Here is a 41236-nt window from a genome sequence, read left to right on the forward strand (position 1 = left end):
CAAGATGATTTAGAAAGTAAGAAGCCAACTAATTGTGGATTGCCGGTAAGTGATTTCAAGCGTGTGATAGGGAGAAAATTAAAAAAATCTTTAAATAGATACGATTTTCTTAAAAAGGAAGATTTAGAGAATGAATAAGAGAAATATATGTGTTGTTATTACAGCTAGACCAAGTTACAGTAGAATTAAGACTGCATTATTAGCTATTAAGGAGCATCCAGAATTGAATTTGCAATTAGTGGTTGCAGCTTCAGCGCTTCTTGAGAGGTATGGAAGTGTAGTTAAATATATTGAAGAGGATGGATTAGAAATTACTAGAAAGATTTATACTGTGCTGGAAGGAGAGAACCTTATTTCTATGGCTAAGACCACAGGGATTGGTATTTCTGAATTGGCATCAGTTTTTGATGATTTGAAGCCTGATATAGTGGTAACTATAGCTGATAGATATGAAACTATCTCCACTGCTATCGCTGCTTCTTATATGAACATACCCTTAGCCCATATTCAAGGGGGGGAGGTGACTGGTAACATAGATGAAAAGGTGAGACATGCAATAACAAAGCTTGCAGACCTTCACTTGGTAACTACCTCTATGGCTAAGGACCGTGTTATTAAAATGGGAGAGAATCCTGAAAATGTATTTGTAACAGGTTGTCCTTCTATTGATTTAGCCAAGGAGATATATTTAGATCCCGAATTAAATTTTGATCCGATTTTTAAATACGGTGGTGTTGGTGCTAATATTCAAGTAAAACCAAATAATTATTTGGTGGTAATGCAACATCCAGTTACTACCTCTCATGAACGTGCTCAAGAGGAAATAAATGCTACTCTTGAAGCTGTTTTAGAATTGAATTATCCAACAATGTTATTTTGGCCTAATGTAGATGCTGGATCAGATGGCACCTCTAAAGCAATACGTGTTTTTAGAGAGAAAAATCTTTCAAATAAAGTTCATTTTTTTAAAAATATGAGTGGTACCGATTTCCTCCGAGTTTTAAATAATAGCTTATGTCTGATTGGAAATTCTAGTGTTGGAATCAGGGAATGTTCCTATTTGGGTGTTCCTGTTGTGAATTTGGGTAATAGGCAAAATCGGAGAGATAGAGGCCAAAACGTTATAGATGTTGGATATCACAGCGAAGAAATAATAAAGGCTGTAGAAGAGCAAATTGCTCATGGTAAATACGAGAAAAGTTCTATTTATGGTAATGGCAATGCTGCTGAAAATATAGCAAATGTTCTTGCAACAGCAGTTTTGAGTATTGAAAAAGTTTTAATGTATTGAATACTTATGTCTTAAATGTATTGGTTTTTAAGTGTAGAATCTCTCTTTGATATAATAGTATAATGGGTGTACAGGTAGCTGTATTGAGTAAAAGTTAATGAAGCAGAGAATATTAGTTGTAGGTGATTATAGTAGAAAAGACTTTTTGAGTTTGTTTGATAGTGTAAAGGACTGTCTTGAGCTTTACTTTATTGAATTTGCGCATGAAAATGAAAGTAGGAATAATTATTACCAATCCTATGGTAAAGGGATATTCTGGAAGGATTATTCCAGTGCCTATGATTTATTAGATATAATCAAACCTGGGAAAGTTCTTTTCTTTTTTATTGAAAGCTTTAATCATGTTGCATTGAATGTAGCTTGTAAATCCAAGGCCATACCAACTTTTCACTTGGAGCATGGCCTTAGAGATTATAATATAGTGGCATTAAAAGATCAGGCAAGAAAGCAATCAATTGCTTTATTAAATAAACAAAAAAGTGATAAAAATAAAAACGATATAATCAAAAATTTTAAGAAGAGGGATAGGATTTATAATTCTTTATTCTTTATTAATACATTATTGCGATCTAATCTAAGGTTAGCTAAATTCTTGTTTCAATATTACCTAATAAGGAAGAGGAATAATATATTTGATACTTTCAAAAAAGTTAACTCTAGTTTAAGATTAGCGAATACCTATATTTCTTTTAGTCCTGCCATATTTGAAACTCATAAAAGATTAGATCATCTGGAAGATGATCATAATGTCATATATATAGGGGTACCATATTTTGATAAATATTATCAAGCTTACAAATCTTCTAGGAATATTGAGGGGAAAGTAGCAATTTTTGTAGATCATCCGCACGTGACTCAAGGCTCTTTTGGCTGGACTAAGGAAAATAAAGAGGTTTTTATTTATAATTTAGTTGTTGCATGTAAAGAATCAGGGTACAGGTTATTGGTAAAATCTCACCCCCTAGGGGTAGTAGATAAAGAATGCTGGCTGCAAGTAGCAGGCGAAGACAAAGAAGTAGAGCTGATAGATGATTCTACTTTAGAGCAGGAGATTTCATCTGTTTCTGTAGTGTTTGGTTTTTTCTCCACCTTACTTATGCCTTTGGCAGCACTTCCACATACTGTTGTTTTTACACTAGAAGTGCATCCGTCTCTCATAGGAAAGGGGGTTATTTTGTCTGAATTCTTGGTAAATAGTGGGGTTAGTTATCCGGTTTTGAATGTTCATGATCTGCCAAGTTTGCTTCATAATATAGATTTTTATAAGACAGCTCAGAGGAAAAATAAAAATTATTTCGTTGAAAAATGGATGTATAAATTCGATGGAAATGCCAATGAAAGGCTAGGTAGTGTGTTATTAAGTACATGATGAGTTTAAAATTAATCAAGTCCTTTTCTATTTATACAATTGCTGGTTTTTTTGGTACAGGGGCTAATTTCTTTGTTTTACCTATTCTTTCCAGGTATTTGACTGCTATTGACTATGGTGTACAATCAATTTTTAATTCTTATGTATTGATATTAGTCCCTTTAATAGGTTTGGTATCTTCTGGTTATTTAACTGTTGAATATTATCGAGTCAAAGATAAGAAGGAATATGCTTCATTATTTTCTTCAGTCCAGTTTATCCCTGTTCTGCCCTTTGTATTGCTTCTGCTAGGGGCAGTTTTGTTTTATAAACCTTTAGGGAGTTTGCTTGAGATTCCATCTGGCTCTGAGCATATGGTATGGATGATAGTTGTGCTAGCATTGTTAACGATTTATATTGATAGCTTTTTCTCTTATCTGGTTATAAGAAAGAAAGCAAACCATTATTTTGTATTCAATGTGTCTAAGACTTGCGTGGAAATACTTTTTACACTTCTTCTCGTAGTTAAGTATGAAATGGGATGGCATGGTAGAATATATGCATGGCTTCTTGCAAATGTTTTGTATTTTCTAATTACTATTATTTATTTCTACAAGGAGGATCTGCTGACTTTTGATTTTAAAAAGAAATACTACATTGCTGGTATACTTTATGGCTTGCCATTAATTCTTCATACAATTGGTAAGTTTGTAATAAGCCAATCTGATAGAATCTTTATTGCAAATATATTAAGTATTGCAGATGTTGGGTTCTATAATATGGCAGTTCAGATTTCAAGTCTACTTCTTATTTTTGTTAATATTTTCCAAAAAATTTATACTCCGTTTGTATTTGAGAGACTAGTTGAGTTAACTGTGAGTAAAAAAATACAGATTATACAATTAAGCTACGCTTTCTTAATCTGCTTGTTATTTGGGCTGTTTCTTGTTACCCTTCTTAGTCCTTTTCTTTTTGGAACGTTTATAGATGTAAAGTTTAAAGCTTCAATTCCATATATCTTTTGGATAACTTTAAGTTATGTTTTTTGGGGATTATATATAGTTTTTTCAGCTTTTATATACTACTACAGGAAAAGTCTATATATGGCCTATATAGCTGTTGTAAATATTGTGACAAACCTAATATTTAATTATTTCTTAATTAAAAAATTTGGGGTAGTAGGTGCTGCTTACGCTACTAGCATATCTTATCTTATTACTTTAATTTTGGTATTTTATTATTCAAATAGGTTGCTGCCCTTGCCTTGGTTCTCTTTTAATTTTATTTTTACAAAGAGTTTTGTTCAAAAGAAAGCTTGATGCGGAATGTGTCTAAGTTTGATTTTTTTTTATGTTGTCAAAGTATAAAGTGTTTTTTCTTTGACCAACTTAAAAGTGTTGCAAAAGGAACGCTAAAACTTGAAATTAACTCTAATTATTGATGCTTTTTCATTATGAAGTCTAAAAGGATCATAGCTCATATTATTGACTCTCTTGGAAGAGGAGGAGCTGAAACCCTATTAGTGGGAGTTGTTAAAGCTCTAACTGAATTTGAACATATTATATTTAGCTTAAAACCAGTAAATGATTTCTGTGAGGAACTCGAAGGTGTAAAAGTGATTTTTTATGATTTCAGAGGAATTCAGTCACTTCCAACTACTTCTTTATCTATTAGAAAGCTAATTTTAAAATATAACGTAGATGTTGTTCATGCACATTTATATTGGTCTTCTATAGTGTCAAGATTTGCTACTCCTTCAAATATAAAATTGTTTAACTCCTATCATAATATTTTGTATAGTCGAATTGGTGCAAACTATCCGTTGCATTCCAGACTTTTAGACAAACTGACCTATACTAGCCGAGTTAATATTTTTTGTGTTTCAAGTGAAGTTAAACGTGACGTAATGCGCTATATTGGTGCAACCCAGAATGTCACCGTTCTTTATAATTATATTGAAGATGTATTTTTTGACCGATATCGAGAGTATAATGATAATTTTAAAAAACTAAAATTTGTTGCGGTAGGTAATTTGAAGTCGCAAAAAAATTATGAGGTTATTATTAGGGCTTTTGCGTTGTTTAATGAAAAATTTGGGAGTGAAACAATAATTCTTGATGTATTTGGTAAAGGTGAACTATTGCATCATTTAATTAAATTGTCGGAAGAATTAAAAGTAGATAATGTGCGATTTGTAGGTGCTGTTTCTAATGTTTCAGACCATTTGCCAAATTATAATGGTTATATTCTTTCATCCACTCATGAAGGTTTTGGTATTGCAGTCGCTGAAGCTATGGCAGTTGGTTTGCCTTTGATTCTATCTGATATTCCTGTTTTGCAGGAAGTTACTTCTGGTAATGCCTACTTTTTCAATCCTGCTGATCAAAATAGTTTGCTTAAAGTCCTTAGTTCAATTAATTCTGATAAATCAAAACTTAAAGGTATGTCTGTTTTAGGAAGAGAAATTAGCCAAGCTTTTAGGAAAGATTTATATATGAAAACATTGTCAGGATATTATTCTTGATGAAAGTTTTAACTTGATATTTAGATGGAAACTAATAGAAAGAATGTTCTCCTGTTAATCCCAACTTTTACTGAAGGAGGAGCTCAGAAGATGGTCTATGAAATAGGGAAAATCCTTAGTGAAAGATATAATGTATATGAATGCTCCTATGATGCATTTGGAGAACCTCATGTCTTCAAAAATGACAATAAGATATTATCGCTTGAATCACCTCATAGCGGTTCTCTTTTCCAAAAGTTGACTGATTATCCAAAGAAAATCAGCAGACTAAGGAAGATTAAAAAGAAGTATAAAATTGATGTTACCATAAGTAATTTATGGAGTGCTGATTTAGTGAATATTTTGTCTGGAACTAATGATAAAACTATTTCTATTGGCCATATAAGTATTTTAGGCAACTTTCAAAATAGGCTTTTATTGAAGTATCGTAAGTTTGGAAGATTCATTTATAGCAGATTTGATAAAATTATTGCAGTCAATGAAGCACTTATGCATGAACTCAGGGAGGTATTTGAGATCCCAGCTGCTAAAATTGAGTATATAAATAACTTTATAGCATTCCCCAAGGATTTACCTCCTCATACTGCCAGACATGATACTAAAAAGAGATTAGTCAATGTAGGTAGGTTAAATCCAATTAAAAACCAAGAACCACTTTTAAAAATTTTTAAAAATTTAAAATTACAATTTCCTAACCTGCAGCTTATATTTATAGGAAATGGCCCCTTAGAGGAGCAGTTAAAAGGCAAAGCAAATGAACTGAATATGCATGTATCCTCTTCTTTTGATAACTCAGAAGCAGATGTGATTTTTACAGGGTTTGTAGATCCGTACAAGTTCATGGGAGGCTGTGACATATTTGTTTTTCCTTCAAAATCTGAAGGTTTACCCTTAGTGATGGTGGAGGCTATGTACGCTGAGTTGCCAATGGTTACTAGTGATTGCCCCACTGGTGGTCCTCATGTGGTGATGGAAGGGAAAAACACTTTTGTGCTGGAACGTACTGATGTGGAAGAAACAAAATACGGCTACTTGATGCCTATACCAGATGAAGAGAAGGAGACTACCTTAAAAGTTTGGCAACAGATTATATCTGAACTCCTGATAAATGAAGACAAACGTCTGCAAATGGGAAAGGAAGCCAAACGAAGATCTCTTGATTTCTCAGTCGAAAAAATAAAGGATCAGTATTTCAAGGCAGTAGAAGACCTGTTGAAGTAGGTAAGAAGGATGGATTGAGGTAGGCTGAAAACTTCTACTAGTAGAAAAACATTAGCAAATGGATCGTAGAAAATATAAGAAAGGTAGATTCTGCTACTGTCTTGAAATGTATATATCAAACTTGTTATAATAGCGTGTGCAAGAAATGATTTAAACAGATAATTTTAAACCACCAAGGGTAATTTAGGTTATTTGCCCATTGTAAATACTGGAGCTTCTAACAAGACTCCATAAAAATTTTAAAGAAGAGCCTTTTTTGGTGATTCTATAACAGGAATATAAAGGGAATAATGAACGTTTTATACATCACTTATGATGGCATTACTGATCATATTGGGCAGTCGCAAGTAGCACCCTATTTAATCGGTTTATCGGCGAAGGGGCATGAAATTACACTTCTGAGTGCCGAAAAGATGGAGCGGACCGATATAATAGATCGGTACAAGAAAATATTTTCGGAAGCAGGGGTTGAATGGCATTATGTGCCATATCATAAAAATCCACCAGTAGTGTCATCAATTTATGATGTGTTCAACATGCGGAAAGTTGCCAAAAAGCTTATCGCTAAGAATAATATAGAGGCAACCCATTGCCGTAGCTATGTGGCTGCGTTGGTCGGGCTACATTTCAAAAGAAAGGCTGGTATCAAATTCATTTTTGATATGCGTGATTTTTGGCCAGATGCCAGAAGGGAAATCAAGGTCTTTGATGTGGAGAAAAATCCCATGCACAAAGCCGTGTACCAGTACTTCAAAAAACAAGAAAAGGCATTTTTGCAGGAGTCAGACCATATTGTTAGCTTGACAGAGGCGGGGAAAAGGGTAATGGCCGAATGGAAACAGGAGGGCATGAGCATTAATGCGCCTATATCAGTTATCCCTTGTTGCGCCGATTTCAATTTCTACAACAGAGATAGATTAGATCCTGTTAGAATCAAGGAAGTTAGAAAGTCGTTAGGGATCAACGAAGGTGATTTTGTTTTGAATTACCTGGGAAGCTTAGGGGCAGCATATCTCACTGATGAGATGATGGACGTCTATAAGGTTTTATTAGCTAAAAAGCCGTCAGCCAAATTTCTCATCATAGCGAACAATGACCATCATCTTGCTATTCAATCAGCTGAGAGAAGAGGCATTCCCGCCGATAGGCTTATTGTGATCAAAGGCAACAAAGAGGAGGTGCCATATTTGATAGCTCAGGCAGACCTATCTCTGTTTTTTATCATTCCATCCTTTGCTAAACAAGCCTGCTCACCTACCAAGCTGGCAGAACTATTGGCCATGAATATACCTGTGATAGGTAATACCAAAATTGGAGATGTTGATGAAATCCTGCGCCTTGAAAAGAACAATTCTGCTGTGATGAAAGCATTTACTACAGAAGAATATGATGCCGTTTTGTCTCAGGTTCTGCAGAAAATAAGCCAAGGGAATGACCATATTAGAAATACTGCAGAAAACTTTTCACTTGAATGTGGTATTGATTTGTACAATAAAGTGTACCATTCTTTAGCCCGCTAATTACTACCTATGAAAATACTTTTTATTGTTCCCTATCCTTATGATAAAGCTCCTAGCCAAAGGCTTAAGTTTGAGCAATATGTGCCTATTTTTAAGCAAAAAGGATATCAAATAGAGTACAGTACCTTTTATGATGAAAAGGCGTGGTCTGTGATTTATAAAAAGGGTAACTTTTTCAACAAAGTACTGGCAGTTCTGAGAGGCTATTTCAGGAGAATAGGCGATTTATTCAGGTTGAGGGAGTATGATCTTGTATACGTTCACCTGTGGGTGACTCCCATTGGACCTCCTATTTTTGAGTGGATTTACTCAAAAGTAGCCAAGACCATGATATATGATATTGATGATTTGGTATTTCTCAATTCTGCTAACCACATGGCGTGGTGGAAAAAGATTCTTAGTAGCGGAAAGAAGCCTATTTATTTGATGAAGCATAGCGGGCATGTTTTTACTGGTACGCCCTATCTGAACGATTTCGCTAAAAAGCATAACCCCAATTCAACAGATATTTCTGTGACTATGGATACAGATAGGTATATCCCTGTAAATACCTATACAAATGGCGACAAAGTAGTGGTGGGTTGGAGCGGAAGTATAAGTACCGCACCTTATCTATATCTTTTGCAGGATGTTTTAAAAGAAGTAAATAGTATTCACCCGTTTAAATTACTTGTAATTGGTGACAGAAGGTTTAATATAGAGGGGCTAGACATAGAAACTCTTGATTGGACCCAGGAAAAAGAAATCCCTACTTTGCAGCGGATGGACATAGGGCTTTACCCATTGCCTTTAGATGATGAGTGGGTATTAGGGAAAAGTGGGGGGAAGGCATTGCAATACATGGCCGTAGGAGTACCGGCTATTGCCACAGCTATTGGTGCAAATTATAGAGTAATTGAAGATGGAGTATCTGGCTTCCTCGTTAAGACTAAAGAGGAATGGAAGGAAAAGCTTTTGTACCTCTTGCAAAATCCTGATGAGAGAAAAAGAATAGGTCTAGCTGGGCGTGAAAGGATTGAAGAGTACTTTTCTGTTAAGAATAATGCTTCTGTTTATTTGAAGGTATTGCAAGATGTTATATAAGGTTATTTGATTATCTAAAATGTACGCCCCTTCCTCAAAGGCTGTGTTAGTTAAGCAAAGGCTTAACTAACACAGCCTTTTTACTTTACTGCAAATGATTTTAGAGGAGGTATCTTATTTTATTAAGTTTTGGCTACTTATACCTGATTTTCAGTTATTAAACCTTTTTAAGTAATAATGGCCTTTTCATATTAGTCGACCTTCTTGCCCTCTGGTGGTATAATTTTTCTTTGTAAAGTATGCATAAGAAGAGTAGATAAAAAGGCATTATTGGAATCTTGTATCTAACTAAAGTTCCAAAGTTTCCAGAAGAAATTCCAACCATAAATGCGAATGTCAGGCTAAACAATAAGCAAAAATGTATAATTGGTGAGTTCCAGATTATAGATAAGGACTTAGATAACCCTTTCTTAAATAGTAAGTAGAGAGTGAAATAAAGGAACAACATACTTTCAGCAGATGCAAAAAGTATGAAAGGTTTCAAGTATTCCCAAGGATATGGACGAAATAAACTTATATTGATGCCTTGTGGAATTGCCAAAAGGATTCCAGCTGGTGAAGAGAAATCAACTTCTAGTGAATAAGCAGAACCTGCATTTATCTCCTGGATATAATAAGCTGTTTGAGTGGCAGTGTCGAGTACGTTATCAACAGAGTACCTGCCAAATAATTGATCAGCGTATTGTAAGAAGAGCCCCATGCTTCCTATGCCAATTAGGATGAGAAAAGGTGTGCTGAGAATTCGTATAAAAGGATTCTTTATTTGGCTCTTATTACTGTTTATGGCATATATTATAAAGAAAGGCACGAAAGCAGCTATGATGTAGAGTTTTATAAAGTAAATAAAGATAATACTTATCAGAATGCCAATGATATTTGATATTACGTTAGTTTTTTTTATGAAGACATAGTGCCCGCATATAAACAACCACAGAAGGGCTGTAAAAGTAATTGTGTCCTTGAAAATACCAGATCCCCAAACTAATACTGAAGGGATATAAAGAGTGGAATATGCTGCAACTTTAACAGGTATTTTGAATTCGTTTATGATAAATATAAAGAAATTCCATAGCCCCATAAACGCTGCTGTGCAAAAGAACACGGCACAGGGTAGAAAATAGTTGAAAGATAATATGTTGAAAATAGCTGCAATCTTGCTAACCGTGAAAGACTCATTTGCAAATAAATGGGCACTTGCTCCATTAAGGCCTGCCTTGTTTGTTAAATTAAAAGTCTTTAGATCTTGGGCAATCACAGTGAATAGCTCATTGGGATAATCCGTCCAATAGGACAAAAGCATTTTGGCTCCTTCAAAATAATATCTTCCATCATATGATCCATTATAGTAGTACTGATATATCATAGAAATGGAGATACAACCAAAAAGCTTTAGAGTCAATGCTCTGTTGAAATGACGCTTTAATATTTTATTTCCTCCATGCTTCTTCTTGAAATACACACTCATCAGAATTACTACTACTACAAGATAAATTGGTAGTAGTAGATAATCTTGAAAGAAAAGGAATTGATTTCTCATGATTTGTGTGTCTATTCTTTAAGGTTCAAATGAAAGCTCTTATAAGTTAATTGGGTAATTATCGCTTGTAATACAAGATGTTTTTATCTCCTTAACTTATAAATATTGCCCTTTAAGAGTGTTTGTAAAATTGAGAACATCCTTACTTAACCTTCCTATTCTTCTTTAAATACGCTTTCGCTTCTTTCTCGGCGTCAGACTTTGAGTCAGCTAGTTTCAGGACTACCTCATAGTACTGTTTGGCCTGGCGTACGTTCTTCTCTTTGTCGCAGATCCGGGCTAGGTTAACGAAGGAAGAGATGTAGTAACCAGATTCCTGCTCGTTGATCTGCTCTGCAAAGCTAATACATTGTTGATAGTAACTCCTCGCTTTGGCGTAATCCCTGTTGCGGTATTGATGGATATAGCCCAAGTAGAAGCTGGCGTAGCGCCCGCTGATGGCTTCGTAGCCGAAGACTTTGCGGTTGATCTTGTCCAGAATCTGGGTGGAGAGCTGCTCGGCCACGGCAAAGTTGCCTTCAGTGAAGGCCATGCGGGCGTAGAAGCGCTGGAAGTAGGGGTTGTCTGGGTAGGTGCTGGCCAAGTACTGCGCCAGAGACATCGCCGAAGCTCCGTTTTTGGCATCGTTTGCGTAAATCTTCATCAAAAAGAACTTCGCTTCCGTGCCAGTGTAGAAGCCGTTAAACGCTACTTGTTGGAGCTGTTTCAAGCCTAAGTTCTTGTTGCCTTTCGGGAAGAAGTAGAGGATGGGGCGGAGCAGAGGATAGTGTTCATGTATCCAGACGGCGTAGTAGTTGAAGAGCGCTTCGCCGAACAGGAACTCGTCGCTCAGGCCGTTGGCTTTCTTGCTTTTCTGCAGGTAATCCAGAGCCCGGTTGCTCATGATGGCTGCTTTACGCCAATTCTTGCGTTCAGCGTGGAGACGAGCCCCAAAGCCGTTGGCGGCGGAAAGAAAGAAAGCGGCTTCCAGGTTCTTGTTATCTTTTTCGTAGAGGTTCTCCGCCAGAGTAATAGTGGTGTCTATGTAGGCTAGGAAGTAATTGTCATAGCGGGTGTCCGTGATATTGGAGGGTACCATTTTCCACCATTGGCTCAGACCAATCAGGAAATACGGCATGGGGTGCTTGGGGTACCGGCGGCGCAAGGATTTGAACTGCTTTTCAGCGGTTTCAAACTTGAAGTTGTACATGTTGTCAACGGCCCCGCCCAGTTCGTTCATGATGCTCTCGTTCAGCAGAAGCCAGCCTTTGATGTCCAGGGCCTGGGGCAGCACGTCTACCGAGTCCAGAATGATACTGGCCTGGAGGGAATCTAGCAGTTTCTGATCAATCTGTTTGGTGGAGTCAGGTACCTGCGCCTGCGCCTGTAAGAAGCTGATGAGGAAAAGAACGAAGAAAAGTACCTTTTTCATTAATTTTTCAATACTGTCAAAATTCTCCTGACGGCACAAGGGCGTAAGGCATTGGGGTGTAAAATCAAGCTGTCCCCACAACATGCATTTGCCTTAGGAGGGTTCAATTTCCGTAGAAACCCCGAGTTTGTTTTTGCCTTGGTTTTCCAAAAGTACGGCCAAAACGAGCGTATTCGCTAGAGAGAAAACCATTACTTTTGAAAAAACGCTGAACAATGGAATTATTGCGCCAACTCTGCCAAATACATGCCCCGTCTGGGAACGAAGTGAAGATGAAAGAATTCTTGCTGACGTACGTGCAGGAACAGCAGGGAAACTGGAAAGTACAACCCCAGATTATCCAGGGAGAAGGGTTTCAGGATTGCCTGTTGCTGGTGTTCGGGAAGCCACGCACGGTCATTTTCGCCCATATGGATTCCATCGGGTTTATGGTGCGCTATGGGAAACAACTCATCCGGATAGGGGGGGCGGTGGCCGAGACCGGGTTTCAGCTGGTCGGCGAAGACAGTCAGGGGAAGATTGAGTGTACGCTGGAGGTGGACGAGGAAGAACGCGAGATGAGCTACCGCTTTGAGCGGGAGATTGACCGGGGCACCGAGTTGGTTTTTAAGCCTGATTTTAGAGAAACAGCCGAAACCGTGCAGTGTTGCTACCTGGACAACCGGTTGGGGGTGTGGAATGCCTTGCAGGTTGCCCCAACGCTGGAGAACGGGATCATTGCGTTCGGGTGCTGGGAGGAAACGGGCGGTGGCTCGGTAGGCTATCTGGCCAAGTACATCCATGAGACCTATGGCGTTACCCAAGCCCTGATCTCAGACATCACCTGGGTGACCGAAGGGGTGCAGGCCGGGCAGGGTGTGGCCATATCGTTGCGCGACTCGTTGATTCCGCGCCGCAGCTATGTGCAGAAGATCATCAAAATCGCGCAAGAGGCAAAAATCCCATTTCAGGTAGAAGTGGAGAGTGCCGGCGGCTCAGACGGGAAAGAATTGCACTACGGCAATATCCCCTGGGATTGGTGCTTCATAGGCGCTCCGGAAGACAACGTGCATTCTCCGGATGAGATCGTGCACAAGAAAGACATTTACGCCATGGTGGAGCTGTATAAGGTGTTGATGCAGAAACTGTAAAGCTCTTAGGATAGAGTATAGAGTATATTTGTTTTTTAGGTTAGAAACAGTAGCTTGCATAGAGCTTCAAAGCTGAGAATCCAACCTAACCTAACAAAGCCTTACTCTATGCAGACAATTCTCTACGCCATTCCCGCATTCGGGCTGGTTGCCTTGTTGTACACTGCCATAAAATCGGCGTGGGTGACCAAACAAGATGCCGGCGATGAAAAGATGAGCACCATTGCCCGGTACATCGCTGAAGGAGCGATGGCTTTCCTGAAGGCCGAGTACCGCGTGCTCACCATCTTTGCCATTATTGCTTCTCTCTTTCTTTTCTATTTAGGGTACGTGGGCGAGAAATCCTCGCCCATTATTGTGGTAGCCTTTCTGATTGGAGCCGTTTTCTCGGCTTTGGCCGGTTTCATAGGCATGCGTATTGCCACCAAAGCCAACGTGAGAACCGCCCAGGCCGCCAAGACAAGCTTGTCCAAAGCCCTGAATGTTTCCTTTGGCGGCGGAGCCGTGATGGGCATGGGCGTAGCGGGCTTGGCGGTGTTGGGCTTGGGTTCTCTGTTCATCGCCTTTTACTATTGGTTTGTGCAACGGCTAGGGGCCTCGGCCAGCAGTGAGGAAATGGAAACCGCGCTGGAGGTGTTGACCGGATTTTCGTTGGGTGCCGAGAGCATTGCCTTGTTCGCCCGTGTAGGCGGCGGCATTTATACCAAAGCGGCCGACGTAGGCGCAGATCTGGTGGGGAAAGTGGAAGCTGGAATTCCGGAGGATGATCCCCGTAACCCCGCCACCATCGCCGATAACGTAGGCGACAACGTGGGCGACGTAGCCGGCATGGGCGCGGATTTGTTCGGGTCTTACGTGGCTACCATCCTGGCCACCATGGTATTGGGCCGCGAAATCACCGTCACCGATAACTTCGGAGGCTTGTCGCCCATCATCCTGCCTATGCTTATCGCCGGGTTGGGTATTCTTTTCTCCATGATCGGGACGTTTTTTGTGCGCGTGAAGGAGGGCGGCAATGTGCAGGCGGCCCTGAACATGGGCAACTGGTCATCGGTGGCGTTAACGGCCATTGCCTCTTATTTCGTCATTGACTGGCTCATGCCCGAGACCCTCACTCTGCGGGGTTATGAATTCACTTCCATGGGTATCTTCTGGGCCGTGATCATTGGCTTGATTGTGGGAACACTGATCTCCATCATCACCGAGTATTACACCGCCATGGGCAAGAAGCCGGTAAATTCCATTGTGCAGCAATCTTCCACGGGCGCGGCTACCAATATCATTGCGGGCTTAAGCGTGGGCATGATGAGCACGGCTCTGCCGATCATCGTGTTGGCGGCCGGAATCGTCTTTTCTTACGCTGTGGCCGGGTTATACGGCGTGGCCATTGCCGCCGCCGGCATGATGGCCACCACGGCCATGCAATTGGCCATCGATGCCTTCGGGCCGATTGCCGACAACGCGGGTGGTATCGCCGAGATGAGCGAACTGCCCAAGGAAGTGCGGGAACGCACCGATATCTTGGATGCCGTGGGCAACACCACTGCGGCCACCGGGAAGGGTTTTGCCATTGCTTCGGCGGCCCTCACCTCGCTCGCTTTGTTTGCGGCCTTTGTGGGAATCTCCGGCATCAGCACCATTGACTTGTACAAAGCGCCAGTTCTGGCCGGTTTGTTCATTGGGGGCATGATTCCGTTCGTCTTCTCGGCGCTGGCCATCAGTGCGGTGGGTCGGGCGGCCATGGCCATGGTGCAGGAAGTGCGCCGTCAGTTCCGCGAAATCCCCGGCATTATGGAAGGCACCGGCAAGCCGGAGTACGACAAGTGCGTGGCTATCTCCACCCAAGCCGCCATCCGGGAAATGATGCTGCCGGGGGCCATTGCCTTAGTAGTGCCCTTGATTGTGGGTTTTGGCTTGCGCGGCGTGTTTAAAGAGGTGTCCAGCGCCGAGATTCTGGGCGGTGTATTGGCCGGCGTTACAGTGGCGGGCGTTTTGATGGCGATTTTCCAATCCAATGCCGGAGGCGCCTGGGACAACGCGAAAAAGTCTTTTGAAAAAGGCGTGATGATCAACGGCGTGATGGAATACAAAGGCTCCGATCCGCACAAAGCCTCGGTGACCGGCGATACCGTGGGTGATCCGTTCAAAGACACCTCAGGCCCGTCCATGAACATCCTCATCAAATTGATGTCCATCGTGTCATTGGTGATTGCCCCGCACATCGCCGTCCGGGAAACTCCGCCTCCGGCTCCGGAGAACCGCCTGGAGGTGGAAACTACCTCTCTGCGCACAGATCAAGGTGAGGTAACCAATTCTTCCGATTTTACCGCTGTTTTGGGAAATCGCCCCTAAAACGATGCCCATCTCTGGAGGGTAACTCCTCGGGAGATGGGCTTTTAGATTAATATTCAAAGTATACTATATAAAATTCAAGCTAAGCTATAACGGAAAGGGTATGCAAAATTTTGATGTTTCGGTTTCAGTGAGTGCCAAAAAAGTAACGGCTGTTTTAGGGGCGATCATTGCCGGGTTAATTCTGTTGGGCGGACTTTCGCTTAGCGTCAAGACCTTCACGCAGTATGAAAATGCCTTAGGCATTGTGCCGCTGTTTGATCTTGACAGCGAAAACTCCATTCCGGCGTACTTTTCTTCCTTCAACCTGGCGGTGGCCGCAGGGCTTTTGTTTCTGATTTACCTGCATGCCAAAGCCGGCAAGAGCAAATTCCAGCTGCCGTGGCTATTCCTGGCCCTCATTTTCTTAGCCTTGTCCATTGACGAAACCGTTGCCATCCATGAGCTTTTCGCCTACCTGATCATCAACAAATACCTAAGTGTCAGCGGACCTGGGCAGTATGCCTGGGCCATCATGGGGAGCATTACGGTGCTGGTTTTTTTGGTACTGTACGGGCGGTTTATTTTCCATCTGCCCCTGAAAACCAGAATCTATTTTTTTGTGGCCGGAGCCGTGTACATCATGGGGGCGTTGGGCATGGAGGCGGTGGGCGGGTACCTGTCGGTTAAAGATTCTCCTTTCTATGGCTTGGAAGTGATGGTGGAAGAAGGGCTGGAGATGCTGGGGATCTGGCTTTTCATCAAAGCGCTGCTGAACTACATAGAAACGTATCTGGTAACGAGTGGCGGGGCCATCTTCCGTCCGATGAAGGAAACGCTCGCCACGCCAAAACTGGCGGTGCACAGAACGCTCCCCGTTAACCAGGAGGCAAATCTGGGCCTGGAGGAAGTTGGGCAGTGAGCTAGCCGGGCCATATTAGCCAGAAATAGGGGAGACTCAATCGCCTCTGCTTTGAAGCCTTACATGCAGGGGGCGGCTAGCTTTTAGATAAGCCGAATTCAACAGAAAAGGGTTTGCCGCTTTTAATTTAGGGCAGTTTTACGCAAATTTGGTGCTTTCTATTCCTAAAGCAGATGCATCATCCTCCGGTAACCATCCAAGACAAGCAGTTCAGTATCTATCTTCCTGAGCGGAAAATCCTTCATAGCGTGGAGATTGTGGCTGCCCGCCTCAGCCACGACTACCGCGGAAAGCAACCGCTGTTTCTGTCGGTGCTGAACGGGTCTTTCATGTTCGCCTCGGACCTGATGAAAGAGATGAGCATTCCCTGCGAGATTTCCTTCGTACGGCTCTCGTCCTATGCAGACATGCAAAGCACGGGGCAGGTCAAAGAGCTCATCGGGCTGAAGGAGGAGATCAGAGGCCGTCACGTGGTGGTGGTGGAGGACATCGTGGATACCGGGCACACCGTGGCCGGGCTGCTGCCGCAGTTGCACCAGAAAGGAGCCGCCTCCGTGGAAGTGGCCACCCTGCTCATCAAACCCGATAGCCTGCAACATGACCTGCACATCAAATATCCGGCTATGTCCATCGCCAACGACTTTGTGGTGGGGTACGGACTGGATTACAACGGCCTGGGCCGCAACCTGCGCGACATCTACAAGGTGATGTAGGCACGGTTTCCGTTTTAAGCCTGTTTTCTGAAAATCGGCTCTGAAACGGAAGTGCGTGGCAGCGCGGGTCGCCTGAAAAGCTGTCATTTCCAAGATTTTATTCTTACTTTTGTTTTCTCACAATTTCCATACTCATGCTGAACATCGTACTCTTCGGTCCTCCAGGGGCAGGCAAAGGCACGCAGAGCCAGAAATTAATTGAAAAATACGGGCTGATTCACCTTTCTACCGGTGATTTGTTGCGTTCTGAGATTTCTCAGGGAACGGAACTGGGCCTAAAAGCGAAGGGTCTGATGGACGCGGGCTTATTGGTGCCGGACGAAGTGGTGATTGGCATGATTGAATCCAAGATTGCCGACAACCGTTCTGCGGCCGGGTTCATCTTTGACGGATTTCCCCGCACCGTGCCGCAGGCCGAGGCGCTGGACCAACTGCTGGAGAAATACGACCAGGGTATCAGCTGCATGATTGCCCTGCAGGTAGACGAAGAAGAACTGGTGAAACGTTTGTTGCTCCGTGGCCAGACCTCCGGTCGGCCCGATGACGCAGACGAGACCCTCATCCAGAAACGGGTGCAGGAGTACAACACCAAAACGGCGCCGGTGGCCAACTACTACGCCCAGCAGAACAAGTTCTACGCGGTAGACGGCATTGGCGAAATTGACGAGATTTTCGCAAAAAGCTGCGAAATCATTGGTGCCTGCCAGGTAGCCTTAAACAAGTAAAAGAGAGGTCTGCGGCAGAGAAGGAACGATTTCCATCTGTTCTTCTGTTCTGACAAGACGTTTATTTCTGATAGATTATTCTGGAAGCATTCTCCTGGTGGGAATGCTTCCTTGTTAACATAGCATTTACTTTACCAATACCACAGTGTCATCATCCAACTTCATTGACTACGTCAAAATCTGCTGCCGATCCGGGCACGGCGGCGGCGGCTCAGCCCACCTGCACCGCGACAAGAAAACTGCCCACGGCGGCCCAGACGGCGGTGACGGAGGCCGGGGAGGGCACATCATTCTCAAAGGCAATTCCCAACTCTGGACCCTGCTGCACTTGCAGTACCAGAAACACGTGATTGCCGAGAACGGCGGGCACGGCGGGCCCAGCCACTCCAGCGGTGCGTTCGGGAAGGACATCGTGCTGGAAGTGCCCATCGGGACCGTCGCCAGAGACGCTGAGACCGGTGAGGTGAAGGCTGAGATCACCGAACACGGACAGATGGAGATCATCACGCCTGGCGGCCGCGGCGGCTTAGGCAACTCGCACTTCAAATCGTCTACCAACCAGACGCCGCTCTACGCCCAACCCGGCGAGCCCGGCCTGGAGGAGTGGACCATTCTGGAGCTGAAACTACTCGCCGATGTAGGCTTGGTGGGCTTCCCGAACGCCGGGAAATCAACGCTGCTGTCGGTGGTGTCGGCGGCCACGCCTAAGATTGCCAATTACCCGTTCACCACGCTGGTGCCTAACCTGGGCGTAGTGGCCTACCGCGACTACAAATCCTTCGTGATGGCCGACATTCCCGGAATCATTGAAGGCGCCTCGGAAGGGAAGGGCCTGGGCATCCGGTTCCTGAAGCACATTGAGCGGAACTCCATCCTGCTGTTCATGATCTCGGTGGAAAGCCCCGATATTGCCGAGGAATACGAGATTCTGGTGAACGAACTGCGGACCTATAACCCTGAGCTGCTGCACAAACAGCGCCTGCTGGCCATCACCAAAACCGACCTCATTGACGACGAGCTGGAAGCCGAGATGCGGGCCACCCTGCCCACTGACCTGCCCACCGTGTTCATCTCCAGCATGATCAACAAGAACATCATGCAACTGAAAGACATGATCTGGAAGGCCTTGAACAACGCGTAGGTTTTGGCCCTCTTTTTCCCAAAACACCCTTAAAACGGAGAAAAGCTCGGCTGCTGCCAACCGGATGCGGTAGCGGCAGGGCTGCCATTCCTGCGCTTCAGGCCGAGGGCGTTTTTGCGCCAAAAATGCCAGAATGACATAAAAACGGGTTTGGCAAAATAGTTGCCCCCTGTCAGGCACCCAGAATAGAAGTAAAATCTGTAAGGATAAAGACGATATATGAGTACAGCAGCTGAACAAAATCCTCAAGAACAAGAGAACCTACAGCCTGAGAACACCGAGGCGGCAGAATCTACGGCCACGGAGCAGACAGAACAGCAGGCCCCTGAAGCAACCGCCGCGTCTTCTGACAACGGCACTTCAGAAGCCGATGAGCTCCGTGACAAGTACCTGCGCCTGCACGCTGAGTTTGACAACTTCAGACGCCGTACGTCCAAAGAGCGCCTGGAGCTGTTTAAAACCGCCAATCAGGAACTGATGGTGGCCTTGATTCCGGTGCTGGATGATCTGGAGCGTGCCCAGGCAGCCATGAAAGATGCCCAGGATGTGAACGCCGTGCGCGAAGGCGTGGAACTGGTGTTTAGTAAGTTCCAGAACCTGTTGCAGCAGAAAGGCCTGAAGGCGATGGATGCCGTGGGCCAGCCGTTTGACGCGGAGGTGCACGAAGCCATCACCAAGATTCCGGCCCCTTCAGACGAGATGAAAGGCAAAGTGATTGACCAAGTAGAGAAAGGATATTACCTCAATGACAAAGTGGTTCGCTTTGCCAAGGTGGTGATTGGAGCATAAGAAGCCATGGCAACCAAAAGAGATTATTATGAAGTACTGGGCGTAGCCAAAGGGGCCACGGCGGATGAGATCAAGAAAGCGTACCGCAAGATCGCGATCAAGTTTCACCCCGATAAGAACCCCGATGACCCTACGGCCGAGGATAAATTTAAGGAAGCCGCAGAAGCCTACGAAGTCCTGAGCGACGAGCAGAAGCGCCAGCGCTACGACCAGTTCGGGCACCAGGGCGTGAACGGAGGCGGCTACGGTGGTGGCGGTGGCATGAACATGGAAGACATTTTCTCCCAGTTCGGTGACATCTTCGGCGGCGGCGGAGGCGGCGGTTTCGAGAGCTTCTTCGGGGGCGGCGGACAGCGCGGCGGACGCCGGGTACGCAAAGGCAGCAACCTGCGCATCAAACTCAAGCTCAACCTGGAGGAAGTAGCCAAAGGCGTTGAGAAGAAAATCAAGGTAAAACGCTACGAAGCCTGCAACGTCTGCGACGGAAACGGTTCCAAAAACGGCACGGCTCTGAACACCTGCGGTACCTGCCAAGGCCAGGGCCAGGTGAAACGCGTGGTGAACACCATGCTGGGCCAGATGGTATCGGCTAGCACGTGCCCTACCTGTAACGGCGAAGGCAAAACCGTAAGCCAGAAATGTGATGCCTGCCACGGCGAAGGCCGTCAGCTTCGCGAAGAGGTGATTTCCATCAACGTTCCCGCCGGCGTAGCCGATGGCATGCAGCTCTCCATGGGCGGCAAAGGAAACGTGCCCGAGCGCGGCGGTATCCCCGGCGACCTGTTGATCCAGATAGAGGAAGAACAGCACCCCACTCTGCGCCGCGATGGCAATAACGTTATGTTTGAGCAGTACGTGAGCTTTGTGGACGCTACGTTGGGCGCGAGTGTGGAAGTGCCCACCATTGAAGGCAAGGTGAAGATCAAGATCGATCCAGGTACCCAGTCCGGCAAGATCCTGCGCCTGCGCGGCAAAGGTATCCCCGACATCAACGGCTACGCCAAAGGCGACCAGCTCATCCACATCAACGTCTGGACCCCTAAGAACGTGAACCCCGAGGAACGCCAGATCCTGGAGCGCCTCCGCGAGTCCCAGAACTTCGTGCCCAACCCCGGCAAGAACGAAAAAGGCTTCTTCGAGAAAATGAAGGAGTACTTTCAGTAAAATTAGTTCTGAGTCTTGAGTCCAGAGTTCTGAGTCAAGAAATAGACACAACGCCCGCTTTCTTCACAGGAAGCGGGCATTGTTGTTATAGGCCTGATTTTCAAAAAAGGAGGGCAAAACCACTTCCAGTCCCTCCTAAGCTAGAAGGGGAGTTTTCCGATGTTGCATTTTGGACCTATTTTCAAAAAAGAAGCCCCAAAACGCCACTCACCTCAACCCTCTCAGGAAGGGAATTCTCGCTTAAGTTATTCTTCAACCCAATTGCCAATTTACCAGTTTCTATCTATCACGTCCGCAGTACGATGAAGGCATTGCAGCAGAACAAGCAGTAATCAGGCTTTTGCAAGTCCCATGCTTCGGGCCGCCTGCGTAGCCCGGAGCATAGGACTTGCACGCAAGAACGTGACAAGCAGCAACGGCTTACGTCTGCTATGAAACAGAGGACGGCTGCGAGGTGTCATGATTATTGAAGAAAAGACTGTCTGAGCGTCAGCGAGTTTCTTTTCTTCATGATTCTTTTGGTTACTTTTCTCATCCAGGAGAAAAGTGACAAACGCGGGCAGACCGCGACTCCAGCCTCAAGGCTTGGTAAGACGGAAGTGAAGAGTAAAGACGGATAGCAAACCGGAAAAGCAGTCATGGTCGTTGGTGAAAACACCAACAACGGCGGGAGAATCTTAGGCAATGGTGAGAACCCAAACGCAATAAAGCTATCTCTTTCAGACAAAAGCCTTTGCTACTTTCAGCATCTTTTCCTGAAAACCGCCTGAAAACGGAACTCCCGTCAACTTGCAAACCGCAGCCCTTTCGCTTAGCTTTAGCCTGACGAACCAACCACCACTCTCTTGCAACCCATTCTTCAGATACAGGGCGTGAGCAAGCGCTATGAAGCGCACCAGGCCTTGAACCAAGTGTCGTTTGAGGTGCCCCAGGGCAGTATTTTCGGGCTGTTAGGACCTAACGGCGCGGGCAAAACCTCACTCATCCGCATCATCACGCAGATCACCGCACCAGATGAAGGTCAGGTGTTGTTTGAGGGCCAGCCGCTGCAACCCAGGCATGTGCAGCAAATCGGGTACCTGCCCGAGGAGCGGGGGCTTTACAAGAAAATGAAAGTGGGGGAGCAGCTGGTGTATCTGGCGCGGTTGCGTGGCTTGGAGAAAGCAGACGCCACCCAGCGCATCAAAACCTGGGCCGAGCGGCTGGACCTGAAGACCTGGCTCAACAAGAACGTGGAAGACCTTTCCAAAGGCATGCAGCAGAAGGTGCAGTTCATCGCCACGGTGCTGCATGAGCCCAAGCTGCTGATTCTGGACGAGCCTTTCTCGGGCTTCGATCCGGTGAACGCCAACATCATCCGCGATGAGATTTTGAAGCTGCGGGACCAGGGCTGTACCGTTATTTTCTCTACCCACCGCATGGAATCCGTGGAGCAGATGTGCGACTACATTGTCATGATCAACCGCTCCCACAAAGTGATGGAAGGAAGTGTGCGGGAGGTGAAGAGCCGGTACCGCAGCCATACCTACCACGTGGAGGGCACCGGAAAGCTGCTGATCATGTCGCCGGATTTTAAAGTGCTCACCCAGTCACAGCACGGGAACGAGTTTAAAGCCGAGGTGCAGCTGGAGCCGCAGGTGGGGCCCAATCAGCTGCTGCGGTACCTTACTGAGCGGGTGGAGGTGCACGGCTTTCAGGAGAAGGTGCCCAGCATTCATGATATTTTCATTCAGACCGTAACGCAGGAAGCGCATGGATAAGATTTGGTTAGTGTTTCAGCGCGAGTACCTGGTGCGCGTGCGCAAGAAGAGTTTCATTGTGATGACCATTCTGGGGCCGCTGCTCATGGCGCTGGTGATGATCGTGCCCATCTGGCTGGCCACCATGTCAGACGACACGAAAGTGGTGCAGGTGCTGGACGAGAGCGGCTACCTCAAGGGAAAACTCACCTCCACCGAGGAGCTGAAGTTCATCAACGTGCCGGGCCCCGTGGAAACCGCCAAGGCCGCTTATCTGCAATCCGAAGATGCCGCGTTGCTGTACATTCCCCAACTCGATTTAGAGAAACCGCAGGGCATCCAGCTTTTCTCCCAGAAAAGCACCAGCCTGTCCATGAAAGGCAACCTGGAGAAGCAGGTGCGGCAGGAACTGGAGGAAGTGAAATTCGTCAACTCCGGGATTGACCAGCAGGTCCTGGACAAAATCAAAACGCCCATCAGCATCCGGACGGTGAACCTGAGTGCCGAAGGGGAGAAGAGCAGCGATGTGGCCGTGACCACGGGCGTGGGGTTCATGGGCGCGTTTCTAGTGTACCTGTTCATTTTCATTTACGGGGCCCAGATCATGCGCGGCGTCATTGAAGAGAAAACCAGCCGGATTCTGGAAGTGATGGTGTCCTCGGTGAAGCCGTTTCAGTTGATGGCCGGCAAGATTCTGGGCATCGCGGCGGTGGGCCTCACCCAGTTTCTGCTCTGGATTGTCCTCACCTCGGCCATCTCCGCGGGCGTGACCTCCCGGTTTGATTTGAAGCGATTCTCGGATGAGCAGATCAGCCAGACCACCCAGGGCATGGAGAGCGAACGCGATGTGCAGCAGGCCCAGGAAATCCATGAGCTGTTCAGCGCCACCCAGAACCTGAACTATCCTTTGCTCATCGGGAGCTTTCTCTTTTACTTTCTGGGCGGCTACCTGCTGTACGGCGCTTTGTTCGGGGCCGTGGGCGCCGCCGTAGACTCCGAGACCGACAGCCAACAGTTCATGCTGCCCATCACGGTACCGCTCATTTTGTCGTTCATCGTGGCGCAGACCATCATCATCAAGAACCCCAACGGGCCGGTCGCTTTCTGGATGTCCATGATTCCGTTTACCTCGCCGGTGGTCATGATGCTGCGCATGCCGTTCGGTGTACCCACCTGGGAGCTGCTGCTTTCCATGTTTCTGCTGATGCTGGGTTTCATTGGCACCATTTGGGTTGCGGCGCGTATTTACCGGGTGGGCATTTTGATGTACGGCAAAAAAGTAAACTACCGCGAGCTGTCTAAATGGCTGTTCTACAAAGGGTGAATTAGTTGTTAGTTGTTAGTTTTCAGTTGTTAGGTTCTTTGCAGTGTTATCGGGTTGTTTTCTGAGGGAAAGCCTATCGTAGATCTACCTTTAGTTTCTTGTCAATAACTGAAAACTAATAACTGAAAACTAACAACTGAAAACTAACAACTAACAACCACCTTAGCCCGATTTCCCGAAAACTGCTCCAAAACATGAAGAAGTTACTTACCCTGCTGCTAAGTTTTCTACTACTAAGCTCTTTCACGATGGACAAACCTGCGTATCGGCTGTTCAAGGGCAGCGGCAAAGCCCTCACCTACGAGAAAATGCTGAAGGAATTGGCCTCGGCCGATGTCGTGTTTTTTGGCGAGCAGCACAATGACCCCATCGCGCACTGGCTGCAGGTGGAGCTCGCCAAAGATCTCTTCCGGCTGCATGGATCACAACTGGTCCTGGGCGCCGAGATGTGGGAAACCGATACCCAGACGGCTTTGGACTCGTTTCTGCTGGGCCAACTGGAAGAACCAACGTTTCTGGAAACCAGCCGCGCCTGGCCCAATTACGCCACCGACTATAAACCGATCCTGAGTTTTGCCAAGGCGAATAAAATCAAGGTGATCGCCACCAATGCGCCCCGCCGCTCGGCAAGGGTGGTGGCGCGGGAGAGCCTGAAAGGACTGGAGGCGCTACCCGCCCAGGAAAAGCAATGGCTGGCCCTGCTGCCCATTGCCGTGGATCTGGAACTGCCGGCCTACAAGCGCATGCTCAGCATGTTCGGGGATTCCCACGGTACCTCGGCGGTCTCGGCGCAGATTGTAGAGGCGCAGGCCCTCAAAGACGCCACCATGGCGCACTTCATCAGCAAGAACCTGCAGAAAGGCCAGCACCTGTTTCACCTGAACGGCGCCTATCACTCAGACCACCGCGAAGGCATTCTGTGGTACCTCCACCGCCTCCGCCCCGAGCTCAAAGTGATGACCATTTCCACCGTCCTGCAACCCCAACTGGAAGACCTGGCCAAAGACCACGAAAACCGCGCAGACGTGGTCCTGGTGGTACCGGAATCCATGACGAAGACGTATTAAGGTGCTAATTTTTAAGGTGCTAATGTGCTATTCAGAGCGTTTTAGGCCTGTTTTGAAGAAACAAGCCTAAAACAGGTTTAACTTAGTTCACGCATAAGCTAGTACCCAAGTAATTCACCTGGCGCGAGTCTCCAGACTCGTGCCTCCGGATGCCAGGTAGTCTCCAGACTACCTTCGCTGCCCAGCAGCGACATGTACGCTAGCCTGAGCGCAATTGGGTGGATTCCATGGTCCAGAGTTACTTCCATGAATGGCTTCTACACGTTAGTTAAAATCACGGAAGGAATTCCCGCGCAATACCTAATCGTGGTTCCCGGCGAGTCTGGAGACTCGCTTCATCCTTTGGCACGAGACTTCAGTCTCGCGCCAGTAGAACTCCTGGCAGGTCTTTGTACCTGGTGAGGACCGGCGAATGTGCCTACTCTGTCTACCATCAAACGAGCATCTTGCGACTTTCTCCTGCTGCTTTGTTTTTTATGTTTTAGGGCCGTTTTTCAAGAATAAGGCAAAAAAAAGACCTGCTATAAGCAGGTCTTTTTGATAAGGTAAACCGGAAAAGTTAGGCGGAGAAGGAGCTTCCGCAGCCGCAGGTGCTTTTGGCCTGTGGGTTGTTGAAGACGAATCCGCGGGCGTTAAGGCCATCCTGGAAATCGACTTCCATGCCCATCACATACATTCCGTGTTTTTTGTCCATGATCAGTTGAACGCCGTCCAACTCATAGATCTCATCAGCGTCTTTGGCTTTGTCGAAGCCCAGCAGGTAAGACATGCCGGAGCAACCGCCGCCCTGGACGCCAATCCGTAAACCGTACTCTTCGGGCACGTTTTTATCGTTCATGATCACTTTTACCTCGTGCAGGGCACGCTCAGTAAGTGAAATCGGGGCTTTTTTTATCGTTGTGCTTTCCATAGTAGTGGGGTTTGCGCTGTAAAGTTACTAAAAACTAAGCTGTTTCTACACGATGGCGCTATACTATGGGTAACCAAAAAAGCCCGAAAATGATTCAGCGGCCACGGCATCAATTTTTTGACGATATTTACCTGGTCGAAACCGTTTTAAAGGCGTATTTCAAAAACTCTGCCCAAAACGGCAGGGTTGAGCCAGCTATCTCTTACTTATGACAACAGACACTTCCTCCATAGTTCTTTTGGTGTTATTGAGTTCTATTCCGGCCCTCATTATTGGGGCCGCCATGTACCTGCTGGTGCAAAAGTACCTGGAGCGCGACTACCGGAAAAAAGTGCTGGACATCCGGCTGAAGAACAGCGAGACCATTCTGCCCATCCGGCTGCAGGCCTACGAGCGGATTATCCTGTTTCTGGAACGCATCACGCCCAGCAATTTGCTCATTAGGGTGAGTCCGTCTGGGCTGACCGCCGCCGATTTTCAGGCGCAGCTCCTGCAGGAGATCCGGGCCGAGTACACGCACAACCTGTCACAGCAGCTGTACATGAGCGAGGCCGCCTGGCAGCAGGTGAAGAAAGCCAAGGAAGACGTGGTCTCCATGATCAACCAGAGCTACCAGAACCTGCAGGACAAAACCCGCGGCACTGAGCTGGCGAAACGGGTGCTGGAGAACGTGCTGCACAATGAGGTAGACCCCACCACCCAGGCCATCCAGTTCCTGAAGCGCGAGCTGCACGAGATTTTCTAAATTTCTCAGCGGCCTTGCGCCTGCGGTTTCACCAGCTTGAGGCTGTACATCATAGGAAGTTTGTCTTCCAGACCGTTGATCCGCCAGAAGCCGTCGGGGCCTTGCACCATGTTGGAAAAGCAGTTGTAGTAGGAGTAAGGCAGTTCCTGAAACTGAACCAGCTGCAGATTCTGGTGCAGCAAAGCCGATAAGACCTCGCTCAACGCGTGATTCCAGGAATACTCAGTGTAGTGAATGGGCGCATCCCTGTCGGTGTACGTGCCCGTGGATTCCTCCACGATCGGGGCGCCGGTATTGAAGTAGGAGTACTGCACGTGGGTGAAGTGGTTGTCAAACATCCAGACTGCCGGGTGAAACTCGGCCAGAAAGAACGTGCCGCCGGGCTCCAGGAAATGCGCCACCACCTGCGCCCATTTCTCCAGGTCCGGGAGCCAGCCGATGACCCCGTAGGAAGTAAACACAATATCAAACTGACCCTCCAGGTGCTGCGGCAGATCATACACGTTGCAGCAGACAAACTCGGCGTCCAGCCCCAGTTCCTGGTTCAATTGCCGCGCCAGGGCGATGGCTTCATCCGATAAATCCATGCCCGTGGCTTTGGCACCCAGCCGGGCCCAGGAAAGCGTATCCTGTCCGAAATGGCACTGCAGGTGCAGCAGTTTCTTGTCCCGTACCTCGCCCAGCGCCTCCAACTCCAACGGATTCAAACTGTTTTTGCCCGCTTTAAAGGAAACCAGGTCATAAAAGGAAGAGTCTTTGTGCACGCCCGTGCGCAGGTTCCAGGCCTGGCGGTTGCGTTCAAAGTAATCAGCAGAGGTATCCATGGCGTTTTTTAGCTTGTTTCCTGAAAATAGGCAAAAAACAGGAACGTGATGCCTGACAATAGAAACAGAATAGGAGACTTCAGGTTAACTGTTTAGCTAGCCTCTATCTTCTAGCCGCTAACCTCTAACATCTAGAATCCGACTTAAAACGGAAAGGACAGCTGGCCGCCCTGGTGCTTCCCGTAGTTCAGGTTGGAGACGGTGATGCCCAGCAGCCGGACGGGTTTGGTGGGCAGATAGGGCGTGCGCAGCAGATCAGAGGCAATGTCCAGCAGCACTTCCTCGGCCCGCACCGACGAATAGAAGGTCTTGCTGCGGGTGTTCAGGGTGAAATCGTGGTACTTGAGTTTGAGCGTGATCGTTTTACCCGAGGCCTCCAGCCGATGCAGGTCATACGCTACTTCCTCGGCCAGGCGCTGCAGTTCGGGCAGCATCTCGTCTTCGGTCTCCAGGTCCTCCATGAAGGTGCGCTCTGAGCCAATGCTTTTCCTGATGCGGTTGGGTTCCACGGGGCGCTCGTCCTGGGCCCGGGCAATCTGGTAAAAGTAAGAACCGGATTTCCCGAAGTGCCGGCGCAGGTCCGCCTCCGAGCGGTTTTTCAGATCGGCGCCTGAGTGAATGCCCAGTTGCTTCATCTTGGCAGCAGTCACATCGCCAATGCCGTAGAACTTTTCAATGGGCAGGGCTTCCACAAAGGCCTCTGCGTCATCGGGCAGCACCACGGTAAGCCCGTCGGGTTTGTTTTTGCCGGAGGCTACCTTGGCCAGAAATTTATTGAACGATACCCCCGCCGAGGCGGTGAGCCGGGTTTCCTGCCAAATCTCGTGTTTGATGCGCTGCGCGATGAACATCGCCGATTTCAGTCCGAATTTATTTTCCGTGACATCCAGGTAGGCCTCGTCCAGGGAGAGCGGTTCCACCAAATCGGTGTAGCGCAGGAAAATCTCCCTGATCTGCCGCGACACCTGCTGGTACACCTCAAAGCGGGTGGGCACCATGATCAGGTGCGGGCATTTCCGGAGGGCGATCTGGGAAGGCATGGCGGAGAACACCCCAAACTGCCGCGCCTCATAGCTGGCCGCCGCCACCACGCCCCGCGCCTTGGAACCGCCCACAGCCACGGGCTTGCCGCGCAACGCCGGGTTGTCGCGCTGCTCTACGGAGGCGAAGAAGGCGTCCATGTCTATGTGGATGATTTTACGCACGAAAGGTGTCTCAGCTTAGATGGAAAAGAGGCGAAAGATGGGGTGTTTTGGTCTCGGATCAGGAGCGTTTTCGGCGGGTTTTAAAAATTTTCGGCCTGATTCCCAGATCAAAACAGACGCCGGTTTTTCTTTACAAAATGAATCTTGAACTTGCAGCGTTAGTCTACGTACTGCGAAGTTAGTCTATGAAACGTATTTGGGCTAGTTTAGCGGCTAGTCTCTTTTTTATTTAAGCTTAAAAACCAACACTCTTTATCTCTCACTCTATGAAAATCAAATCTTTACTGTCTGTATTCGTGTGCGGCGTGGCAAGTCAATTCATGATTGGCTGTTCTTCAAGCCAATATTTTGATTTCAGCACGCCCGCTACCACCTATCATAAAGCGGCTCCTGCTCCGGCCCAGGTTGCCCCCCAAGAGACATCCGCTCCCGCTGAAACAGCAACTGTCCTAGCCCAGGCTGAACCTGCGGCGGCAGTAGCTCCGGAGGCTACCGCCCAGCCGGAGAAAGCGCCCGTGATGGAAGCCAACGCCGCCCAACCGGTAGCCTCCAGAGAAGTGGCCCGCACGGCTCCCCTGACGTCAACCGCCGTGGCCTCCGCCCTGGAATCCAACGCCAACATGAAGTCGCTGACCAACGAACTGGCCTCCGCGAAAAGCAAAAAAGAAGTGAAAATGGCCACGAAGAAAATCCTGCGCGAAGCCAAAGCCGCTAAGAAAGCCAACGCCTTGAACCAGTACGTGAAGATTGGTTTGATTCTGTTGGTGGCGGGTCTTTTGGTAAGTGCCATCGGGTTGGGCTTGCTGGGAAGCATCGTGGCCATTGTAGGTCTGGTGTTTATCTTGCTGGGCGTGCTGGAAATGTAAGCCGCTCCCTCAATCATTATACCTTAAAACAAACCGGCACCGTCTCTCCAGGCGGTGCCGGTTTGTTTTACCGCCGATTTCCCTAAAATGGCCCTAAAACGGCGCTCAGTCATCGTGGCGGTGCAGGTAGTACAAGACGTAACCGCCCAGGGTAATCGCCACCCGGATGACCCAGCCCAGGGTTCTGCCCCAGTTATCGACCCATAAAAGCAGAAAGTGATTCGCCCCGAAAGAGGCGACCAGCAATGATACCAGACCAACCAGAAAGATAAGCAGACCTAAGAATTTCATAGACAGCAGCAGTTGAGGTGAAGACGCAGAGAGACTAAGGCTAAGATGCCGTTCTCCCTTGAATTCCATACGCTCGGAGCAAAAATATTTTGGGGGAATACCGGTAACGCAAGAGGCACCGTTTAGGGGCTGTTTTCTGAAAACAAGCCTTAAACGGTGCCTCTTCGTGTAAAACGTTCGGGCTTTTCTGCTGAACGGAGATGTTTAGTTGCTATAGCCTTCCGGTACTCCGCCGGTGCCCGCCTGTGACGGAATGCCCATTTTCTTTTCGCGCTGCTGCTGGTACTGCTGGAACTGGGTCACGGAAAGCACGCTTCGCAAAGATTCCAGCCGGGTAGAGCTGATCAGGTCCATGGTGGCTTTCAGTTTCCGGGGATCGGTTTTGTGGTCTTTCTTGGCCTGCTCCAGTTGCTGGATGCTGGCCAGGTTAATGGCTTTCACCCGGGTTGCCTGCGCCGCGTTGAGCTTCAGGTGCTGCGTCATGGTGTTGGTCATAGACTGCGCCCGGGCCTCCGGCGTGACGGCCGCGGTCTGGGCCTGGCTTGCCAGCGTGGTGAAAACAAGGGCTAGCAAAAAGATAATTCGCTTCATATGCGTTTTAGGTGTTAATGCGTTGAAAACGGGCGGTGCCGTACCGGTGGTCAGAAACCCAAAGCAGGTAAATTAGTTCCGGTTCCTGAGCGGCAAAGATACAAATACCGGGCCAGCTTCTGCGCAAGACCGGGGCCCGAAAAGCGAGGCTGGGGGTGCGGGGTTTCCCGTGATTTACCCTTATCTTTGAATTCCTGTGCTGCCCTTGAAACGCCGCCAGAAAGAACAGAGTCTTTTTCAGAACGATTATTTAGCATGCCAGAAAACCATTTCAAGACGATTGCGGGGGAGCTGCAAGTAAACCAGAAACAAGTAGAAGCCACTGTGGCCTTGCTGGACGAAGGAGCCACCGTGCCTTTCATTGCCCGGTACCGCAAAGAAGTGACCGGTAGTTTAGACGAAGTGGCCATTGCCGCCATCCGCGACCGTGTGGAGCAACTCCGGGAACTGGACAAGCGCCGCGAGAGCATCCTGAAATCTTTGAAAGACCAGGAGAAACTGTCTCCCGAGCTGGAAGCCCAGGTGCTGGCCGCCGAGACCATGGCCGTACTGGAGGACATCTACCTGCCCTACAAACCCAAGCGCCGCACCAAAGCCACCATCGCCCGCGAGAAAGGCCTGGAGCCGCTGGCGCAAAAGCTGTTTGAACAAGCCAACATGGATATCACTTCTGAGGCCGCGGCATTTGTGAGTGAAGAAAAAGAAGTTAAATCCACGGACGAAGCCCTGGCTGGTGCCCGTGATATCATTGCCGAGTGGGTGAACGAAAACCCCGAAGCCCGCGCCAGCATCCGGAATCTATTCGAGAAAAAAGGCGTGTTCAAAGCGCGTGTGATTCCCGGCAAAGAGGAGGAAGGCCAGAAATACAAGGATTACTTTGAGTGGGACGAGCCCATTGAGAAAGCCCCCTCGCACCGCATCCTGGCCATGCGCCGCGGTGAGAAGGAGATGGTCCTGATGCTGGATGCCCAACCCGAGGAAGAAGCGGCATTAGCCATTCTGGAAGACCAGTTTGTGACCGGAAACAACGCCGCCGCCGAGCAGGTGAAACTAGCCATCAAAGAAAGCTACAAGCGTCTGCTTCGCCTGAACATGGAAACTGAAGTGCGTCTTTCCTCCAAGAAACGCGCCGACGAGGAAGCCATCCGAGTATTCGCCGATAACTTACGCCCCATGCTCTTATCTGCGCCGCTGGGCCAGAAACGCGTACTCGCCATTGACCCGGGCTTCAGAACCGGCTGTAAAGTGGTGGCCCTAGATGAGCAAGGCAAACTGCTGCACTACGAAGCCATTTTCCCGCACAATGGTGCCGGGCAGGCCACAACGGCCGGGCATCAGGTCATGGCCATGTGCGCCAAATATAACATCGAAGCCATCGCCATTGGCAACGGAACCGCTTCGCGCGAAACTGAGACGTTCGTGCGCGGCCTGGGCTTGCCCAACACCATTGCCATTGTGATGGTGAACGAAAGCGGTGCCTCTATCTACTCGGCTTCAGATGTAGCCCGGGAGGAGTTCCCGGACCAGGACATCACCGTGCGCGGAGCCGTTTCCATCGGTCGCCGTCTCATGGACCCGCTGGCCGAGTTAGTGAAACTGGACCCGAAATCTATTGGCGTGGGCCAGTACCAGCACGATGTGGACCAGAATGCCCTGAAACACAGCCTAGACGATGTGGTAATGAGCTGCGTGAACGCCGTGGGCGTAGAAGTAAACACCGCCAGCAAGCAGTTGCTAACCTACGTTTCTGGTTTAGGGCCGCAGTTGGCGCAGAACATCGTGGACTACCGCAACCAGAACGGACCGTTCAAAACCCGCAACGAACTGCGCAAAGTAGCCCGTTTGGGTGATAAAGCCTTTGAACAAGCCGCTGGTTTCCTGCGCATCAGAGGCGGCAAACATCCGCTGGATGCCAGCGCCGTGCACCCCGAGCGTTACGCGTTGGTGGAGCAGATGGCGAAGGATTTAGGCGCTACCGTGGAAGATCTGCTCAAGAACGCCGACCTCCGCAAGAAAATCGACCTGAAGAAATACGTGTCTGACACCGTTGGTCTGCCTACGCTGCAGGACATTTTAAGCGAGTTGGCCAAACCCGGTCGTGACCCCCGCGAAAGCTATGAGGTATTCAGCTTCACCGAGGGCGTGAACGAAATCAAAGACCTGCGCCAGGGCATGAAACTGCCGGGCATCATCACCAACATCACCGCCTTCGGGGCGTTCGTAGACATTGGGGTGCACCAGGATGGTCTGGTACACGTGAGCCATCTGTCTGACCGTTTCGTGAGCAATCCGCATGAAGTGGTGAAAGTAGGCCAGAAGGTGGAAGTGACCGTGCTGGAGGTAGAAGTAGGCCGAAAGCGCATCGCGCTTTCCATGAAAGGTGACCCGCAGGCCGCTACCGCCCGGCCTAGTCGCGGCAATGACCGCAAGGCTGGAAGCAACGCAGGCGGCGGTAGCCGTCGGGAGGCACCGGTAGAGGAAGAAGACATGGCCACCAAACTGAACAAGTTGAAAAACATGTTCCGGTAAACCGTATCATTAGTGACAGAAAGGGCCAGAGAATTTCTCTGGCCCTTTTCGTTTCTGCCGGTTGGTTCGTAAAGGAAATAGCCGCCGGAAGCTTTTCCTGTTTTAAGCCTGTATTTCAGAAATGAGGCATAAAGCCCAGCGGGCCCAGAAAATTGCAAAAACGCCCTTTTCTGGAAAATGCCCGTAAAACGGGAGAAAGAACGGGCTTTTGGATGTAAAAAGCAGACGCTGAGCCCTGGGTTTTAGAGCTTGCAGGGCAGATTGTTACAATTTCTGCCACCCGATGGCAAAAAGTACAAGTCAGTTTGTTAGCGGAGTGCAATTGATTTGTTACTTCACTCCAAAACCTCATCGCCGGAAAGGAAGTTTATACCATGATGGGAGAAGCTATCTTGTGCAGGACTGAACCGTTCTGATGCGAGGCTGTCATAGAGACGCGTTCTTACAACCGAAAACCATGGAGACTGAATCTTACTTACAACTGGAAACCGATCGGCTTCACCAGCTTCTGGTGTTGCATTGGCAAGGTTTTGTGCCCAGTGAAGTCTACCGCGAAGGTTTGCTGGAAGGAATTCAGATCTCCCGCAGAGAAGGGCTGCACAACTGGATCATGGACATGAAGCAGATGAAAGTGATCCGGCAAGCCGATCAGGAATGGACGCTGGCTACTTGGTTTCCGCAGTTCCAGCTGCTGGGCGTGAACCGGTTGGCCTTCATCGTGTCAGATGACATCTTCAACCAGATGGCCGTCAGCAGCATGGTGGCCACCCTGCGGCCCCAGTTTCGGGCCGAGGTGGAATACTTCCAGGAATTGGCCTCGGCCATCCGGTGGGCGCAGGAAAACAACGGCGGCTTTAGTACTTTTGGCCGGTTATCCGTAAAATAGCCCCAAAACGAAAGTCTCCTCTGCATGAACATCAAGAAAAAAGTAAACGTAGTCCTTCCGCTGGAAGGTGGCCGCTTTGTGGCCCTGGGCGTATTTGTGAAAGCCGCCGAGCAGGCGAAGTGGTCAGACCAGGAAATCCAGTCGGTGATAGACGAGGTGGTGGAGGCCGAGGAGGCCGACGCGCTGCCCATCCTGCAATCGTATACGACCGCCTAACTTCTCTGTCAACCATGCCGCTCAGCCCCAAACTGGAAGCCAAACTCAGCAAAACCTACGCGCCCGACAGCCGCGTGGACGATGTGTTCGCGGGCAATGACCTCACATTTATCACTGATCAGCAGGGGCGGGCCGTCACCCTGTTCATCGGGAAACGCCGGCCAGACGGCAGCATCAGCGGTGAGCGCTACGTGCGCCGCCTTAAGTTTGAGGCCGATGGCGTGACGCTGAAAGCCAGCCACTGGGAAAACAAAGGCAAAGTCTCCCGTTTCTAGTTTGGGGCCAGTTTCCGGAAAAGGGGCGTAAAGCGCTCCCTTGTGTCCGGCGCGGGCCTCTTCCCGCAGACATTCCCAACTCTTTCCAGATTTACCGCCGTACTTGCGGGTAAATCCCACGGCTATGAAAATACTGGTGATAGAAGACGAACCCGAAATGCAGGAAACCCTGGTGCGCTCCCTTCAGCAGGAGCAGTACCTGGTGGAAACCGCCTGTGACTATGAAAGCGCCCTGGAGAAAGTGGGCCTGTACGCCTATGACTGCATTCTGCTGGACATCAACCTGCCCGGCGGCAGCGGCCTGGAGATCCTGGAGGAACTCAAGAAACAGCAGAAAACCGAGGGCGTGATCATTGTCTCGGCCCGTAACTCCGTGGATGACAAGATCCAGGGCCTGGAGCTGGGCGCCGATGATTACCTGCCCAAGCCGTTCCACATGGCCGAGCTGCACGCCCGCGTGAAATCTGTGCTGCGCCGCCGCAAGTTTGAGGGCCAGCATCTCCACCAGCTCCAGAACGTGCAGATTGACCCAGACAAGCACCAGGTGTGGGTGGCCGGCCAGGAGCTGGTGCTCAACCGCAAGGAGTTTGACATTCTGCTGTACCTGGTCACGAACAAAGACCGGCTGGTGAGCAAAACCGCGCTGGCCGAGCACGTTTGGGGCGACTACATTGACCAAGCTGATAATTACGAGTTCATCTACTCCCAGATCAAGAACCTCCGGAAGAAACTCAAAGACCACGCTGCCGAGCTGGAGATTCAGGCCATTTACGGCATCGGGTACAAACTGGTCACGGCATGAAGCTGCTCAACTACGCCACCTCGTACTTTGCGGCGCTGCTGCTGGTGGTGATCTCGGGGTGGGCCGCGCTTTTCTACATCAACATGCTGGACGAAATCTATGACAGCATAGATGACGGCCTGGAGAACCAGAAACTGCTGGTCATCCAGAAAGCTGCCCAAGACAGCACAGTCCTCGCCCAGGCGGAGTTTGAGGAAGGCTACTACAAAATACATGAAGTGTCTCTGGCCTGGGCCCGCGGCAAGAAAGACCTCTACCAGGATACGCTCATGTACATGCAGAACGAAAAGGATTTTGAGCCCGTTCGGCTGCTGACCACCGTTTTCAGGCACAACGGCAGGTACTATGAAATGCGTCTGATCACCTCCATGGTAGAGGAAGACGATCTTATTGAAGACCTGCTGTACTCGTTGCTCTGGTTATACCTGGGGCTTATCGCCAGTATTCTGGTGCTCAACAACCTGCTCCTGAAACGCATCTGGAAGCCCTTCTACCACATTCTGCGGCGCCTGCAACATTTCAAACTGGAAGAAGCCAAAACGGTGCCGGTGCAAAAAACCAACATCGCCGAGTTCCAGCTCTTGAACCAGACCGTGGAAAAGCTGCTGCAGCAGAACGTGGCTGCGTACCAGAACCAGAAAGCCTTGATTGAAAACGCCTCGCATGAGTTGCAAACGCCCCTGGCCATCAGTTTGAATAAACTGGAACTGCTCGCCGAGAGTCAACCCCTGCAGGAAGAGCAACTGATGCAGATTGGCGCGGTGATGGAAAACCTGGAACGCCTCACCCGCCTGAACAAATCTCTGTTGTTGCTCTCCAAGATCGAGAACCGGCAGTTTACCCAGGCCGAAGCAGTCTCGCTCCCCAACCTGGTGCAGAAGACCCTGGCTGATTTTGAGGACCAGCTGAAATATAAGGCCGTCTCGGTGGAGGTGGAGGCAACGGAAGAGGTATCTCTGCAAATGAACCCAGATCTGGCCGCCATGCTGGTGATGAACCTGCTCAAGAATGCCCTGGTGCATAATGTGAAAGGCGGCTTCCTGCGCATCCGGCTTTCCAGAGAAGCTTTAGTTGTAGAGAACGCCGGCAAAGAAGAGCCGCTGGAAGAAACCAAGGTATTTGCCCGTTTCTACAAAGACGCCTCCTCCCAAGCTTCCACCGGCCTGGGACTGTCCATCGTGAAAGCCATCTGTGACCTGTACGGCTTCCAGGTGACGTACCGTTATCAGCAGGGACATACGTTTATCGTCGCCTTCTAACCAGGGATTTCGCTCCCGTTTTAGGCCAATTTTTGGAAAATCAAGCCTAAAACGCTGGCCGTAAATTAGTGGCAGAAACCTGCTCCTCACCTCCGGAACAGCGCTCTAATAAACTTTAATTTTTTTTTTCACCTCCTGTAAGATTCCCAATTCTTTCCTGTTTCGGGTTAGACCTTTGGCTTAAATAATTTGATAAGCTAAACTTTTGACCTATGAAAACGATCTTTTTAGCCATGCTCGCCTCGTCGGGCACGTTGTGGGGCTGCAGCCAGCAACTCACCGGCACGCACCTCCCCTCGTTGGTACAGAACGCCCTGCAGGTGAAATTCCCGGCCGCCCAGAACATAGAATGGGAGAAAGAAGGTAATCTCTACGAGGCGGAGTTTACCGTTAATCTGGTAGAACATACCGCGCTGGTAGATGCCACAGGTAAGGTAATGAGCTACAAGCAGGACATCACCTCGGCCCAACTTCCCGAAACGGTGACGGTGGCCTTGAAGCGCGACTACCAGGCGTTTCAGATGGATGAACTGGAGAAAGTGGAGAAAGACGGCCAGGTGGTGTACCAGGTAGAACTGGAGAACGCCAACGAAGAGGTGAAGAAGGTGTACGCCCCTGACGGAACCCAAGCCAACGTGATCTTCTGGGACTAAGTATCGTACTAGAAACTCGTTCAATTCTGCTCCCCCGGAAAAGAATTGTAGCGGCGGATTAAGGGCTGTTTTCCTGAAAACAGCCCCAAAACGCTTTAAGAGAAAAATACGGAGCCAGCGGCTTCTTGCCACAAACACAACATCTAAAGAACGATCATATGAAACGCATTCAAATTTTATGTCTGAGCCTGCTGCTGTCCCTGACCGCGCTGGCCTGCGAGAATAACAAAGCCATGGGTTTTGCGGACGATAAACCCAAAAAAGGCAAAAAGAAGAAAACCGTAGAACCGGCCTCGGCCGCGGTGCAGATAAACCAGAAATGGGAAGTGCCGGCCATCTTGCGGGAAGTGTCCGGGATTGCCTTTCTGGGCGACGGGCGGTTCGCCTGCGTGCAGGACGAAGCCGGCGTGATCTTCGTGTATAACACCAAAACCAACCAGATTGAGAAGCAGGTGACGTTTGGCGCGGCCGGCGACTACGAGGGCATCGCGTTGGTGGGCAGCACCGCCTACGTGGTGCGCAGCGACGGCCACTTGTTTGAAGTAGGCAACTGGCAGACGGCGGCCCCCGCCATCAAAGAATATTCTACCCCGCTCACCGAGGCGCACAACGTAGAATGCCTCACCTATGACGCCAAACAGAACCGCCTGTTGCTGGCCATCAAAGGCGAGGAGCCCGGCAGCCCCGAGTTTAAAGGCGTGTATGCGTTTGACCTGAGCGCCAAAACTTTATCGGCGCAGCCGATCTTCAAACTAAACCTGAAAGACCCGAAACTGCCGCAGGGCACCGCCAAAAGCCTGAGCAAGACGTGGCAACCCTCTGAGATTGCGCTGCACCCGGTAACCGGAGATATTTACCTCACCGAGGCCTCCAACCCGCAGCTGTTCATCCTGAACGCAAACGGCAGCATCAAAGAGCGGCTCAAGCTCAGCGACGCTGATTTCTACAAACCAGAAGGCATCGCGTTCAGTCCGTCAGGCGAGTTGTTCATCTCCAACGAAGGGAAAAAAGATCCTGCCAACATCTTGCTGGTGAATCTTTCGCAAACAAGATAACCCAAACGCTGTTCTACTCAATCAAACCCTGGTGTTATGATTCTAGATAGAAATTTAAAGTGGGAGGTCATCGTCTTCTATACCTGGAAAAGCATGCTGTATTACCTGCTGCTTTCGGTGGCGGTGTACCTGATCCACGGCTATTATGAGGTGGTGCAGCTGCACTTGCCCTTTAGTACGCTTACCGCTTTAAGTACCGCCCTGGCTATTTTCCTGGGTTTCAAGAACAGCAACGCCTATGACCGGTGGTGGGAAGCCCGGCAGATCTGGGGGCAGCTGGTGAACAGCAGCCGCGCCTGGGGCCGCCAGGTGACCACCATGATCATTCCCACGGATGAGCAGGAGGCCGAGCTGGTGAAGAAGCTGCAGCACCGCATGGTGTACCGGCATCTGGCGTTTGTGCACGGTTTGCGGGTTTTCCTCAGAAAGCCCAAGCCCTACAACGGCACCAAGCAGGAGGAGATTGTGGAGGAGACCAACGAGTACTCAGACACCGTCGCTTTTCTCTCAGAGGAAGAGTACAAGGCGTTCTGGCACAAAAACAACCCGCCCAACTACCTGATCAACCTGCAGGGAGATGACCTGCGCCGGGCGTATGAGCGCGGCTGGCTCTCAGACTACCGGTTTGTGCAGCTGGAACAGACGCTGGTGGCGTTCAACGACATCCAGGGCAAAAGCGAGCGGATCAAGAACACGCCCTTCCCACGGCAGTACAGTTTCTTCTCGCGGGTTTTCGTGTTCATCCACGCGTCTTTGTTGCCGTTTGTGTTCGTGGACGAGATCGGCTGGGCCAGTATTCCGGTGTCGGTGATTGTCTCTTTTGTGTTCCTGTGCCTGGATCTGGTGGGCGAACGCATGGAAGATCCGTTTGAGAACCGCCTGGAAGACGTGCCGCTTACCCAGCTTTCCCTGGCCATTGAAACCAACCTGAAAGAGCACTGGGGCGACAATAATTTCCCGGTGTCCAAAAACCACAAGCAGGGCATCATGTTATAGCGGGCGCTCCCGCTACCATTTCCCGGCAAAACAGCAGTTCCCCGGTTTTAAGCACGTTTTCTCGAAACGTGCCTTAAACCGGGGAACTGCTGTTTTTGCTTCAGCTCAGTACCGCGGCTCGGTCCGGTGAACGGTGGCCGGGGTCATTTTGGTGAGAATCGCTTGCCCCGTGATCAGGAGGCCCACAATAAAATGCGGCTCCCAGATGTAGTCGTGGAAAAAGAACAGCCACGGCGACAGCGCCAGCAACAAGCCAATGGCCAGATCGCTCATGATGTGCGCCGGCATGGGAATCATTTTCACGGCCCCGGTTTCATTGCGGGTCAGGAGCGCCTGAATCAGGATGATCATCCCCGCCCCAATGTGGATGAAGCTCTCAATGCCGCCCCGGTAAAAGCCTAAGAGCCAGGGTGCTGCTATCAGGAGAACAGCGATAAGGTAGTCCATGATGCCATGGATACTGGTTGGAATAATGCGCATAACCACTTCTTTAAGTTAAACCTACAAACAACTACTCTGGTATACGCTGCTTTTTAGGTGTGGCTGTGTGTTTAACTACTGATTTTCAATGCATTACGCGTGATTTGTGCGGTTTTAAGCCTGTTTTTTGGAAAATCGGTTCATTTTGCTACCTTTATTGATATCAATTTGATATCAAAATAAATGAATGTCATGAAAGCAGAAAAACCTTTTCACCCCATCTCTGGGTACACTATCCTAACTGTGTTGCTGCTGGTTACCGGGCTGGCGGGCGCTTTGGGCTATTACATAGGCCCAGAAGTGATTGCCCCGTTCTCGCTGGTGTTTATTTTCCTGAGCAAAGGCTTTAAAATCGTGAACCCCAATGAGTCACGGGTGCTTACATTGTTTGGCGAGTACGCGGGCACCATCAAGCAGAACGGCTTCTTCTGGGTGAACCCGTTTCTGGTCTCCAAGAACATCTCGCTGCGGGCCCGCAACCTGGACACCACGCCCATCAAAGTGAACGACAAACTGGGCAACCCCATCATGATTGGGGTAGTGCTGGTGTGGCGCGTGGAGGAAACCTTCAAGGCCGCTTTTGAGGTAGACAACTACGAGACCTTCGTGAAGATCCAGAGCGAGTCTGCCATGCGCAAACTGGCGGGCGTTTATCCGTATGACAACTTTGAGAACGATGCCGAGATCTCGTTGCGGGCCAGCTCGCAGGAGGTGAACGATGAGCTGGAGCGCGAGTTGATGGAACGTCTGGCCATTGCCGGCATTCACGTGCTGGAAGCCAGAATCAGCTACCTGGCCTACGCCCAGGAAATTGCCAGCGCCATGTTGCAGCGCCAGCAGGCCACCGCCATTGTAGCGGCGCGGGCCAAGATTGTGGAAGGAGCCGTGGGCATGGTAGACATGGCCCTGCACCAACTCAACGACAAACGCTTGGTGGCGCTGGACGAGGAACGCAAAGCCGCCATGGTCACCAACCTGATGGTGGTGCTCTGCTCAGACCGCAGCGTGCACCCCGTGGTAAATGCCGGGACTTTACACCACTAGCCTATGGCCGAGAAAAAATCATTTGCGCTGCGGATGAACGCTGAGATGATGAAAGCACTGGAGAAATGGGCCGCAGATGAGTTCAGAAGCACCAATGGCCAGATTGAGTGGATTGTGCAGGAAGCCCTGAAAAAAGCCGGCAGGCTGCCCAAACCTGACCAGAATTCCGGCGACGGGGAGGTTCCCCCGGAGCAGGCACCTTCTTCTTAACTCTGGTTAGATCTGACACAGACACGTCGGTTCAATAGGTTCTAAATCAGAGGATTTGCGTCTTGGATTTTATTTATCAGGAACTCTTGCGAACCAACCGGAAGTGCCCCTCCAATTGGCTTTTAACTTTTACAGTAGAAATTCGCGCAGAAATAGGGTAAGTACCTGCGGGCATTAATAGGAAAATAGATATCTTAAGCCTTGGTTTACCCCAAAACCGAAGACAAACCCCCTACATTACGTTTAAAATAGAACTATGGAATATCAAGTGAAAGAGGCCAGCGGCAAGCTGGGGATCCTGATGCCGGGCCTGGGCGCGGTGGCGACCACCCTGATCGCCGGGGTGGAATCGATCAAGAAAGGGTTTTCACAACCGGTGGGCTCCCTGACCCAAATGGGCCGCATCCGGCTGGGCAAGC

Annotated in this window: 41 protein-coding genes (1 of these 41 only partly in view); 33 read left to right on the forward strand and 8 right to left on the reverse strand. The window is 48.9% G+C overall.

Translation table 11 applies throughout. The annotated features are described in order from the left end of the window. From H7U12_RS02370 to H7U12_RS02405, 8 genes are all read left to right on the forward strand, one after another. Positions 1-138, forward strand: the final stretch of a protein-coding gene (locus H7U12_RS02370) for an N-acetylneuraminate synthase family protein (protein WP_186632281.1). 873 nt of this gene lie to the left of the window's left edge; only the last 138 of its 1011 coding nucleotides appear in the window; its start codon lies beyond the left edge, outside the window; the stop codon is at positions 136-138. Further along, on the forward strand, positions 131-1291 hold the full coding sequence (gene neuC / locus H7U12_RS02375) for a UDP-N-acetylglucosamine 2-epimerase (RefSeq protein WP_186632284.1): 1161 nt from the start codon (positions 131-133) through the stop codon (positions 1289-1291). Before H7U12_RS02370 ends, neuC begins: the two co-directional genes overlap by 8 nt. Positions 1292-1388: 97 nt before the next feature. Beyond that, on the forward strand, positions 1389-2660 hold the full coding sequence (locus tag H7U12_RS02380; RefSeq protein ID WP_186632287.1) for a polysialyltransferase family glycosyltransferase: 1272 nt from the start codon (positions 1389-1391) through the stop codon (positions 2658-2660). Next, complete coding sequence (locus H7U12_RS02385) at positions 2657-3958, forward strand: lipopolysaccharide biosynthesis protein (RefSeq protein ID WP_186632290.1); 1302 nt, start codon at positions 2657-2659, stop codon at positions 3956-3958. Before H7U12_RS02380 ends, H7U12_RS02385 begins: the two co-directional genes overlap by 4 nt. Positions 3959-4092: 134 nt before the next feature. Next, positions 4093-5163, forward strand: coding sequence for a glycosyltransferase (locus H7U12_RS02390; protein WP_186632293.1), 1071 nt, complete (start codon positions 4093-4095; stop codon positions 5161-5163). Between the two features lie 24 nt (positions 5164-5187). Continuing rightward, positions 5188-6384 (forward strand): glycosyltransferase, encoded by a 1197-nt coding sequence (locus H7U12_RS02395; protein ID WP_186632296.1) that lies wholly within the window; start codon positions 5188-5190, stop codon positions 6382-6384. A gap of 290 nt (positions 6385-6674) precedes the next feature. Then, positions 6675-7904 (forward strand): glycosyltransferase, encoded by a 1230-nt coding sequence (locus tag H7U12_RS02400; RefSeq protein ID WP_186632299.1) that lies wholly within the window; start codon positions 6675-6677, stop codon positions 7902-7904. Positions 7905-7913: 9 nt separating this feature from the next. Further along, positions 7914-8987 carry a glycosyltransferase gene (locus tag H7U12_RS02405; RefSeq protein WP_186632302.1) on the forward strand — a complete coding sequence of 358 codons (1074 nt, stop codon included), beginning with the start codon at positions 7914-7916 and terminating at the stop codon, positions 8985-8987. A gap of 157 nt (positions 8988-9144) precedes the next feature. Here the strand turns inward: H7U12_RS02405 and H7U12_RS02410 are convergent, their stop codons facing one another. Together H7U12_RS02410 and H7U12_RS02415 are read right to left on the reverse strand one after the other, a co-directional pair. Beyond that, positions 9145-10524, reverse strand: a complete 1380-nt coding sequence (locus H7U12_RS02410) for a hypothetical protein (protein WP_186632306.1) — start codon at positions 10522-10524, stop codon at positions 9145-9147. A gap of 142 nt (positions 10525-10666) precedes the next feature. After that, positions 10667-11935 carry a tetratricopeptide repeat protein gene (locus H7U12_RS02415; RefSeq protein ID WP_186632310.1) on the reverse strand — a complete coding sequence of 423 codons (1269 nt, stop codon included), beginning with the start codon at positions 11933-11935 and terminating at the stop codon, positions 10667-10669. 215 nt (positions 11936-12150) lie between these two features. Between H7U12_RS02415 and H7U12_RS02420 the strand changes: the two genes are divergently transcribed. The 11 genes from H7U12_RS02420 (at position 12151) to H7U12_RS02470 (ending at position 24980) form a co-directional block, all read left to right on the forward strand. Then, on the forward strand, positions 12151-13065 hold the full coding sequence (locus H7U12_RS02420) for a M20/M25/M40 family metallo-hydrolase (RefSeq protein WP_186632313.1): 915 nt from the start codon (positions 12151-12153) through the stop codon (positions 13063-13065). 108 nt (positions 13066-13173) lie between these two features. Continuing rightward, positions 13174-15417, forward strand: a complete 2244-nt coding sequence (locus H7U12_RS02425; RefSeq protein WP_186632316.1) for a sodium-translocating pyrophosphatase — start codon at positions 13174-13176, stop codon at positions 15415-15417. A gap of 103 nt (positions 15418-15520) precedes the next feature. Further along, positions 15521-16318 carry a hypothetical protein gene (locus H7U12_RS02430; RefSeq protein WP_186632319.1) on the forward strand — a complete coding sequence of 266 codons (798 nt, stop codon included), beginning with the start codon at positions 15521-15523 and terminating at the stop codon, positions 16316-16318. Positions 16319-16491: 173 nt separating this feature from the next. After that, the gene (gene hpt, locus H7U12_RS02435; protein WP_186632322.1) at positions 16492-17031 is read left to right on the forward strand and encodes a hypoxanthine phosphoribosyltransferase; all 540 of its coding nucleotides are present in this window, start codon (positions 16492-16494) and stop codon (positions 17029-17031) included. A 134-nt stretch (positions 17032-17165) separates the two neighbouring features. Next, positions 17166-17756 (forward strand): adenylate kinase, encoded by a 591-nt coding sequence (locus tag H7U12_RS02440; protein WP_186632326.1) that lies wholly within the window; start codon positions 17166-17168, stop codon positions 17754-17756. A 145-nt stretch (positions 17757-17901) separates the two neighbouring features. Further along, on the forward strand, positions 17902-18897 hold the full coding sequence (obgE, locus tag H7U12_RS02445) for a GTPase ObgE (RefSeq protein WP_186632328.1): 996 nt from the start codon (positions 17902-17904) through the stop codon (positions 18895-18897). 219 nt (positions 18898-19116) lie between these two features. Further along, positions 19117-19686: a nucleotide exchange factor GrpE gene (locus H7U12_RS02450; RefSeq protein WP_186632332.1), complete on the forward strand. Its 570-nt coding sequence runs from the start codon at positions 19117-19119 to the stop codon at positions 19684-19686. Positions 19687-19692: 6 nt separating this feature from the next. Then, positions 19693-20850, forward strand: coding sequence for a molecular chaperone DnaJ (gene dnaJ / locus H7U12_RS02455; RefSeq protein WP_186632337.1), 1158 nt, complete (start codon positions 19693-19695; stop codon positions 20848-20850). A gap of 845 nt (positions 20851-21695) precedes the next feature. Then, positions 21696-22610: an ABC transporter ATP-binding protein gene (locus H7U12_RS02460; RefSeq protein ID WP_186632340.1), complete on the forward strand. Its 915-nt coding sequence runs from the start codon at positions 21696-21698 to the stop codon at positions 22608-22610. Then, positions 22603-23913 (forward strand): ABC transporter permease, encoded by a 1311-nt coding sequence (locus H7U12_RS02465; RefSeq protein WP_186632343.1) that lies wholly within the window; start codon positions 22603-22605, stop codon positions 23911-23913. Before H7U12_RS02460 ends, H7U12_RS02465 begins: the two co-directional genes overlap by 8 nt. 194 nt (positions 23914-24107) lie before the next feature. Next, entirely contained in the window at positions 24108-24980 is an 873-nt protein-coding gene (locus H7U12_RS02470) for a ChaN family lipoprotein (protein WP_186632346.1), read from the forward strand. Positions 24981-25539: 559 nt separating this feature from the next. On the opposite strand, the gene H7U12_RS02475 is transcribed toward H7U12_RS02470, so the two are convergent. Beyond that, the gene (locus H7U12_RS02475; RefSeq protein WP_186632349.1) at positions 25540-25890 is read right to left on the reverse strand and encodes a HesB/IscA family protein; all 351 of its coding nucleotides are present in this window, start codon (positions 25888-25890) and stop codon (positions 25540-25542) included. 208 nt (positions 25891-26098) lie between these two features. Here H7U12_RS02475 and H7U12_RS02480 point away from each other — a divergent pair, with 208 nt between their 5' ends. Then, the gene (locus H7U12_RS02480) at positions 26099-26635 is read left to right on the forward strand and encodes a DUF7935 family protein (RefSeq protein WP_186632353.1); all 537 of its coding nucleotides are present in this window, start codon (positions 26099-26101) and stop codon (positions 26633-26635) included. Positions 26636-26640: 5 nt separating this feature from the next. On the opposite strand, the gene H7U12_RS02485 is transcribed toward H7U12_RS02480, so the two are convergent. Continuing rightward, positions 26641-27459, reverse strand: a complete 819-nt coding sequence (locus H7U12_RS02485) for a class I SAM-dependent methyltransferase (RefSeq protein ID WP_186632356.1) — start codon at positions 27457-27459, stop codon at positions 26641-26643. 143 nt (positions 27460-27602) lie between these two features. Continuing rightward, the gene (gene dinB / locus H7U12_RS02490; RefSeq protein WP_186632360.1) at positions 27603-28664 is read right to left on the reverse strand and encodes a DNA polymerase IV; all 1062 of its coding nucleotides are present in this window, start codon (positions 28662-28664) and stop codon (positions 27603-27605) included. A gap of 266 nt (positions 28665-28930) precedes the next feature. On the opposite strand from dinB, the gene H7U12_RS02495 reads away from it, so the two are divergent. After that, positions 28931-29530 carry a hypothetical protein gene (locus H7U12_RS02495; protein WP_186632365.1) on the forward strand — a complete coding sequence of 200 codons (600 nt, stop codon included), beginning with the start codon at positions 28931-28933 and terminating at the stop codon, positions 29528-29530. A 105-nt stretch (positions 29531-29635) separates the two neighbouring features. Here the strand turns inward: H7U12_RS02495 and H7U12_RS02500 are convergent, their stop codons facing one another. Continuing rightward, on the reverse strand, positions 29636-29821 hold the full coding sequence (locus H7U12_RS02500; RefSeq protein ID WP_186632368.1) for a hypothetical protein: 186 nt from the start codon (positions 29819-29821) through the stop codon (positions 29636-29638). 204 nt (positions 29822-30025) lie between these two features. Continuing rightward, entirely contained in the window at positions 30026-30412 is a 387-nt protein-coding gene (locus H7U12_RS02505; protein WP_186632371.1) for a hypothetical protein, read from the reverse strand. A gap of 255 nt (positions 30413-30667) precedes the next feature. On the opposite strand from H7U12_RS02505, the gene H7U12_RS02510 reads away from it, so the two are divergent. From H7U12_RS02510 to H7U12_RS02550, 9 genes are all read left to right on the forward strand, one after another. Beyond that, positions 30668-32941 carry a Tex family protein gene (locus H7U12_RS02510; protein WP_186632374.1) on the forward strand — a complete coding sequence of 758 codons (2274 nt, stop codon included), beginning with the start codon at positions 30668-30670 and terminating at the stop codon, positions 32939-32941. Between the two features lie 457 nt (positions 32942-33398). Beyond that, positions 33399-33827, forward strand: a complete 429-nt coding sequence (locus H7U12_RS02515) for a hypothetical protein (RefSeq protein ID WP_186632377.1) — start codon at positions 33399-33401, stop codon at positions 33825-33827. A 24-nt stretch (positions 33828-33851) separates the two neighbouring features. Beyond that, positions 33852-34043 carry a hypothetical protein gene (locus tag H7U12_RS02520; RefSeq protein WP_186632380.1) on the forward strand — a complete coding sequence of 64 codons (192 nt, stop codon included), beginning with the start codon at positions 33852-33854 and terminating at the stop codon, positions 34041-34043. 14 nt (positions 34044-34057) lie between these two features. Further along, positions 34058-34318 carry a hypothetical protein gene (locus tag H7U12_RS02525; protein ID WP_186632382.1) on the forward strand — a complete coding sequence of 87 codons (261 nt, stop codon included), beginning with the start codon at positions 34058-34060 and terminating at the stop codon, positions 34316-34318. 124 nt (positions 34319-34442) lie between these two features. Beyond that, the gene (locus tag H7U12_RS02530; RefSeq protein ID WP_186632385.1) at positions 34443-35120 is read left to right on the forward strand and encodes a response regulator transcription factor; all 678 of its coding nucleotides are present in this window, start codon (positions 34443-34445) and stop codon (positions 35118-35120) included. Next, positions 35117-36379, forward strand: coding sequence for a sensor histidine kinase (locus H7U12_RS02535; RefSeq protein ID WP_186632389.1), 1263 nt, complete (start codon positions 35117-35119; stop codon positions 36377-36379). Before H7U12_RS02530 ends, H7U12_RS02535 begins: the two co-directional genes overlap by 4 nt. A 212-nt stretch (positions 36380-36591) precedes the next feature. Next, the gene (locus H7U12_RS02540; RefSeq protein ID WP_186632392.1) at positions 36592-37032 is read left to right on the forward strand and encodes a PepSY-like domain-containing protein; all 441 of its coding nucleotides are present in this window, start codon (positions 36592-36594) and stop codon (positions 37030-37032) included. A 158-nt stretch (positions 37033-37190) separates the two neighbouring features. Next, a complete protein-coding gene (locus H7U12_RS02545; RefSeq protein ID WP_186632395.1) occupies positions 37191-38087 on the forward strand; it encodes an SdiA-regulated domain-containing protein in 897 nt (298 codons plus the stop codon). Positions 38088-38123: 36 nt separating this feature from the next. Next, positions 38124-39083 (forward strand): bestrophin family protein, encoded by a 960-nt coding sequence (locus tag H7U12_RS02550; protein WP_186632398.1) that lies wholly within the window; start codon positions 38124-38126, stop codon positions 39081-39083. 105 nt (positions 39084-39188) lie between these two features. Here the strand turns inward: H7U12_RS02550 and H7U12_RS02555 are convergent, their stop codons facing one another. Beyond that, on the reverse strand, positions 39189-39563 hold the full coding sequence (locus H7U12_RS02555) for an SPW repeat domain-containing protein (RefSeq protein WP_186632401.1): 375 nt from the start codon (positions 39561-39563) through the stop codon (positions 39189-39191). Positions 39564-39755: 192 nt separating this feature from the next. On the opposite strand from H7U12_RS02555, the gene H7U12_RS02560 reads away from it, so the two are divergent. The 3 genes from H7U12_RS02560 to H7U12_RS02570 form a co-directional block, all read left to right on the forward strand. Then, positions 39756-40607 (forward strand): SPFH domain-containing protein, encoded by an 852-nt coding sequence (locus tag H7U12_RS02560; RefSeq protein WP_186632404.1) that lies wholly within the window; start codon positions 39756-39758, stop codon positions 40605-40607. A gap of 3 nt (positions 40608-40610) precedes the next feature. Then, positions 40611-40817: an Arc family DNA-binding protein gene (locus H7U12_RS02565; RefSeq protein WP_186632406.1), complete on the forward strand. Its 207-nt coding sequence runs from the start codon at positions 40611-40613 to the stop codon at positions 40815-40817. Positions 40818-41118: 301 nt separating this feature from the next. Beyond that, a partial coding sequence (locus H7U12_RS02570; protein WP_241749061.1) for an inositol-3-phosphate synthase occupies positions 41119-41236 on the forward strand: 118 nt, incomplete at its 3' end.

The organism is Rufibacter sediminis (assembly GCF_014269285.1).
GTDB lineage: Bacteria > Bacteroidota > Bacteroidia > Cytophagales > Hymenobacteraceae > Nibribacter > Nibribacter sediminis.

What these genes read in the sequence shown, in the direction of transcription:
- neuC (WP_186632284.1), top strand. Translation starts at nt 131, where the DNA reads ATGAATAAGAGAAATATATGTGTTGTTATTACAGCTAGACCAAGTTAC.
- H7U12_RS02380 (WP_186632287.1), top strand. Translation starts at nt 1,389, where the DNA reads ATGAAGCAGAGAATATTAGTTGTAGGTGATTATAGTAGAAAAGACTTT.
- H7U12_RS02385 (WP_186632290.1), top strand. Translation starts at nt 2,657, where the DNA reads ATGATGAGTTTAAAATTAATCAAGTCCTTTTCTATTTATACAATTGCT.
- H7U12_RS02390 (WP_186632293.1), top strand. Translation starts at nt 4,093, where the DNA reads ATGAAGTCTAAAAGGATCATAGCTCATATTATTGACTCTCTTGGAAGA.
- H7U12_RS02395 (WP_186632296.1), top strand. Translation starts at nt 5,188, where the DNA reads ATGGAAACTAATAGAAAGAATGTTCTCCTGTTAATCCCAACTTTTACT.
- H7U12_RS02400 (WP_186632299.1), top strand. Translation starts at nt 6,675, where the DNA reads ATGAACGTTTTATACATCACTTATGATGGCATTACTGATCATATTGGG.
- H7U12_RS02405 (WP_186632302.1), top strand. Translation starts at nt 7,914, where the DNA reads ATGAAAATACTTTTTATTGTTCCCTATCCTTATGATAAAGCTCCTAGC.
- H7U12_RS02410 (WP_186632306.1), bottom strand. Translation starts at nt 10,524, where the DNA reads ATGAGAAATCAATTCCTTTTCTTTCAAGATTATCTACTACTACCAATT.
- H7U12_RS02415 (WP_186632310.1), bottom strand. Translation starts at nt 11,935, where the DNA reads ATGAAAAAGGTACTTTTCTTCGTTCTTTTCCTCATCAGCTTCTTACAG.
- H7U12_RS02420 (WP_186632313.1), top strand. Translation starts at nt 12,151, where the DNA reads ATGGAATTATTGCGCCAACTCTGCCAAATACATGCCCCGTCTGGGAAC.
- H7U12_RS02425 (WP_186632316.1), top strand. Translation starts at nt 13,174, where the DNA reads ATGCAGACAATTCTCTACGCCATTCCCGCATTCGGGCTGGTTGCCTTG.
- H7U12_RS02430 (WP_186632319.1), top strand. Translation starts at nt 15,521, where the DNA reads ATGCAAAATTTTGATGTTTCGGTTTCAGTGAGTGCCAAAAAAGTAACG.
- hpt (WP_186632322.1), top strand. Translation starts at nt 16,492, where the DNA reads ATGCATCATCCTCCGGTAACCATCCAAGACAAGCAGTTCAGTATCTAT.
- H7U12_RS02440 (WP_186632326.1), top strand. Translation starts at nt 17,166, where the DNA reads ATGCTGAACATCGTACTCTTCGGTCCTCCAGGGGCAGGCAAAGGCACG.
- H7U12_RS02450 (WP_186632332.1), top strand. Translation starts at nt 19,117, where the DNA reads ATGAGTACAGCAGCTGAACAAAATCCTCAAGAACAAGAGAACCTACAG.
- dnaJ (WP_186632337.1), top strand. Translation starts at nt 19,693, where the DNA reads ATGGCAACCAAAAGAGATTATTATGAAGTACTGGGCGTAGCCAAAGGG.
- H7U12_RS02465 (WP_186632343.1), top strand. Translation starts at nt 22,603, where the DNA reads ATGGATAAGATTTGGTTAGTGTTTCAGCGCGAGTACCTGGTGCGCGTG.
- H7U12_RS02470 (WP_186632346.1), top strand. Translation starts at nt 24,108, where the DNA reads ATGAAGAAGTTACTTACCCTGCTGCTAAGTTTTCTACTACTAAGCTCT.
- H7U12_RS02475 (WP_186632349.1), bottom strand. Translation starts at nt 25,890, where the DNA reads ATGGAAAGCACAACGATAAAAAAAGCCCCGATTTCACTTACTGAGCGT.
- H7U12_RS02480 (WP_186632353.1), top strand. Translation starts at nt 26,099, where the DNA reads ATGACAACAGACACTTCCTCCATAGTTCTTTTGGTGTTATTGAGTTCT.
- H7U12_RS02485 (WP_186632356.1), bottom strand. Translation starts at nt 27,459, where the DNA reads ATGGATACCTCTGCTGATTACTTTGAACGCAACCGCCAGGCCTGGAAC.
- H7U12_RS02495 (WP_186632365.1), top strand. Translation starts at nt 28,931, where the DNA reads ATGAAAATCAAATCTTTACTGTCTGTATTCGTGTGCGGCGTGGCAAGT.
- H7U12_RS02500 (WP_186632368.1), bottom strand. Translation starts at nt 29,821, where the DNA reads ATGAAATTCTTAGGTCTGCTTATCTTTCTGGTTGGTCTGGTATCATTG.
- H7U12_RS02505 (WP_186632371.1), bottom strand. Translation starts at nt 30,412, where the DNA reads ATGAAGCGAATTATCTTTTTGCTAGCCCTTGTTTTCACCACGCTGGCA.
- H7U12_RS02510 (WP_186632374.1), top strand. Translation starts at nt 30,668, where the DNA reads ATGCCAGAAAACCATTTCAAGACGATTGCGGGGGAGCTGCAAGTAAAC.
- H7U12_RS02515 (WP_186632377.1), top strand. Translation starts at nt 33,399, where the DNA reads ATGGAGACTGAATCTTACTTACAACTGGAAACCGATCGGCTTCACCAG.
- H7U12_RS02520 (WP_186632380.1), top strand. Translation starts at nt 33,852, where the DNA reads ATGAACATCAAGAAAAAAGTAAACGTAGTCCTTCCGCTGGAAGGTGGC.
- H7U12_RS02525 (WP_186632382.1), top strand. Translation starts at nt 34,058, where the DNA reads ATGCCGCTCAGCCCCAAACTGGAAGCCAAACTCAGCAAAACCTACGCG.
- H7U12_RS02530 (WP_186632385.1), top strand. Translation starts at nt 34,443, where the DNA reads ATGAAAATACTGGTGATAGAAGACGAACCCGAAATGCAGGAAACCCTG.
- H7U12_RS02535 (WP_186632389.1), top strand. Translation starts at nt 35,117, where the DNA reads ATGAAGCTGCTCAACTACGCCACCTCGTACTTTGCGGCGCTGCTGCTG.
- H7U12_RS02540 (WP_186632392.1), top strand. Translation starts at nt 36,592, where the DNA reads ATGAAAACGATCTTTTTAGCCATGCTCGCCTCGTCGGGCACGTTGTGG.
- H7U12_RS02545 (WP_186632395.1), top strand. Translation starts at nt 37,191, where the DNA reads ATGAAACGCATTCAAATTTTATGTCTGAGCCTGCTGCTGTCCCTGACC.
- H7U12_RS02550 (WP_186632398.1), top strand. Translation starts at nt 38,124, where the DNA reads ATGATTCTAGATAGAAATTTAAAGTGGGAGGTCATCGTCTTCTATACC.
- H7U12_RS02555 (WP_186632401.1), bottom strand. Translation starts at nt 39,563, where the DNA reads ATGCGCATTATTCCAACCAGTATCCATGGCATCATGGACTACCTTATC.
- H7U12_RS02560 (WP_186632404.1), top strand. Translation starts at nt 39,756, where the DNA reads ATGAAAGCAGAAAAACCTTTTCACCCCATCTCTGGGTACACTATCCTA.
- H7U12_RS02565 (WP_186632406.1), top strand. Translation starts at nt 40,611, where the DNA reads ATGGCCGAGAAAAAATCATTTGCGCTGCGGATGAACGCTGAGATGATG.